The following is a 54,685-nucleotide window of genomic DNA, read 5'->3' on the forward strand; positions in this document are numbered from 1 at the left end:
ATCTGTAGAACCTATTATCCCCATATTTTGTTCCTCAGCTTTGAAGTCCTTGTCAATTCTTAAATTTAGAATTGCTGTCTTAGCATATGGTTGCCATTGGGTGCGGGATTATCTGAGAACCAATCCTGAAGTGGAGGAGAGCGAAACTCCAGAACTGCTGCGCGATCGCCATTTGTGCGATGGGGTTCAAGATCTGACACGAGAATTTCCTTTCCGAGTGCTCAATTAGACCAAACTGCCAATGCGTAAGTTCTAATTTAATGGAAAATAGCTTAACTGTCTTAACTGTCTAGCTTAACTGTCTTATCTGCTATAGTAACGATCAAGAAAAGATGTGACTATGAATTTATTGGCTGCGAATTTCTTAGTGCTGGGTTAGACCAAAATAGTTTTTGAGCAAAAATATATATTTATACAGTTATTTATAAACTTATTCGTCATAGTTCTCCTGATCCGAAAGACAGGGTAAGCGCATCTCAAATGCTATTGACAAGTGGGTTTAGACTCCCGATCAAATTGGGGTAAGCAAACAGTTAAATAATCAATTACACAAAGAAGAGACAGTTAAGACAGTTAAGTGGACAGTTAGAGGATGTCTGAAAAGTAACAAAGGTCAAGTAACAATATTCTGTCAGTAGAAAAAACACTCTTTGTATGACATAGCTTGAAATTCGGCATCCTCACCATCTTAAGTAAGCAAGCGTGCTGTTCAACACAGCCTTATTTAACTGCTATATTAGTATCCGATCGCTTATTTGCCTATTTTACGACCAGCAATGACTAATTTTGAAACCACTTCCCCAATGGAGAAAAACTACACTGTTGAAAATTCTTCCGCCTCATCAAGTCCAAATATGTTGCTTACCTTGAAGGTAATTGAGTATTTATTCTTAGCAGCTAGTGTCGGTACATTCGTCATTATCAAGGTTTTTCCCGACATTCCCGTAGCCAGAATATATGTAGCAGGTTTTTTTGCTAGTTGGATTTTTTTCTTACTCGCAAATAGACAACTAGCCCAAAACGCAAACGCGAGCGCAACTCAATCTGAGTTAACCAAAAAAGCTGAACTATATCCTTCTCTTACGAGCAATAATTCTGTGGGAAACAATTCGATCAACTCAGCCAGAGTAAAAGCTTTACAGTATAGCCAGGAGTTGATAGACGACTATAAAAGAACCAGAACCAGCTCTCGAAATATCTACTACGCGGCGCAACTTGCTACCGTTGTTTTTTCAGGAGTCACACCGATTTTAGTTTTGGTTGATAAATTGGAAGCAGGTGTATCGTGGCTCAAGTGGCTCCCGGTAATTTGTCCGGCTATAGCCTCGATTGTGGCAAGTATTGTCACCTCCTTTCCCTTCCAAGAAAATTGGATTGCCGCTAACACCAGCGTTGAATTATTAGAAGCCGAACAAGAGAAATTTGTTTTGGGAGTAAGTGAACCTTACCGTTACAATGATGTCACAGACGAAACCCAGCGTCAAAAACAGGCACAAATGGCGATAGAAAACTTTATTACTCAGGTGAATAACATTCATCTCAAGCTAGTACAAGAATCGGGTGTAAAGAAGTCGGCTGAGCAAAAAACCGAGACATCAGAAGAGAAGACAGCCGCAACTTAACAGGTGAGAGAGCAGATCCCCGACTTCGTAAAAGTTGTCGGGGATCTTTCGGGTATCGTATTGCTAAGATAAAAGCATAAAACTTGCCGAAAAGCAACTAAAAGGCTTGCGATTATAGGAGAAATAAAGATGTCTTTGCAAGAATTAAAGAAAGAAGCATTCAAATTGTCAGTGAGCGATCGCTTAGAATTGCTTCAAGCAATTATCTCTTCTGTAGAAAGCGAACTTAGACCTCGCTCAGAAGTGCCAGAAGATATAGTAGACAGGATGATTGGATTAGCAAAAACAAACGTGCCACCGCCAACAGATATTGAAGTAGAGGCAATGCTAGAAGAAAGGTTAATGGAGAAGTACCTACAATGAAGGTATTAGTTGACACTAACATCATTCTTGATGCTTTTCTGGAGCGAGAACCATTTGTAGAAGATGCTAGAACATTATTAGAAGCCATCCGAGAACGTAGAGTGTACGGATATGTAACAGCTACAACCTTAACCAATATTTTCTACATTGTTAGAAGGCAGACGCGAAGCTTTGAACTTGCGCGGCAAGCTATTTCTATGACATTGCTATTGATGGAAGTTTGTGCTGTTGACCGTTTGATTCTAGAGCAAGCTTTTGCATCGAACAGAAAAGACTTTGAAGATGCAGTGCAGCTAGCTTGTGCGACTATTGGGAGTCTTGATGCGATTGTTACCCGTGATGCAGACGGTTTTGCAGGTGCTAGTTTGCCTATATTATCAGTTACAGAGTTGTTAGAGCGACTGAAAGAAACAAATGAGTAAAAAATTAATACGAGAATTCAGATTCCCGACTTTGCAAAAGTTGTCGGGGATCTTTCTTGGGGTACAATGATCTAATTATACAGGAAAACCTCGATGCTACTATCACCTCAAGAAAAAGATAAATTGTTAATTTTCACGGCGGCTTTGCTTGCAGAACGACGCAGAGCCAAAGGTTTGAAGCTTAACTATCCTGAGGCAGTAGCATACATCAGTGCAGCGATATTGGAAGGTGCAAGAGAAGGGAGAACTGTGGAAGAATTAATGAGTGATGGTACAAAACTTCTACACAGAGAAGATGTTATGGATGGAATACCAGAAATGATCCTAGAAGTGCAAGTGGAAGCCACCTTCCCTGATGGCACAAAATTGGTTACAGTTCATAATCCTATAGTTTAGTTATCGCAAAGGAATTTGAGAAATGTCAACTAGTAGTGACAGAATGATTCCAGGGCAAATCATCACGCCTGCAGGAGAAATTGAGATAAACGTGGGGCGAGAAACCATTGAGGTTGAAGTGCGTAATGCAGGCGATCGCCCTATTCAAGTCGGTTCTCATTACCACTTTTATGAAGTGAATGAATTTTTGCAGTTTGATAGAGAGAAAACTAAAGGATACCGCTTAAACATTCCGGCAGGCACAGCTGTAAGATTTGAACCAGGGGATGAGAAGGAAGTTGAGTTGGTTCCTTTTTCTGGTACTCGTGAAGTATATGGTTTTAATGGTTTAGTGAATGGGAAATTATCTTCATAGACTTTTTTTCTCACGCAAAGTCGCTAAGTCGCTAAGAAGAGGAGATGAGTAAGTGCCAAAATCAGCTGCTAGACTGGGGATTGGAGGACCTGTGGGCAGTGGGAAAACTGCTTTACTGGAGCGGATTGTGCCGATGTTGATGTCTCAGGGTGTTTCGCTGGCGATCGTTGCTAATGATTTACTTACGACTGAGGATGCCGATCGCCTCAAACGTGGCGGAGTATTGCCTTCTGAGCGTATTATTGGGGTAGAGACAGGAAGTTGCCCTCATACAGCAATTCGGGAAGATCCGAGTATGAATCTTTTAGCAGCGCAGGATCTGGAGTTGCTTTATCCTGAGTTGGATTTAATTTTGATTGAAAGCGGTGGGGACAATCTTGCTTCTACTTTTAGCTACGATTTGGTAGATTCTTATATTTTTGTGATTGATGTGGGGGCTGGAGATGATATTCCCCGAAAAAATGGTCCCGGTTTTGTGCAAGCAGACTTGGTGGTGGTGAACAAAATTGATATCGCTCCTTATGTAGGTGCGGATTTGGAGTTAATTAGAAAGGAAGCTCCTTTGTACCGTCGTGGTAAACCGATTGCTTATACGAATTGCAAGACGGGAGAAGGTTTGCAGGTGGTGGTGGATTTTATTTTAGAAACTCTTCTATTTTGCACGAACACAGCTGCAATTAAGAGTTGATGCTATTGGAATTTACCAAACGAGCTAATTTAGAGTTGAAATTGGAGTGCGATCGCAATAATTATACGATTGACACTCATCGATACACAGCTTATCCCTTGCGGCTGTCGCGATTGTTCCGTCTTGAGCCAAACGCTCCTCAGCGTGCTTATTTTTACATCACAAGTATATCTCCGGGTTTACTTGCTCAAGATGAATTAAATCTGTCTATACAACTTGCCGCAAACACGAGTCTTTATCTCACCGATCAAGCTGCAACTAAAGTACATTCCATGCCTATAATTGATTCAAAGGCAGTGGTACATTACAATATTGAAGTTGGTGAACAAGCGACTTTGGAATTTATTCCAGAACCTATGATTCTCTTTGCCGATAGTACTTTGCAGCAGAATATTTGTATTAAACTACACCCAAGTGCAAGGTTATGTTTAAGTGAAATCATCATACCAGGTAGGTTGGCAAGAGGAGAGTTTTACGATTTTCATCACTACTTCAGTCGCCTCGTCGTAATGTCTCAGGATGGAGAATTATGGTTTACCGATGCCATGCGTCTCGAAGGAAAGCTTAATCCCTTCAAAGACAAGGCTTTATTTGCCACTGCACCAATTCTGGGGAATTTGTTTGTTGTCTTGCCAAACACAGATCTTGATTTATTGAGCAAACGTGTAGAAGATTTAGACTCTGCTCATTGCTCAGGGTTACTGGTAGCAAGCTCGATTTTACCACAGGAAAAAGGTATACTAATTCGAGCGATCGCCACCACAACTCGTCAACTCAAGCAATACCTAAAATACGCCTTAAACTGTGTACGCCAAATCAGTAATCAACCTCCTTTACCTTATATTCCCAAATGACAGAGCTAGCACAAACTTACCTGGGCAATGTAAACGAAACTGCTATCCTAGCCGAACGGATAGACAAAGCTCGTACTGCTGGGTGCTGCCTAGAAGTTGAACTCAGTCAAACAGATTGCGGTAAAGCTCGAATTCACGCTCACTCCTCCTGCGGTACTGCTGTAGGAATTATAAAAAGTCGGGATTGGTTGTTGCGGGAAGGAGATGTGTTTGAAACCCAACAGGGATTGTTGCTGATTCATTTGCAACACCAAAAAGTGATGGTTTTGAGCTTTAATGAATCAGTAGGCGTAAGCGCAATCGAATTAATTCATCTAGGGCATGTTTTAGGCAACCACCATTGGGCAATTTTGGTACGCGAGCGCAAGATTTACATTCAACTAACCGCAGACATGGAAGTTGTAGAATCAACAATCCGCGAGTTTCACATCCCTGGATTACAAATTGATTATGAATCGCGCTCTCCCAACGAACATCTCACTTTTTCTCACCACCACCATCCCCATTGAAGTCTGTCTGTATTACCTCGTTCCCTCGTTCCCACGCTCTGCGCCCCTCGTTCCCACGCTCCGCGCCCCTCGTTCCCACGCTCTGCGTGGGAATGCCTTCCTTGAGGCTCCGCCTCATCCAAGGGCAGAGCCGCTCTAGATAGCATTTTCAGGTTCTACCAGGAAACGAGATTTTAATAAAGGGCTAAAGCCCTTACTACAAATAATTTCCATCTATGTTCACCATTGGTACATCTTCACTAATCGCCCAACAACTTGCTTTAATGCAATTGTCTGACTCATTTTTTCCTTCTGGCTCATTTACTCTATCTCATGGATTAGAATCCCTGGTACAATCGGGTCAAATAAATTCAGCAGCAGATTTGCAAACATTTTTGCGCTTACTGTTACGTAATAAGGTAGGATCTACAGATGTTGTTGCTTTAATTCATGCTTACCAAGGTAGTACTGTTAATGACTTAGACGCTGTAAGAGTAGCAGATGCTCAATTGTTTGCCCAAACTTTGGTTGAGAAAACTCGTGAAACCCAACGTAAAAGTGGACGAGCTTTGCTGATGGTTGCCAGTGCAACTTGGCAGGATTCTCAGTTAGAAACTCTGAATCAAGATGCAGCAAGCGGTAGAATTCGCTGCTTGCATCCAGTGATATTTGCTGTGGTGGGTAGGGTAGCAGGATTAAGCGAAGAGAATACAGTGTTAGCTTTTTTACATAGCTTGATTACAGGTTTATTGGGGGCAGCGATTCGTTTAAGTGTTTTGGGGCATATACAAGCACAACAAGTTTTGCTTCAGTTAGCACCAGAAATTGAAGCAACCTACAAAATGGGGGCAACTTTACGATTAGATCAGATGTGGTGTTGCACTCCGACGATTGATATTGCTCAAATGCAGCATCAAAAATTGGCACGTCGGTTATTTGCTAGTTGAGGAATGAGGAGAAATCATGAGCTATCGCATGAATCGTAAGGCATACGCTGATACCTATGGTCCTACTGTAGGCGATCGCGTCCGTCTTGCTGATACAAATTTGTTTATCGAAGTAGAAGAAGATCTTACAACCTACGGTGAAGAGGTAAAGTTTGGTGGAGGTAAAGTCATTCGGGATGGGATGGGGCAATCTCCTTACACCAGTGATGAAAGAGATGATGTTGTTGATGTCGTCATTACCAACGCTTTAATTCTCGATTGGTGGGGGATTGTCAAAGCCGATGTAGGCATTAAAGACGGGAAGATTTACAAGATTGGCAAAGCAGGCAATCCCCAGATTCAAGATAACATCGATATCGTCATTGGTCCTGGTACAGAGGCTGTGGCTGGAGAAGGCAGAATCCTGACGGCAGGGGCGATTGATACTCACATTCACTTTATTTGTCCCCAGCAGATTGAGGTGGCAATTGCTTCTGGTACGACAACTATGATGGGTGGCGGTACGGGACCTGCAGCTGGTACTACAGCTACTACATGTACTCCAGGACCTTGGAATATTTACCGCATGTTGCAAGCTGCGGATGCTTTCCCCATCAATATTGGTTTTCTGGGTAAAGGTAATACTAGCAGACGCCCTGGACTAATTCAGCAGGTTGAAGCGGGCGCGATCGGGTTAAAATTGCACGAAGACTGGGGTTCTACTCCTGAAGCAATTAGAACCTGTCTGAGTGTTGCCGATGAGTACGACGTGCAGGTGGCAATTCACACTGACACTCTTAACGAAGGTGGATTTGTGGAAAAAACCATTGAAGCTTTTGAGAATCGTGTCATTCATACCTTCCATACAGAAGGTGCTGGTGGGGGACATGCACCTGATATTCTCAGAGTTTGTAGTCTTACGAATGTTTTGCCTGCTTCGACAAATCCCACTCGTCCCTACACTGTTAATACTTTAGCAGAACACTTAGATATGTTGATGGTGTGCCATCACCTAGATAAAAGTATTCCTGAAGATGTGGCTTTTGCTGATTCGCGGATTCGTCCCCAAACCATCGCTGCCGAAGACATTCTACACGATATTGGTGCATTGAGCATCATGTCTAGTGATTCCCAAGCGATGGGAAGGGTTGGAGAAGTTATTATTCGCACTTGGCAAACGGCACATAAGATGAAAGTACAACGGGGAATTTTGCCGTCTCCTGGCTTGAGTGAGGATCATGATAATTTTCGCGCCAAACGCTATATTGCTAAATATACAATTAACCCGGCGATCGCTCATGGCGTTGCCAATTATATTGGTTCTATCGAAGAAGGTAAGTTAGCTGATTTATGTTTGTGGAAACCCGCCTTTTTTGGTGTGAAACCCGAACTTGTGATTAAAGGCGGAATGATCGTTTGGGCGCAAATGGGTGATGCTAATGCCAGCATTCCCACGCCTGGACCTGTGTACATGCGTCCTATGTTTGGCAGTTTTGGTAGAGCAGTTGGAGAGATTTCCTATACCTTTGTTTCTCAAGCTGCCTTAGATAAGAAAATTCCTGAGCAACTGGGCTTAACAACGCGCACGGTTGCTGTTTCTAATACGCGCAATGTGAGTAAGAAGGATTTGAAACTTAACGACTCAACTCCAGTTATTGAAGTTAATCCAGAAACCTACGAGGTTAGGGCAGATGGAGAATTGTTAACTTGTGAGCCAGCTACTTCTGTACCAATGGCACAACGCTACTTCTTGTTTTAAAAGAAAGGCAGAGGGCAGAGGGCAGAGGGCAGAAGGAGGAAAAGTAAACTACATCTCAAGTCGCCTACCTTATAAAAGGTATAAAATAAACTTTTTTACTTAGTAAATACTTTTAGCTTATGCCAAAGCAATTCCTTCAGCATAGCTGCCTACGTACTTCTGCCTTCTTAATGCCATGAAAACCTCGGAATTTACAGTTTGCAGCAAAAAGTTGGAGATTTATCCTGATGCAGAACAGGTATTTGTCCATCTTTTTGGGCAAGCAGCAAACGCCTTTTGGCTTGATAGTAGCCGAGTGGAACCTGGGCTTTCTCGCTTTTCTTTTATGGGTGATAGTAACGGACTAAATAGCTTAGCAGTTAAATATTATACTCAAAATCAAGAACTGATTGTTACTCAGTCAGGTGAAGTGAAACGCTTCAAGGAAAGTATTTTTGATTACCTCAAACGTGAACTTGAGCGTCGGTACTGTCAGTCTGAATTACCTTTTGACTTTAACTGTGGATTTGTTGGTTACTTCGGTTATGAACTGAAGGCAGAATGTGATTCACAACTGGTGCATCCGTCATCACTTCCCGATGCTATGTTTATTTTAGGCGATCGCATCATTGCTTTCGATCATCAAGAACAGACTACTTATCTGCTACACTTTACTCCTAAAGGTGAAACTGCAAAAGCACAAGTTTGGTTCAAGTCAATTGAGGAACAATTGCGTAACTTACCTCCCCTACCGATATTGCCAAAAGGTAATCAATCAAACATCATATTTCGTTTGAGTCGCCCTTACGAAACTTACATCAATGATATTCAGCAGTGCCTGGAATATATCCGCAAGGGTGAAAGTTACCAAGTTTGTTTAACGAATAAGCTTTATACAGATACTACTCCCGATCCTCTGGCATTTTACCGCACTTTACGCCAAATTAATCCAGCACCTTATTCAGCTTTTCTCAGATTTGAAGACTTTGCTGTTGCTTGTTCTTCGCCAGAACGGTTTTTGCAAATTGATTCTTTTGGTTGGGTGGAGACTAAGCCGATTAAGGGTACTATAGCACGGGGGCAAACTGCTGAAGAAGATATTTTACTGCGCGATCGCCTGAAGTGGAGTGAAAAAGATCGAGCTGAGAATGTGATGATTGTAGATTTGTTACGCAACGATCTTGGACGAGTTTGTCAGGTTGGTAGCATTCATGTTCCGAAATTGATGGATGTGGAAACTTATGCTACGGTGCATCAACTTGTAACTACGATTCGCGGTTGTTTGCTCCCAGGTATGGGTGCGGTTGACTGCATCCGCATGGCGTTTCCTGGTGGTTCGATGACAGGTGCGCCGAAAATTAGAACGATGGAAATTATTGATTCGTTGGAGCTTGAGGCACGGGGAGTTTATTCGGGTGCGATTGGATTTTTGGCGCTTAATGGTGCGGCAGATTTGAATATTGTGATTCGTACTGCGGTATTTACGGATGATGAAACTTCTATGGGGGTGGGTGGTGGTATTGTTGCTGATTCTCATCCGCAAGCTGAGTTTGAGGAGGCTATGTTGAAGGCTAAGGCTTTGATTCAGGCTTTTAAGTTTTGCTTATTTGATCGAGTGCTGTAACTGCTTAATTAAATTCTGTGCTTTTTGATAGCCCTTTGTGTCACCCTGCGCTTGAAAGAACTTAGCTGCTAGCTGTAAGTCCTGAATTGTTCCGGTTTCCTCTCCAATACCATAGCGAGCACTTCTCTCGATAAAAGTAAGCGTTAGCATAGCGGGGATTGAGTTGCAATGCCCTATCAAAGTCCAATACCGCGTTCAGAAAGTCTCCCAGTTCATGTAGAACAAGACCTCGACTATAGTAGGCGTTAGGATTGTAAGGATTGAGGACTATTGCCTGGTTAATGTCAGAAATCGCTCCCTTATAGTCTTTTTGTTGAAATCTGTCACGCCCTCGCTTGAGAAAGTTAACTGAACTTTTCGGGTTACTTCTTATGTTGTAAGTACGAGTAGTTTGTGCACGAACAGATGAGGTTAGTCCACTGGTAAGGAAAGACAAACCAAGAATTATAATTGCTATGCAACTTATGAGCTCAAAGGCGTAAGGATGCCGTTTTACTGGTTTACAACTGTGTTCCATACCATGCCCCAGCAATACACCAATAATTCTACCCTAGCACTTTTTAAACTAATAACATCAGGCGTAGGGGATCTAAATGAATATACCAAGGAAATGGTTGGTCTTTTAGGGTAGCCCATTTTTCTTTGAATACTTCTGCTTGCAAATCGTAGTCAGTGGAATTATTGGATGGGTGATGTAGTTTTAAAAATAGTGTCATTCTGTGTGGTGTTTCACTTGCTCTGGCTAACCAGCAGGGAAAGGTATTTTCTTGGTTGGGGTTGTTGGTAAAGGTGATTTGATGGGCGCGAATTCCTACGTTTGATAAAGTCTCTGGGATGGGTTCAACGACTCGGAGGGTACAACCCCAGTCAATCGCTTCTACATGTTGGGGTGCGGCAACAACGGTGCGGGAGAAATTTTTGCATCCTGTTAATTGAGCAACGCTTTTGGTAGCGGGGCGTTCAAAGATGTCGTGTCTATTACCAGATTGAACCACTGTTCCTTGCTCCAACGCTAGCAGATCCGGACAAACTCGATAAGCCTCTTCCATATTATGAGTGACAAATAAAGTCATACCTTGGTAGGATGCTAAAGTTTCAATCATCTGCTGTTCTAGTTGGCTGCGCAAGTAGGTATCTAAGGCGGAAAAGGGTTCATCTAAAAGTAGGGCTTGGGGAAGACTTGCTAAAGCCCTCGCCAGCGCCACTCGTTGCTGTTGTCCCCCAGAGAGTTGGTGCGGGTAGCGATCGCTATATCCTTGTAATTGAACTGCAATCAGTTGAGCTTCTACAAGTTGCTTAATGGCGGGAGCAGAAAGTCCTTGTGGTAAGCCAAAGGCAATATTTTGTGTTACAGTTAGATGAGGAAACAAAGCGTAGTTTTGCACTACAAAGCCAATGTGGCGATCGCGACTCTTAACGTTGATACCCTGTTGCGAATCAAACAACACCCTTCCATTCAAAATTATCCGACCACTGGTAGGTGTTTCTATGCCAGCAATGCAGCGTAAAATCATACTCTTACCAGCACCAGAACCCCCCAACAATCCCAAAGTTTGTTCTGCTGCTGCATGAAAAGACACTTTTAAATGAAAGTCTGGCAGTATTTTTTCAAAATCTACAAATAATCCTTCTTGTGTAGGGTGTAGGGTGTGGGGAGTAGGGTAAGAAGTAATTTCTCCCCCTGCCTCCCCTGCTCCCCCTGCTCCCCCTGCCCTCTTCTCCCTAACTTCTTGCCAAAAGTTAACTGCAATAATTGCAGATAGGGAAATCATCATAATGACAATTGACCAAAACCATGCTTCATTAATATCTCCAGCTTCTACCGCAAAGTAGATTGCCATCGGAATCGTCTGAGTTTGTCCGGGGATATTACCAGCTAACATCAAAGTGGCACCAAATTCACCCAAGCCGCGAGCAAAAGCTAAAGTCGTTGCTGCTAAAATGCCTTGGTTAGCCAAGGGTAAACTGATGCGGCGAAAGATTGTTGCTTCATTTGCGCCCAAGGTTCTGGCTACCCGGAGTAAATTGCCATCAATTTGTTCAAAAGCTCCTAGTGCCGTTCTATACATGAGGGGAAAGGAAACGACAACAGCAGCGATCGCCGCGCCGTACCATGTAAAGACGACGCTAAAATTAAAAGGCTCCATCAATTTGCCGATAAAACCATTTTTACCAAATAGCAGCAGCAACAAAAAGCCAACAACCGTTGGAGGCAAAATCAGAGGAGAGACAAAAAATCCTTCAATCAGTGATTTCCACTTGCCGCGATACCCCAACATCCAATAGGCAGCCGCAATACCCAGGAAGAAAGTAATAAATGTAGCAAGTAAAGCAGTGTTGAGCGATATCCAAAGGGGAGATAAATCTTCTGGCATAGTTCATTAAAAAAAAACATCGTAGAGACGTTCCGGCGGAACGTCTGTACAGTCGTTAAGAGGAGCGCTAGCACATTAGCTTACGGCAAAATAAAACCATATTTTTGCAGTACGCCCTTAGCCGCATCGCCTTTCAAAAACTGGATAAAATCCTTAGCCCCGTCGAGGTTCTTAGTTCTTTTGACTACAGCATAAGGATAAGTAATGGGTGAGTGGTATTTCTCGTCAGCGACTACCACTACTTTGACATTGTTAGAGATTTTCGCATCAGTGGCGTAGACTAAACCAGCATCAGCGTTACCACTCTCCACTGCTGCTAAAACCTGGCGCACATTGTTAGCTAAAACAAACTTGGATTTAGCCTGTTGGTAGACGTTCAATTTTTTGAGAACCTGCTCAGCATATTGCCCTGCCGGAACACTTCTTGGTTCCCCAATGGCGATGCGCTTAACACCATCTTCTCTCAAGCTATAAAAGCTGCTGACACCAGTCCCATTCTTCGGCACAACCAAGACAAGACGGTTTTTAGCCAGTATGCCACGAGTACCTGGAACTATTTGTCCGGTTTGTTCCAATGTATCTACCTGTCTTTTAGCAGCAGAAATAAAAATGTCTGCTGGCGCACCTTGCTGGATCTGTTGTAACAAAGCACCAGAAGCGCCAAAATTATAGTTAATATTGACGTTCGGTTTGCTTTGAGTGTAAACCGTCTTAATTTCTTCCATCGCATCCTTTAAACTGGCAGCGGCGGAGACAAGTAGGTTATTGTTTGATTGTGCTACTACAGGAGTGGAATTAAAAAACGGCGAGCAAATTACTAACATTAAGCTCACAAATGCTACACCCATGAAAGCCAGAAATTTTCTTCTCATAGAGAAACTGCACAGAAAGGATTTTTTTACTTAAAATTGACGCTTAGTAGAATCGTACCAGTATTAACAGTAAATTACCAATTAGATTGGTAAAATTATGCCAAGAAAAGAACAAGGATGGGTCACTTTTCAAACTTCTGAGGAAGAACGCAAAATTTTAGAAGAATTTTGTCAGCACTCTCAGCGTACTAAAACCGAGATTTTGCGGGAACTAGTACGTTCTTTGAGCAAAGATACCTCCCCAGAGTCACAGCCATTACCAACCAAGCCGAAAAGCAAGGAAAATGATTACACTTTTGATATAGAAACTAGTAGTCAACGCAAACCTCTAAAAGTTAGCTCCCGCAATGTTCTCAAAGGCATTGTTAAGAAAGTTAACAACGGACCTGTTAGTAGTGAAGTAACATTAAAGATTGTCCAAGAAGTAGAGTTAACTTCGATTATTACTAGAGTTTCTGCAGAAGATTTGGATCTTTGTGAAGGATCTGAAGCTTACGCAGTAATTAAATCTCACGATATAGTTATTGCTAAGGATTAATTTGATGTAGAGACGTTCCGGCGGAACGTCTCTACAGGATATGGGGTTTAACGGTGGATGCGCGTTTTACCCCTCCGCCTGTTCCATGAATGTGCGATCGCTCACAGGCAATAAGAAAAGTGCCTCCACCAAAATAAGCACCGCAGTCTTTGAGAAAATCTCCATTGAGTCTGCTTAATATTTGCAGAACATGTCGATGCTGTTCCAACTCGAAATCCATCACAATCCAGGAACCATAGCGCTGAGTGAGTTCTCTAACAAACGCTGCTTCTTGAGTACTCAATTCACCTGTTACGGTTTGCTCGTGTTTTAACAGGTGCGGTTGCTACTGGATAAAAGTAAGTTTTCTGAACTTGTCACTTTTGACACGATTGATAGTATTCTACAAGCAGCGCTCAAAAATCACTCGCTTACCAAAGATGAAAGGTCTTAAAAAGAAGTATTGGCTATGTTCCCTTCTGTTAACAGGCAGTTTTTATCTATTCAAGCTGGGTGAGGCTCAAGCAGTTCCATCCATTTTAGTACCACCATCGCCCTTTAAGGGGTTAAATGGTCTAAATTTTGATGCAAATGGGCAACTGTATGTGGGCAGTGTACTTGAGCAAACAATATATCAAGTTGATACAGCAACGGGAGAATACAAAGTATTTATAAATAGTCCCGACGGTCAGGCTGATGATTTATTCTTAACGCCAAGTGGTCAGATTTTTTACACAGCTTTACTTAATGGTGAGGTCAGAACCTTCAACCCACAGACAGGTAATCTCACGACGATCGCTTCAGGCATAAATAGTGTCAATCCCATCACACAGAACCAAAGCGGTCGCATTTTTGTCGGTCAGAGTTTAAATTTACAAAACACAGGGCTTTTCGAGATTGACCCCACGGGATTGACGGACCCACGCTTGATTCTCAATCAACCTGGGTTGAATGCTTTTGATTTTGGTTCTGATGGACTTTTGTACAGTCCGCTTCAATTTACAGGAGAAATTGTCAAAATTAATGTTGATACTGGGGATGTAGAACAAGTTGTCTCAGATTTAGTAACTCCAGCCGCCGTTAAGTTTAATTCTAAAGGCGAACTATTTGCATTGGATACCGTAACAGGTCAAGTTTTAAAGGTAAACACAACAACAGGTCAAAGTCAGCCAATCGCCCAATTGCAACCGGGATTGGACAATCTTGCCTTTGGTGCTAACGATTTATTGTATGCAACCAACTTTGTTGATAGCAATATTCAGGAGGTAAATACAGAAACAGGGGTGTCCCGTGAAGTTCTTAGCAGTGGGGGACTAACTTCCCCTGGTGGAATCGCCATCTACGATCGTGCTCTTTATGTTGCTGATACATTTTCTTATCGGTTTCTAGATCGAGAAACCGGAATCGTACAGCAAACCTTACGCATCTTTGCCACACCTGTTCAAATCCCTCAAACCGTTTCTGTAAATGACCAAAACGCGATTGTTGGCAGTTGGTTTTCAGGAGTTGTACAGCGACTGAATCGAGTTTCGGGAGATGTGCTAGATACCTACACGGGTTTTGGTGCGCCTTACGATGCCGTTGAGCTTTCTGACGGCAGTATTTTAGTTGCCGATTGTGGTAATGGTCAGCTTACTCAAATCTTGGATAAAGCTGGTAGCAACCGACGCACAGTAGCAAGTGGTTTATTATGCCCCACTGGTTTAGCACGTGTAGATGACTCCACCGTCTTAGTCACAGAGTTTTTGGGCAATCAACTTTCACGGATTGACCTAACAACCGGGGAGCGTCAAGTCGTTGCCACAAATTTATCTTCTCCAGAAGGCGTAGCTTACAGTCCTAATGGAATTGCAGTGGTTGCTGAAACTGGAACGCAAAGCGTTAGAGCCATTGATATCAATAGTGGAAAAAGTCTCACAATACTCTCGAATTTACCAATTGGTCTTCCTGGCTTTTCGGGCGGACCTCCACCTTATAGTTTTACAGGGGTGGCGATTGCAGGCGATACTGTTTACATCAGTGGAGACATCGATAATTCCATTCGTACAGTTAAACTTGACTCGAAAATTTTTGCCATCCCAGAAACCTCCAGTCCATTAAGTTTATTAGCCCTTGGTATCCTTGGTATCATCCGTTTGGCAAGAGTACAAAAACGGACATGATCCCGAGTGCGATCGCCCTTGAGCTTTTGAGCGACTAGCTCGACTACAAAAATTGCTACTATTGTTTTCTACCTAGCTTAGTATTAAAGAATTGGTATGAGAAAGTCGAGAGATGTTGCACAAACAATTTATTTATTGGTGGCAAAAATGGTTGCGTCTGATTGCTGTTAGAGTAGTGGTAACGATTTGTCTAACGGCAGGAGTGTTGGGTATCTGGGTTAGCAATACTCCTGTGAGTTATGCAACAGCACCAGATGCCACTGTATATCGCAGTCCTGAGTGTAGCTGTTGTGGCGGATGGATTAAGCATTTAAAGGCACAAGGTTTTCAAGTCAGAGACTTTCCGACATCTGACATTGAAGTAGTCAAACAAAAGTACAACGTGCCAGATAACTTGACATCTTGTCACACCGCAGTTGTGAATGGATATGTGATTGAAGGACATGTACCAGCAGACGACATCAAACGTTTACTTCAAGACTCGCCAAATGTTGCTGGCTTATCTGTTCCCCAAATGCCTGTAGGTACTCCTGGGATGGAGATGGGTAATCGAAAAGATCCATTTACTGTGTTTTCTTTTAAACGCGGGGGTCTTGCGGTATTTAATGAGTATTCAAGTTGATTAAACAGACTTTAACTCTAACTTGACTAGTATTTAATATCTAGTTGATAGGTTGAGCTTGCACTACTAGGTTGGGCTAGTCAAGGGAGAGAAGCGTATGCAGTGGTTCAATGTTGAGCGCTTGCTATCGAGTTCGATGCGACGGCGGCAATTTATGATTGGTGCTGGATTCACAACTGGTTTAGCGATCGCAACTCAGTTCCCCAGAAGAGTTAACGCCCAGCCCAAGTTCTCTGCCTATCCATTTAGTTTGGGTGTTGCTTCCGGAGATCCACTACCAGATGGTGTAGTAATTTGGACGCGACTTGCCCCAGAGCCACTGATTTCTTCTGGCGGAATGCCACAACAGAATGTTCCAGTGCAGTGGCAAGTGGCGCGGGATGAAAAGATGCAGCAAGTTGTCCGCAGTGGCACGGCAATGGCTACTCCAGAGTTCGCTCACTCTGTTCATGTCGAGGTGCAGGGATTGCAGAGCGATCGCCACTATTGGTATCAATTTAGAGTCGGCAATGAAGTCAGCCAAATTGGGCGCACCCGTACTGCTCCTACCCCTGATGCTCCTCTCAATCAGCTAAACTTTGCGTTTGTCACCTGCCAAAAGTGGGAAGATGGTTTCTACTCTGCTTATCGTAATCTAGCCCAAGAGGATCTAGATTTGGTCTTCCATTTAGGTGATTATATTTACGAGTACGGCATCAATTCTACAGGTGTACGTAATGTATCTTTACCAGAACAGTTTCGGCAGGAGACAAAAACCCTTGAGCAGTATCGTCTCCGCTACGCCCTGTACAAAACTGATCCAGATTTACAATTAGCTCATGCCATGTTCCCATTTGTGGTAACATGGGACGACCACGAAGTAGAAAACGATTACACTGACGATATCTCAGAAAATAACGACCCAGTTGAAGAATTCTTGAAGCGAAGAGCGGCTGCTTATCAAGCTTACTACGAACATCAGCCCCTGCGCCGATTCTCTATTCCACGAGGAGCGGATATGCTCCTTTATCGGCGGTTGACTTTTGGAAATTTAGCTCAGTTTAGCGTGCTTGATACACGACAGTATCGCAGCGATCAACCATGCGGTGATGGTGAGACACCACGTTGCCCCGCAGCGCTAGATCCAGCCAAGACGATGACTGGTGACAGACAAGAACGCTGGTTGCTTGAAGGTTTGGATCGTTCCCAGACACGTTGGAATATTTTAGCCCAGCAAGTGCTGATGGCAGAGTTAGATCATAAAGTGGGAGAGGGGGAAATCTTTTGGAACGATTCTTGGGACGGGTATCCTCTTGCACGCAACCGCATCCTCAGCTACATCGCAAACCGCAAAATCGCCAATCCAGTTGTCATCACTGGTGACTGGCACTCTACATTTGTCAACGACCTTAAACTAGATTTTAAAGATTCCAACTCGCCTACTGTAGCAACCGAATTTCTGACTCCTTCACTTACTACCAACGGGGACAGGATTGTTTACGGTCCTTACTACGGTCCATTTATACCAGAGAATCCACACATCAAGTTCTTTGATGGCGATCGCCGTGGCTACTTCCGAGTTAACCTCAACCACGAGCGCTGGCATACAGATTTGCGTTTTGTCACAACTGTAAGCCGTCCGGATGCACCTATATATACCTTCGCTTCATTCGTAGTCGAAAATGGTCGTCCTGGCGCTCAACAAATATAGTGCTAAGCGTTGACCGTTAACAGTTAACCGTTAACAGTCAACAGTCAACCGTTAACTGTCAACTGTTAATTTTACAACTTGCACACTTTCCTGCTGTACGATCTGCTACTTACCTGGTAAGCTGTATTCTGTTGAATTTTTTCTGGAGAAACAACCATGACCATTTCAATGTATCAAGCTTTAGTACCAGTATCTATTCGCACACTAAGTAACCTTGTAGGTATTTTGGAAAAAGGTGCTGCCTATGCGGAAACCAAAAAAATAGATGCTTCCGTGTTGGTTAATAGTCGTCTAGCCCCAGATATGTTTCCCTTATCAAGACAAATACAAATTGCCTCTGACATAGCAAAGAGAGGTGCCGCACAACTAGCAGGAGTAGAAGCACCTAAGTATGAGGACAATGAAACTACATTTCCCGAACTTATTGACCGCTTGAAGAAAACTATCTCTTATTTAGATACATTAAAACCAGAGCAAATTGACGGTTCTGAAGAGAAAACAATTACCCTTCAGATGCCTAACAACACTTTATCTTTTCAAGGATTGCCATTTCTCCTATATTTTGTGTTACCAAACCTTTATTTCCATGTCACAACAGCATATGACATTCTCCGCCACTGCGGTGTAGAACTTGGCAAACAAGACTACCTTGGTAAGCCTTAAATACGCAACATCTTTATTGTTTTTTCCCTCTTAATCATAGGTTATTGGTAAAAACCTACCTGACTATTGATTGCACCCTACACCCAACTCCAAGAAGCGATCGCACCAATACTGTAGTGCTAGCATGATTGCAAAGGACACAGTTGTTGTTAGGGTGGGGAAGTGCGATCGCGCTTATAGTTCGACTACAAAATGTGCAAATTTCATAGTTAGTGCAGCACTTGAAAATGCAGTTATTTTTTACAAAGTTTTGGGAAACATAAACATATATACCCATGAACTTTAACGATGAACTTTAAATTAACTGCAATAAGTACATTTGCTCTTGCTGCTATATCTATTGTAAATCCAGCGCTTGCTCAAGAAATAACCAACTCTCAGTATCAAGCTGGAGAGTTTACCATCACTCTGGGAAGCGATGACTCCTATCAGGGATGCGATCACCGCAATCGCTGCATTAAACTTTATGGCTCACAATCTGTACGTGATGACGGATACAGGGGTAAGCTCTGGTTTAATGGCGAGTATACCGACGCGGTGTCCTGGCGTGATGGTGGAGGGAAAAATATGCGTTTGAATATTCTCAAAGGCGATCGCCGTATTTTTAGCAGTGAACTTGTGCCAATAGAGAAGGTTGAATTGAAGTGGTTAATCGAGTGTAATGTCACAGGAATTCAAACAGGACAACTTGCAGTGCGCATTTCTCCTGGAGGCAAATCAAGGGCAGGATTAAATAATGGAAATCAGGTTCGTGTTATTCGTGAGCAAGCAAATTGGGCTTATGTAGAAGTTGAACGGGGTCCAAATTCCCAAGTGACTGGATTGCAGGGGTGGGTAAATTCAAATTATTTGCGTTGTACCAAGGAGCCAATTGATTAATAACAAAAATGGAAGTGCATTATCCTCTGGGATCACGCCAACATCATGCAGCAAGTCAACGATCTGCACTTTGTCAGTTTCGATGTCCTTTTTGCCAAAGAAGACAGAGTCTATATAAGATATACTGCCCAAGGAAGCTACAGCTGTGCTACTCATGGGAATACCGAGGCTACTGGGAAGAATGCACGGTAGACGGCAAGTGCGTTATTCAAGGATTAGGATGGGAAGCTGGCTGAGTTCCTGTGCGGACACCGAACAAGTTGTCGATGTGGGAACAGTTGGGATGGTCAGTGGAGGAGTGCAAGACATCAGTAGTTTGAGGTTTTGGTTGGGGTGTGGGGGAGTGCGATCGCTCAACATGACTCACTTTTGTGTGAGAAGCAGCCTAATTAACCCACAGTTGTTAAGCACCTGCTGCTGAGAAGTGCGTAAACACAGCGCAGCTTGTCGTAAAACATTGCATCCGGCAGTTGGGTAACAAAATTTATGAGGAGTTTGAACTCACTCATGTAGCTGTAGTGAAGACGTTGTTGTGAGGAATAACTCTGTTATTCCGCCTCTCAACTAAGCAGGAGTGAATACTGATTTTTCTCAAACAAAAGTATAATAATCAACAATTAATACGTACTATTTAGCGTATTATGTTATGTATAGTTAGTTTTACCAGGGGCAAAGTAGCCTTAAAAGGAAAGAAATTACCTCATATAAATGCCTAACAAGCTGCTGTAGCTCTATATGCGCTTCTCGCTCTACCAAATAAAGCTATGTATAATTTATTTAAGCCAACTAGTAAAAAGTAGTTAATTATGCTGAAAAGACTCTTCAGATTTTTTGTTTGCTCTGCGCTGGTGTTTCTTCTGCTTTTTCATTCAGTAACGCCTGTTGTCGCTTTACCCCTGTTTTCCTCCTTCGCAATGGTTCAGCCTGCTGCGTCCTCACATTTAGCCTTCTGGCCTCTCGTCATTAAGTTGCTTGAAGGATTAGGATTGGCTGCTGAGTCCGCTGTAGCTGAAGTGACTGCTGCTGAGGTTGCTGCTGCTGCCTCTGAAGTTACTGCTACCGAAGCTGCTGAAGCTGCAACATTCAGAGCCGTTGCTGGAACTGCAAATGGTATTGAAGTTGCTCTCGCAGGTAGCTTGAAGATAGACGCTGCTACACTAAGGAATGCTTTAAATGTGGGTGGGTTTGTGGGAGCAGATTTGACTGCTCGTGTGCTTTACAATGTCTACACAAAATATCAGGAACACAGACAAGCTGCAGGTATGCCCTTGAATCCCTGTAAACCAATTATTATTCGTCCCGAAGGTAGTGATAAGAGTTTTAGCATCTATGATTCTGAGGCTTGTCCATCAATTCCACAGGAATAGTAGCCCAAACCTCAGAAGGTAATTACCTCTTATAATTCGGCTTTGGATATCTGAGCTAGGAAGGGGTAAGAATACGAGATTATTTTGTTCGGGTGCTTACGCCTACTTTACCTCCACAATATACATTGCCAATGCCATCGACTCCTCAGGGTATGTCGCCTCGCTCTTACTATCGGTATTAGTAATGTTGAGGTTATGATTGGAATCTAGGTGCGATCGCCATGTTGGTTTTCCCAAGAGTCAAAGTGCGATCGCGATGCTGGGTTTCTCAAAAACTAAAAAGTGCATCCCCTCTATTTTCAATCAATTGCTAATAGCGCCTCGCAATTACCTTGTGGAGAGCAAACTGCTTCCATGTCTACGTAGTCTATGTATACGTTACTGTAATACTCTTCTATCTTTTTTGAGAACTCAGCATCCATAAAATTGAGTAAAAAATCTGATATTGATGTACAAATAGAATAGATATTTTTTGGATTAATACGATTAGAATGAGCGCATAGCTCACCATGAGCAAATATGTGTCGAATCGAAGCAGAAATGTGAGCAATATTCGTACTATTACAATTTATACATTTACTTAACTTAGGTTTTAGCTTGTCATTTACTCTTTCATAAAGAAAATTGTATAGTAACTTTTTTTTGTCTTTTTCTATAAATTCTTGAATAACTTTTTCTGGGTTATAAGGAGTCATAAGAGAACCGAGGGTATCTAGCTTAAGCGAGTTAATCTCCATAAACAGTTCTAAAGCCGAATGTGTTAAGAAGACTAGAAAAAAAGCGTCATAACCAGAAGTTGTTTCTTGCGAATACCCTTGAAGATTGATTCCTCTAAAGTTTTTAGCAAGCCTTACTCTACTAGCAAACCGATTAATGTCACCTGTGCTTATATGAGATCCAAATCCAATATCAGATGGACGATGATCTAGTTTGCGAAGCTTATGAAATTTATCATATCCAAGTAATTCAAACATTCTCTTCCTCATATTTACACTACACGCGTAGGTTAAAAGAGCGCAAATAATATGTCATTTGCCATATTTTCACTACGTATTAGCCCCAGTACTATCCGGAAACGTACGGAAGTTTTTTTTATTTACTTGTAAAAAATTATGAATTATACAAAGCGTAAGTAGAAATACAAAACAAGTAATAATAATGACAGAGGTTAACTAGCAAGCTCTGCTATATGAAGATGTAATCATGGGATGGATTCGCTCTTATTTAGACCGAGAGCTTCAACAGACGCCTGACTTTTTTGAGATGCATTCAGAACTGCTTTCCTTAAAGGAACAGATTGCCATAATCCAAAACGAACTGATGGGAAAATCTGCCGCTTGAGAGAATCCTCCTCTAGTCTTTTGAACGCACTTGTTATGATACAGTTGCCCACATACTTGAGAGTTTTGGGTGTGCCGTAAGCAATTACTCCTGTAACCCACACCAAAAATTTCATACTTCTGATCATGTCATGACAACTTATCGTTCGATTTTTTTGTTCAATATTTTATGCTTATTATTTGTTGTTGCTTTGATTGTATATGCCAAAAAATTTGAGCCATCAGTAGCTGGTTTATTTCTACCACCTCGTTCCCCACAATACCCGACTGCTGGTTTATTAACACATACTTTCCAGTTATTGTGTTGTATACCGGCATTAGTTTGTGCTTTTAGTTATGCGTTGCTCAAAAAAATTAAACCTCAAAATCCAAATAATAAGTTTATTCTATTTTCTACACTTTTGACTACAGGTTTTCTAATTAACGAAATATATAGAATTCATATAATTTTTCTCTATTTTGGTGTAGACAAGCTAGTAACTATCCTGGTTTACGCTACCTTAGCCCTCTCCTATGGAATAGCTTTTCGGCAAAGAATAAAATCAACGCCATACCTTATACTCTTGATTGGCATAAGCTTATTGTTCATCGCTATTACGGTAGACTCAATGCACTTGAAAGGTAATGTAACACCAAGTTTACTAGAAGGAATTCCTAAATTGTTTAGCGGACTTAATGTTGCACTTTATTTTTGGTGTGTCTGCTATAGGGAGGTAATACAAGCTTTGAAATAAATTTTTTCAAGGAACCGGTTGCCATCAAGGGATGTGCAATTGTGAATAGTACGAGATCGCGCTCACCACTGTGTCGTACAATCATGATTTTGAACGCTATTCGCTCAGGACTAGTAAAAAAAATGCCACTTTGTACTAGTGCGATCGCAATTTGTGTGTTACACTCAGCAAGCGTACTTTGCGCCCTTGAGATTTTCTTTATAAATCACCTTGAGATCATAGTGAATACATTAAATAAATAGGAGAAACATTCTCGTGAAAGAAAGCCTGATTAGTATCTCAAAACCTGCCCCAAAACCTCTCCCACAAGAGGAATCTGAACTACCATCAAATTTGACAGAACCAGAAGAGGTTAGCATGAGCGAAGAATTACCAGAACCAGAACCAACATACATCTCCCAACCAGCTTCTATGAGTTTTGCCAACAATCATTCTAGCGGTTGGAAAGTATCAGACATTTTACGAGAAATAAGACTGGATAATTTTGACATGGGTGGTCCAGATTAAGCAATGTAGTGGTTAACTGTTGACTGATAACCGTTGACAGTCAACAGTCACAACATATAACGTGCATTATTATATATGTAACAACTAATTGTTCTCATTAGTAATCTCTAAACATAGAAATGCTGGGTAAAACTAAAAGCAAGCTGATTGTCATCACTGGTGTCAGTCGGGGTTTAGGTTACGCGCTGACTGAGCGATTTATAAATGAGGGGCATACAGTTATTGGTTGCGCTCGTTCAACACAAGCCGTAGAAAAATTAAGCCAATTTGGTTCACCTCATAGCTTTTCCACAGTAGATGTAGCATCGGAGCAACAAGTCAAAGCTTGGGCTAAAAGTGTACTCAACCAATACCAACCACCAGACTTGCTAATTAATAATGCAGCAATCATTAATCAGCCCGCACCACTGTGGCAAATTCCAACTGAAAAACTTTCCCAATTAATCGATATCAACATCAAAGGAGTTATTCATACAATTCACCACTTTGTACCTGCAATGGTAGAAAAGCAAAGTGGCATTATAATTAACTTAAGCTCCGGTTGGGGACGTTCGACTTCTGGTATGGTTGCTTCTTACTGTGCCTCCAAGTGGGCAATTGAAGGCTTAACTCGCTCCTTAGCACAAGAATTACCAGTCGGTATGGCTGCTATTCCTCTCAATCCAGGCATTATTCACACTGATATGTTAGAAATTTGCTTTGGAGAAGAAGCTGCCTCTTACACACCACTAACTGAATGGGTAAACAAAGCAGTTCCCTTCATACTCCAATTAACACCAAAAGATAACGGTGTACCCCTAACAGTTCCCAATTGAGCGATTAATCGCGTCTGTCAGAATTTTTCTGACTAGCCAACGCTATTAACGATATCCCAATTGGCAAAGACACTTTACACTCAAAATCCAATACAGATTCTAATACTCTTGTCGTCAGCGACTGTTGTTGTAGTTCACCAATGGGATAAGCTTGACGTAATGCCCGACTATAAAGCAAAGCAACAGGAATAAGACTGGCAGCAAAGAAACGACACTTATCTAAATTAAAGTTAACAGATAATTTATCGATTAATTCTTGGCGATGATAGCGTCGATAATGCCCAAGCATTTCATCGTGATAACCAAATAGCCATTGTAAAGCTGGTACAGATATACATATTAATCCATTTGGTTTAAGTAGATCTGAAAGCTTTTGCATTGCTGCTCGGTCATCTTCAATATGTTCTAAAACATCGTTGGAAACAATAATATCGTATTTTTCTGTTGCTGTATATTCTTCAATTGTGCTATGATAAATATTGAGATTCGTAATATCATGCTCTAGTTTCAAGTTTTGGGAAAGTCTAATCGCTTCAACATCCACATCCAAAGCATCCACTTGCCAAGTTGAATTCTGCGACAGCAAGATGTTCATCTCTCCAGAACCACATCCGGCATTTAATACTCGTAGATTTGGGGTTTTGGGCAACCATGACATCACAATTTTGTACTTAGTTAAAGTATAGCGATCGCTTGCCCTTGCCAAATAATCAGCCAGTTTATAATCTCTATCTTCTGCTGTTTGCATATTCTTTCAAGCAAATAAACTCCCCTTGACATTTTAACCAAGTTAAATAATCTTGCAACCGCTCAACCATTTGCTGACCAGAATATTTAGTGATATACTTTGGTAAGTGAAAGTTGCTAATATCTGTAAATTCCCAAGGATGGAAATACAAATTTATGTAACGGTCTTTTTCCAGAGTTAGCCGAGAAGCTAATTTAATTAAAGATAAGGGAAAGTTCTTAAAACTTAACCAAAATAGGGGAAACCTAAACAACGGCGTTACCGACACAGGAATATTCATTAAATTATTTGACACATAAACAGTTCGAGGTTGGAAAAAGTTATTATATCTTCCAGGTATATAAGTAGGATTCATAGACGAGTTATACTTATATCCAGCTAGAGCTATTTCTGTGTCATCAACTTGCTTGAGTCTTGGCATCCTAAAACCTACCACTTCTTGGTTAATGATTTCTGCCAAAGTTTGCCGTGACTTCTGTAAATCTTCTAATTTAAACTCAGAGTGATAGAAACCGTGAGAAGCAACTTCGTGTTTTTGCGAAATTTGCTGAATTATGGCTTTGTGATGGATGGCAAAATTTGCGGTGACGAAAAACGTCACTTTGATGTTGAGTTTCTCTAAAATGCAAAGAACTTCTTTCAATCCTTGGTAAGAAACAGCAAATTTTACAGTTTCGTCAACGTTTTCCCCGTATTCCTCAGGAATATCAAACTCTTCTAAATCAAAACTTAATAGAATCAGTTTATTCATACCTCTTTTCTATCGTATCATTATATTTGATTTGCAATAAATTAAACAACATCTCTAACGAATGCTTAAATAAATTCACTGTAGATTTTTTATACAAATGCTTCTTAGAAACTACAGCAGGAATTTCGCTGATAGTATATCCTCTTTTATTAGCCAAATAGAGTAACTCTACATCAAAGGCAAAACCTGGAATCATTTGGGTTTTAAACAAGTCTTGTGCTACAGATTTTTTGAATCCTTTGATGCCGGCTTGCATGTCAGTGAATTTCAAGTTTAAAACTTTTCTGGAGATAATATTAAATATTCTCCCTGCCAGTATTCTGATTAAACTGAAACCATTGCTTCTTTGTGAGGTGAGATTTCTACAACCAATAACAACATCATATTCTGCTAGCTTAGCTACTATTACATCAAGATGGTCTAAAGAGTATGCTAAATCCCCATCTATAAAACAGATATACTCACTATTAGCATATAATACTCCAGTTTTTACCGCATATCCTTTGCCACGACGAGTTTGATAGGAGATTAAGGAAACCTGACTACTATTTAACACGTCAATATGATGTTCTAGAATTTCTCTAGTTCCATCAGTTGAACCATCGTCTACAAAGATAAAATTATAAAAACTTCTATTTATAGCAAATCTAGCAACTGATGTAAAGGTATTGACAATACATTTTGACTCATTATAAACTGGCACAATTATCGAAATTGTGTTCATTCTTTTCATCCACTCCACACACACACAGTACATCGAACTGCTAATCACATTAGCGTATTTGACTACCGATATGTGATGAGAAAATATACTTTTCGATAAATTTTTTAAGTAAGGGCGAACAACCATTCGCTCCTACAATTTGCCTTACTCCTGACTCCCATCTCCTGACTCCTGACTCCTGACTCCTGTCTTAAAACCCAGAAAAAGAATATTACTGTAGAGACTACTTGGCATCGACACCACAACTGGATACAAACCAGCAGTACGAATAGCTTGTATCGACTCTTCTGCGTCCATGAAAAATATACCAGATCCTTGAGTAGGACCAAACTTAGTCATTAGCCATTCTTGAGCATAAGTGATAGCATACTTCCACCGGGGCTGGTGGCTGTGAGTTTTCCATACTAATACGCCATTTGGTTTGAGAGCATTGGCGATGTTTGTCAAGATGACACGTTGAGTTTGAGGAGGGATGAGGTACATCATATCTGCTATGGTAATAGCATCATAGGAACCACAGCATAAAGCCGCGTCGCCAATTTCAAATTTGATATTACTTCGGTTAGCGATGGTACGTTGTGCGGCAGAGATTTTTTTCGCATCAATATCTATGCCCAGTACCTGCCGCTTCTGGCTGCTAATAGCTAGTAGGTTACTTAATAAACCATGCCCACAACCTAAATCCAGAATCGTGCCTTCCTGAGGGACATAACTCTCTAACAGATATAAATTGCTCAGCAGTAAACGAATACGTATATATAGGCGATCGCTCAGTGGGAGAGAATCGTACAGTGATACTAGAGTGCGGTGAATATTATCAATCACTTTTCTTAGTAAGTTCCATAAACCAACCGGGTGGATTAATGGGAATTGTTACCTTAGTTCCTATCGGTGCGGCAACAAACTTTTGGGAATAGCCTTGGAAATCCAAGTCAGCAAATTTAGGATATTGCCAGTCTACTATAACACCAACAATCATTGTCACCAAAGCAATTTTAGCAGTTAATCGTAGTTTGCTTGGTCTTTTTGCACCTAAAAACCAAGTTAATATAGTCACAAAAGTCAACATGGGGATAAACCAATAACGTCCCCCAGCACCAGGAAGCCAAAGCTCCTGCCATTGAGGTAAGGTGCTGCTGACTACTGGTGAGAGAAGAGATATACTCAGAACTCCGGTAGCAAAGATAGTAAAAAGTCGAAGTTCTAAACTAGCTTTGAGTAGGCAGTAAATAACCAAGCCAATTCCGGCGACAGTAACTAAGGTTGATATAACGATGCTTCCTGGAAGATAATTGATTAATCTACCACTTCTGTGTCCAAGTATTGCACCCAAGAAAACTTGAGCAGCAAGAATTTTGGCAAACAACTCTGGTGTTGCGCCCAAAGTTGTCGAAAAACGGTTGTGCCAATTGAGTAAAATAGCTGTTGCCTGGACTGTAGCAGTTAATAAAAGACCTAAAAATAGGATAAATGTCCACCGCCTACGCCGCAACCACCAATATAATGCAGCAATGGGAGCTAGTATTACCGAGAAAGGACTACTCAAACCAGCAAGCAAAATCACTCCAATGTCAAAAGCTTGCCAGACAATTAGACTACTCGGCGTAGCTAACACAACCATGCAGGCTAGCAATGCTAAGAACCAGTGAACATTAGTAATGTTACCATGAATCTCGTGAGAGTTGGGTAAAGCTAAATACAAAAGTGCCAGGAACAATCTAGTTTGAAGACTGGGGATTAACTGCGCAAAGCGTACAGAAGCAATCAGATTAACTGGTAAAATTTTAATTGCGATCGCCGTCAAGTTGAATAACTTGGGTGCCCATACTAGTGGTAGAAATTGAGCGACAGCACCACAAAGCCGGGAAATAGTTTGTAAATAACCGCTTTTGGGCAAAAAAAGGGAATTTAGAATTCCAATATTATAAGCCTCAGCATACCAAAACTTGCCATCTTCTGCCCAAAATTGGGCATGGAAAACTGCATCTACTCTTCGAGAAATCAGAATTACCAAAGCAGTAATAAAAATGAAAACTTGAAAACGCAAACCAACATTTAGCTTCATGTGATGTTTATCTATTCTTTCTAATCAACTGCCACGCATTAAAATTGTATCCATCTGATTAAGAGTGTCGCATCATAAAAGTACATATTTACCAAAAGCGTACCTGCATCTAAATTTTCTATTATTTTATTTAAAGCTAGGTAATAAAAATATGTCAGAACAAATCAAAAATCAGGAAAATATTGCCGACATCATTAATCCTCTAGCGAAAGAGTGTAAATCTGAGGTAAAGTAACTAAAAAGCATTTTGTTTGCTTAATAGTTCTTGGATTTGTTGGCGATTAACTTTTCCTTGTTCATTAATAGGTATTTCTTTGATTTCTAGCCATAATTTGGGGATTTTGAAATGAGCTATTTTATCAACCATTGCCTGTCGTATGTCTTGAGAAGAAATATCCGAATTTATCGGCACGTAAACAGCACTAATAATTTGTCCCCAATAGTTATCTGCTTTACCAATTACAAACACATCTGTAACTAAACCAGTGGCTCTAATAGCGGTTTCTATTTCGCTGGGGAAAACATTTTCTCCACCAGTAATGATTTTATCGCTACTACGTCCAATTATCTGAAGAGCAGCTTTTTCATCTAAAAAACCAACATCATCAGGATAAAAAACACCATGTTCAGAAAATAGTTCAGGATAATAGCCAAGCGCCAACGAGGGACTATAAATAGCAATACGACCTATTTGTTGAGAATCTAAAGACTTTCCCTTTTCATCATAAATTTTAATGTCTATATGAGGCAAAATTTGATAACTACCGTTTGTGCCATTTAAAAAGCTTTCTGGCTTGAGAGTAGCAATCTGTGAAGCAGTTTCAGTCATTCCGTAAGCAGGCGCAAGTCTGATGTGATAAAATCTCGCTTTCTCCAAAAGTTCAGACCAAGCAGGTGCGCCACCAAGTAAAACGGTAGAACATTGAGATAACCAAGATGCTATATGAAAATTACTCAGTATACTTTGTAATTGCGTAGGTACTAAAGATATAAAAAATTCCTGTGGGGCAAAATTAGCTAGTTTCCCTATTTTCAGTTCTTTAAAAGGCAAAATCAATAATTGACCACCAGATGAAAAAGTACGCATGAATTGCATTAAACCGCTAACATGGTGTAGCGGTAGCACACATATAGAGTTTACTTCGCTAAGTTGGAAATACTCTCGGAAACCTTCTACTGATGCCATCAGAGTCTGCCAAGTGTGCATCGCAAAGCGAATTCTTCCTGATGAACCACCTGTAGGAATCATAATTAAAGTACTTGCTTGATTCAATGTCTGGTTGACTGGTTGACTGAGATGATCACGATGATGCGATCGCCAACTTACATGATACTGTTGAGCGCATTCACAATTACCCAATACTAAATCGGGTGCAACCAAATCGAAGACTTGTTGCCATTCAAACAAACCCCAAGCTGGATTACCTAAAAAAACATGATGACCTCTTGAGTAAGCAGCGATAAAACCCGCAAGAAAGAGAATTGGATCTGGCTCTACTAGTAATATTTTCTGTGGAATAGGATTGTCTAACTTTTGGTAAAAATTTTCAGTTAAAGTAAAAAAATCTAAAGGTTCATAACCTAAAAGCCAATTTTCTTGAGAGCGTTTTCTTAATTGTTCTATAGGTGTTTTCATATATATTTCAGTTGGTTTTTAAGCAATAATATCACTAAATTCATTAGATTTATTTAGGACAGTGAGTACAAAATCATCACAAGCAATTCTAAATTATATCTGCAAAGCGTGTGATACCGACTATCACAAGGCAGCCAATTTAATTAAAGCCACTCGTCAAGTTTCAAAGCAAGCGGCTTTAACAAGTGCGATAGAGCGAACTTGAGCGAATGGGTTTAATTATTCACGGCGAATTTACTGTAACTTAATCAGATTACTCAAATCCTCGACAAATCTGGCATCAATCGGCGTACAGTTGCAGGTGGTTTATCCTGTCCAACTGGTTTGGCTGTAGTGGATGACTCCACTGTCTTAGTTACAGAGTTTCTGGGCAATCAACTCTCGCGAATCAACCTGACAACTGGAGAGCGTCAAGTGATTGCTTCAAATTTATCCTCTCCTGAGGGCGTTGCTTACCATCCTCACGGAATCGCAGTAGTTGCTGAGACTGGGACGCAAAGTGTCAAAGCTATTGATATTGACACTGGTAGAAGTGTGATTTTGAAGAAGAATTTACCAATTGGCTTTGAGGGTTTTCCCAGCGGACCAAAACCTTTTATTTTCACAAGAGTTGCGATCGCAAAGGATACAGTTTACATCACTGGTGACGCTGACAATTCTATTCGTACAGTCAAGCTTGACAATGCATTAAGGATTTTTCCAGAACAATGATGCTCTAATTAATGATGTAGTCTTCAATGGATTCGATTCGCTACCCCCCGTAAAGTTCTAGCAGCTTAAGTGAGAGGAGATCATCTCACATCTGGGAACAATAATAAAACAACATGAGGGTAGATAATTGGAACAGGAAAGGGCATATTGGCTGGCTTGGGCGCAAATTACTGGCATCGGTCCAGTATCATTGCAGAAGATGCAACAACATTTTGGCACGTTGGCAGCAGCATGGCAAGCGCCAAAAGCTGAGTTGGCACAAGTAGAGGGTATAGGTTTTCAAACTCTGGCGAAGGTGGTGCAGGAGCGATCGCAAATCCTTCCCGAACAATTTCTCACTCAACACCAGCAGGAAAACCCTTATTTTTGGACTCCCGCAGATGCAGACTATCCCCGCTTGCTGCTAGAAACTCCCAGTCCACCTGCCGTATTATATTATCAAGGTCAAGTAGAACTGCAAGAGAATTTGGGACAAAAACCCCAAGTTGCGATTGTGGGGACACGTCAACCCACAGAATATGGTATCAGATGGACTCGTCAAATTAGCACAGCTTTGGCAAAAAATGGTTTTACAGTTGTTTCTGGCTTAGCTCAGGGAATAGACACTGAAAGCCACGCGGCTACTCTCAAAACTGGGGGAAGAACAATCGCTGTTTTAGGTACAGGTGTAGATGTAGTCTATCCACCCCAAAATCAAAAGCTTTACCAACAGATTTTAACACAAGGATTGGTGGTAAGTGAGTTTCCCGCACATACACCACCCGATCGCACACACTTTCCCCGACGCAACCGCATTATCGCCGGGTTGAGTCGTGCAGTACTGGTAATAGAAGCACCAATCAAATCCGGTGCTTTAATTACCGCTAATTATGCCAATGAATTCGGGCGAGATGTTTATGCATTACCAGGAAGATTAGACGACAATTCTTCCCTTGGGTGTTTAAAATTAATTAGTCAAGGGGCGGCAATGATTGTGAGGGAATTAGACGAACTGTTAAAGATGCTTGGTGCAATACCACAACTTGATTTTATCACCCCACCACAGCCACAGCCTTCAAAGTTACCAGAGCAACTGCAACAGGTAATGGATGCACTTACGCTCGAATCTCTCCCTTTCGATTTTATTGTTCAACAAACTGGCATGGCTGCAAGCTCAGTTTCCAGTGCTTTGTTGCAGTTAGAATTAATGGGTTTAGTCTCTCAACTACCAGGAATGCGTTATCAGAAAAGTTAAACTAGATAAGATATACTTTTGACAATCATGACCCAGTATTCCTTTGAATACACAGCAGAAAAAATAGGGAACTCCACTATTGTACATGCGGACTGTTTCTCTTTCTTAAGTCAACTAGCAGAAAACAGCATTCATGCAGTAGTTACAGATCCTCCTTATGGTGTGAAAGAATATGATTTTGACCAGCTAGTAAAAAGAGCAAATGGGAATTGTGGTATTTGGAGAATTCCACCATCGTTTGATGGGCATCAACGTGCCCCTTTACCACGATTTACCGCACTGACGAGTAAAGAACGTCAAGTTTTGAAAAATTTCTTTGTAGAATGGGCTACGCTAGTAGTGCGTGTACTTCGCCCTGGTGGTCATGTTTTTATATTTAGTTGTATTTTATACACAAAATATAATAAGTATTGTACAGTTTATAACTGCTTTAAATACGTATTCTCAATATCTACAGTAGTTTAACCTTTGCTATACGGTTGTTTTACACCGTGGTGATAAGATACACAGATTTAACGATCTGGGAAGCAAATGCTTAAGCCACAAAAAAACCAACGATAATCAGCCAAGATTAAAAAACCTACTCGTGGACTGCACCGAAAGTAGACGCCCGAAACAACCTTGAGGAGATATCAGTACGCTCGATTCCGAGCAAACGTGTTGAGCCTGGGAACCCTAGAAGTAGGGATATTAGGGCTGAAAAGTCTTAAGATTCTTTAACCCTTTTAGGGCAGAGAGTGTCAAGGTAGATGCTTGTGTATTAAAGTAGATGCCCTGAGCAGACAAACTGTATTAGTAGATACGACCCTTTAACTTAAAAACTTTGTAAGTAGCAATAAATACTTGCTGCGTTAGTTTTGTCTTCTACATCTATTTATATAAAAGTTGTAGTCTCCTCTTTCTCTATCTGAAGGAAGGGCGTGACTACAACTTTAGAGGTAATATTTTTATCACTAGCTAACTCTGCTACTCTACCAATGCCACAGCATTGGGATCGGTTGCCAAACGACCATCTTCCATGTAGATAATGTGATCGGCGATATCCAGAATCCGGTTATCGTGAGTGACCAACAAAATTGTACAGCCATGTTCTTTAGCAAGGCGTTGCATCAAATCTACCACATCACGACCGGATTTTTTATCAAGTGCTGCTGTAGGTTCATCGGCAAGGACAATTTTCGGTTCCGCAACCAATGCACGAGCAATAGCCACCCGTTGTTTTTGTCCTCCAGACAAATCATCAGGATAATAATTGAGACGATGCCCCAATCCTACCTGCTCCAACATAGCACTAGAACGAGTCAACATCTGTTCTGGAGTAATATGTTTGTGCAACTCCAAACCCATCCTCACATTTTGTAAAGCCGTCAAACTACCATGCAAGTTATGTGCTTGAAAGATATAACCGTGATTGCGCCGCGCCAAAGTTAATTCTGCTGCACTAGCTTTGCACAACTCTCGTCCCAATACACGCAAACTACCAGATTGAGCAGAACGCAACCCACCTACCAACGTTAGCAGAGTAGTTTTGCCAGAACCAGAAGGTCCCGTCATAATAATAATCTCACCTGCATAAATATCTAAATTAATATCAAATAAAACTTGCTTACGCAATTGACCTTGCCCAAAGAAATGGTCAAGACTCTTAACAGAAATTACAGGCTCCATAAAATTGTTAATTGTTAATTGTTAATTGCGCTATTAGCCAGTCTTCCATTAGCTAAAACATATCCGCCGGATCGGCAGCTTGGAGCTTGCGAGTAGCGATCGCTCCAGAAATCACACACATAGCGATCGTCAGCACCAACACAAGCAAAGCTCGTGCTAAAGTCATATATATAGGTAAATTTGTCGCACTCTTCGCCAGATGATAAAGTCCCAAAGGTACAATCGTTCCAGGAATAAAGCCTAGAAATGCCAGAATCAGTGCTTCTTCAAAAATTACCCCTAGCAGATAGATATTTTGATATCCCATTGCTTTGAAAGTAGCGTACTCCTTCATGTGAGAATTCACATCAGTAGAAAGAACTTGATAAACAATAATAATCCCGACAATAAACCCCATCGATACACCTAAACCAAAGATAAAGCCAATTGGACTTTCTGTCTGCCAGTATTTTTCCTCAAACTTGATAAATTCCTGGTGAGTAAAAACTTTAACATCCTTTGGCAAGTAGTTTTTTAACGCTGTTGCTACCTGCTCTGCATCATAACCTGGTTCAAGATGAATTAAACCCAGATTAATACTAGCTGCCTCTCGTCTAGGAAAGAGCCTTAAAAAATTCTCATCGCTAGTAATTAAGTTACCGTCAGCCCCAAAGGAAGTCCCCAAACTAAACAAGCCACCGATAGTGATGGTATGGTTTTCTATTTCTGTGGTAACAGTCTTACCCTGTTCAACTTGAGCAAGAGCAATTTTATAATCTCCTTTAGAACCACGATCAAATAAGAAAGTATTTGCTAGCTTAATCTGATCTAACTGTTGACTAACTTCTGGTAAAGTAAAACTTGGTTGGTCAGGATTGACTCCCATCACCTGAATAGAAGTTTCCTTACGGGTTTGGGGATTTTTCCAAGTAATCATGTTGACGTACATTGCTTCTGCTGACTTCACTCCCGATATGGAGGATGCTTGATACAGTCGCCGTCGGGAAAATGTAGATAAATTCTGCATATTACGAGCCTTGGGACTGACAAGAACAATATCTGTATGCAAAACTCGGTTAAGACGAGTATTACTGTCATACAGTGCGTTTTGAAAACCAAGCTGCATAAACATGAGAACATCGGCAAAGGCTATGCCAGATAATGCTACTAACAAACGATTTCTTTCATGATTTAATTGCAGCCATCCTAAAGGTGTTCGTCGCTGCAGTTGCTGGATGAATTTAATCATAATTAATTTTAGATTTTGGTAGCGTGGAGACGCCCCACCGGGGCGTCTCTACAGTTCGATTGCTGCTTTGACTTGTAAATTGGTGAATCTGGCGGCTTTCTGACTTGATGGTTGATCGAGTCGGATATGAACTTCTACTACTCTGGCGTCAATGTTTGTACTAGGATCGGAGTTGACTACGCTTTGTCGTTGCACCTGCAAGCCTAGTCGATCAACTTTTCCCTGTAATTCACTAGGTAGAGAATCGCTGAAGATTCGCACTTGCTGCCCAAGACGAACTTTGCTCACATCACTTTCGTAAACTTCTGCAACTACATACATTTGATTGGTTTGCCCAATCTCGACGATCCCATCACTTGACACTACCTCCCCAGAGCGTGTATGTATATCTAATACTTGACCGTCTTGAGGCGATCGCACGTAAGCTTGTTCTAAATTTTTCTTTGCTTGGTTTACTTCTGCTCTGGCGTTGTTCACTTCTGATGAAGCTATCTGTACATCTACTGGGCGTACCTCGGATATTTGTTGCAAAGTTGATTGTGCTTGATTAACTTGCTTGCCACCAGTGGCGTTAATGCGGATGAGTACTACTTGGGCTTCGCTGATTTGTTTGCTACTGGTAGTATCTATCCGAGTGAGTATTGCCTTGGCTTCCCTTACTTGTTGTGTGGCAGTGTCTAAACTTAGGCGCTTGCTGTCAAAGGAAGATTTTGAAATTGCACCTTCAGAATATAGCTGCTGATGGCGTTGATATTCTGCTTGGGCATTTTTTAACTCTGCTTCTAGTTTGCTAATAGTTGCTTGTTGGGCTATTTTGTCACCTTGCCATTGTGCTTTTAGTCTTTTAATGACTTCCTCTTGAGCTGTTTTCTCACCCAGCCATTGTGCTTTCTCTCTGTCAACTGTGGCTTTTTGGGCATTAATTTCACCTTTTTTTGCGCCGGAAAGAACTTTTGCTAAGTTCGCTTGCTTGACTTTTACTTGTTCTTGTGCTTTAACGACGGCAGCTTCAAGACGATCTTTACTATCAAGAATTGCCAGCGCCTGCCCTGCTTTTACCTCCTGCCCTTCTTTGACTAACAATTTTTCTACTCGATTCTCTTGACTAGACGTGGGCGCAGAAACTTTGATTACTTCTCCAAGCGGTTCTATCCTGCCCAAGGCTACCACTTTTGTTACTTTTGGTATGCTGGGGACTGTTTGAGTCACTTTCGACTGCTGTGATTGGTAATGCCTCTGGGTAATTACTCCACCAATGGCTAGAGTTGTCGCGATCGCCAGTACAATTAGTTGGCGCGAATTCGGTTTGAATGATACAGGACTGTGAGCTATATTTGTGCGCACCATAAAATGCCTCCTATGAGACATGAGTAAACTAGTTAGTTTAGTTGCTTTCTTCTAAACTAAACTGTACAGTACAATATGTCAAGTACTCAAAGTAAAAGCAAGAAGAAAAATGACGGATAACCTAGAGCGGCAATCAGACGAAAAAGTCGAAGCCATCCTAGCAGGTGCGATGCGAGAGTTTTTGACACATGGTTATGCGGCGACAACAATGGATCGAGTGACAGCAGCAGCCGGGGTGTCTAAAGCAACGGTATACAGCTACTTTCAAGACAAGGAAGGATTATTTACAGCACTAATTAAGAAGTTAGCAAGAGAAAAGTGCTATGCAGTATTTAAACAGAACCAAGCACAAAAAGTGCCAGCGTCTATTGTTTTGCGCCAGTTCGCAGCGAAGATGTTAGACAATATTCTTGAGGATCAACAACTGGTGCTACCGTTCATGCGTTTGATTATTGGCGAATCTGGGCGCTTTCCAGAGTTAGCGCGAGCTTTTGTGGAAAACCTGGAAAAATCATCCTTAGAGGATCTCAGTCAATTCCTGGCTTCTTGCACTGAACTTAATATTAGCGATCCACAAGCTACAGCGCGAATCTTTGTCGGCACGTTAGTACATTTTATCCTCGTCCAAGAAGTACTACATGGTAAAGACATTGTACCAATGGAACGCGATCGCCTGATTGACAATTTGATTAATTTGATTGTTGTCAATGATCCAACGCTACAATTAGATCAATTTTCCGGTACAAAGCAAAAATCGCTCAGGCGTAACCGTGACGATTCAGGTAAATTTGAGCCAGATGATCACTCCTGTCCTAAACGTCTAAGATCGATTAGACTTACAGATACAGCCTGGGAGAATTTAGCGGCGATCGCTGCTAAACACAAGCTTAGTCGAACAGAGGTGATTGAAATCTTCGCTCGCGATGGTGAACTAAGTTAAGTTTTTTGTATATACATGGTCAGAGCTAGAAAAAGCCGTTTGCTCTCATCTACTCAAAGAACTTTTACTCATTTAGTATATACATGGCTTAATTACCAGATTTTTTATGTTGACGTAACTGTTCAACTATGTAGTCTTCCAATTCTTGCCTTTCGCGCCGACTGGCATTTTTTTGATAATTTCTACCTGTTTCGAGAATAAACTTACGTTTTTCACTTTGAGAACCCTTAAGACCTTTTTGTAAGTTCTCCCATGTTTTCTCACCCATAGATTCACCGACTTTGATCAGTGTCTTAGTCAGTAATCTTTTTGCCTCTTCACGAAAATCCTCTTCTGTGTCAAGGGAGGCTAAATCTACATTCTCAAGGTCGATACTAATTTGAAATTTGCTCATTGGATTGTAGTAGTAACTAATATTGAAGGGCGCATGAACCAGAGGCGAACGCTCGCGTCTGGTACGGTTGCATTCGCCATAATAGCACCCTCTGTGTGAGTAAACTGCCTAACAATATCCCCCAATTGGATGAGTAAGTATTGAAAGTCTTAACGAGATGGCGGTTGGGGAATCAAAGTTGGGCTGGGGAGCTTAAGTCCTCCATTCACTCCTGGTTGTAGAAACGTCCCACTAGGACTAACCGTGTTACTTTTAGTGGTGATGCGTGTGCCATCTTGATAGTAATAAGTGGTAACGCCGTTGCCATTATTAATGGTATTGGTCGGATAAACATCACCTTGAGGTGTGCTAATTCTGCCATTTTGATAAATACGTGTCCCAGAAGGATAATTAGTAACGCTGCCCACACCTCTGGGCGAAGAGTTAGTATTATTTTGCGCCCATACTATTTGAGGTGTGAAATAACTGATACCTAATGCAGCCACCCCGGCGATGAGGAAGATGTATCTAGTTGCACCCTTTTCGACGATCATAAAAGCTCTCCTGTGTAGAAATAATAGCAAAAGCTAGCTACGATCAATTGTTACATTTCTTTTTATAACTCGGCTTGCAGCCAAAAGATCAATAATTGTAAGCGATCGCAAGTGATGACAGCAGATGAGATAGAATCTGCGTAGTTCAACTCAAGCCATGGAAATCGCTTAAAGTAAAAATGAAGAAGAAAGCTCTCGATGCTTTCCACGGCTTTGTCATAATTACCTATAATTTTATTAAATATGGATATATCTCTGATGAATCGGCTAATCGAAAGTATCCACCAAGAGCTGCTTCCTGGATTACAAATCGAGAGTGTCGATCCCCATAACCCAGTCAAAGTCCACCATGTCCCCCACCCTTGGCGGCTTTTGGGAGCAGGGAACTACGCAGCAGTAGTTTGTCACCCAGACTTCCCAGAGCAAGTGGTAAAGATTTATGCACCGGGACGTCCAGGCTTTGAGGAAGAAGTGGAAGTATACCGTCGCTTGGGTTCTCACCCTGCTTTCTCTGAGTGTTTTTATGCCAAAGATGGCTTCTTAATCTTGAAGCGGTTGCGGGGAGTGACTCTTTACGACTCTATGCACAAAGGTTTGCGTATTCCAAAGCAAGTGATTCGAGACATCGACGCTGCTTTAGACTATGCCCGTGCGCGGGATCTCTACCCTCATGATGTCCACGGTAAAAATGTTATGATGTTTGAAGGTAGGGGACTAGTCGTAGACATCTCTGACTTCCTTCACCAAGAGAAATGCTCAAAGTGGGATGACTTGAAGAAGGCATACTACTGGCTGTACCAACCTATTTTATCTCCTTTGCGGTTACGAGTACCCTACTTTCTCTTAGATGTTGTCCGGTGGACTTATCGCTTCTTGAATTCAATCAAAAACACCTGTCTGCGACTAGTTGGATTTCGCTTCAACAAGTTGTCGCAAAGGAATCATCGGTGATTTGACTTTTTACGCCTGCAAGTTATGCGACAAAACGCGATCGCAGACTTTGTTTCGCTTGCCACTTTTTACGCCTGTGTTATATTTGTAGCGGGATAGTTACAAAGTTACAAAGCTATGGTTCAGGTTCTGTATGCCTGACTGGTGCGCCAACATCTGGTATGAGCGTATATCGCCGAGTGCTTTGAACTATATCGTTTGATTAGCTCAGTCAGGTAGAGCAATCGACTCTTAATCGATATGTCACAGGTTCAACTCCTGTATCAATCACCCAGAAAGTTAGCTCACTGGTAGAGCAATCGACTCATAATCGATTGGTTGTAGGTTCGATTCCTATACTTTCCACCAACCCTGTCCGGGTTAAAAGACACTACCCTGTCACGGTAGCCAATTGTGGTTCGGGAGAAATCCCATCTTTCAAACTCTGTCATGCAGGTGTCATATCACAGTAAAGAAGCTAGCGCAACTGTATCTCTCCCTAACTTGAGTATGTCCTTCGTTTTCCACATCCGGTTTCTCTACGGGGATTCACCGATGGGCAAGCCGAACGGCATATTTGAGGGCTGTTTACTTTTTTTGGATTGCTCAAGGGTAATCTATTGAAGAGTGGCAGCACTCTTAATCCAGTTAAGGAGAAGCTTTTGCCCGCAACTTCCAGGTAAACACTTGCACTGGCAGAATAAAAAAATATGTTGTAGTATATATATTACAGATAATAGGTACTAGGCACACTAGATATCTCCAAAAAACAATGTAGAGACGTTCCATGGAACGTCTCTACAAGGATTGCCGACTAGATTTTAGCTACCGAAGTTACAAATATTTTTATCAAAAATTCTCAGTTGGTTACGCTTGCCCAAATTATCTATGTGGAAAACCTTTTATATTAAACCTAACGAAATCGGAATCTTATATCACCGCAGTGACTTTAAGAAAATTTTGCAGCCCGGTACATATACTTATCTGGGTTGGCATTGGCAAGTAAAAACCTACGATCTCAACCAACCAGAGGCTCAGATTGAAAACCTAGAACTGTTGTTGCGAAATCACTCGGCAGAATTACAACAATATTTATTGATTGTCAGAACCGCATTCAATCAAGCTGCTTTAGTACGCTGGGGTCAAAATTGGGTAAGCGTTGCACCAAATCAATTGCGAGCTTTTTGGCGTGGTTTTATTGAGGTGGAATCTTATCTGTTCAACTTGGAAGAAAGCTTGGAATTGCCGACTGAATTTGTGCAGCAAGTGTACTCAGTTGCATTGCACGGACTGAAAAAGTTCCAAATCTCAGAGTATGAGATTGGAATGCTTTCCGTGCAAAATAATTTTGTTCGACCTTTAGAACCAGGAGAGTATGCTTTTTGGTCTTTTGATAGGAATGTGACAATACGGACTCTCAGCCGTATTATGCCCAACCCAGACTTTCCTTTGGAAGATGTACTAATTGAAAAACATCCTGACTTTGTTACTGCCTACTGTGAACAAGTACAATTACTGAGTCCGCAAGTTGCAATTGTGCGGTATCGGGGTAAAGTGATTTCTATTTTGCCACCTACAAGCCGCAAGCTGTTTTGGCAGGGTGTTGAGGTGGAAGTTATCGACATCAGCACTGATGCCAAGTTACAGCCTCCTTTAGTAGCTGAATTGGTTTCGGGAGCGCAAGAAGTTGTATTGCTGAGTCGTCACTGTTTGCATATTAGAGAAGTACCCGCACAGCACGTTGGACTACTGTACGTTAACCAAGAGTTTCAAGCACAACTTGAGCCAGGAGTACATGCTTGGTGGTTATTCGGACGCTCTTTTCAAACCGAAATCATCGATCTCCGACTGCAAAGTATGGAAGTAACCGGTCAAGACATCCTCTCCAAAGATAAAGTACCTCTACGTTTGAATTTAACGGCTGGGTTCCGCATTCAAGATCCATTGAGGGCAAAAAACGGGTTGTCAGACATTTCTGGTTTCTTGTACAAAGAGTTACAGTTTGCTTTACGTGGTGCAGTTGGTGAAAAAAGCTTGGATTCGTTATTAGAGGATAAGGGCGCAATTGATAGAAGTATCTCTGAATACATTCGTCAGAAAACCGTAGATTATGGAATTGAAGTAGATTCTGTAGGGGTTAAAGATATTATTTTACCTGGCGAGATTAAGACTATCTTGAGTAAGGTAGTTGAGGCAGAAAAAGCCGCTCAAGCAAACGTAGTCAGACGTAGAGAAGAAACCGCCGCTACCCGCAGTATGTTGAATACTGCGAAAGTGATGGAGGATAATCCTGTCGCTTTACGTTTGAAGGAACTCGAAGTTTTAGAACGAATTGCGGAGAGGATTGACAAAATTCAGGTGAATGGGAGTTTGGATAGTGTTTTGACAGACTTGATTCGCATGAATCGACAGTAGAGACGTTCCACCGGAACGTCTCTACAGAATCGTTAGCGAACCGACGCCTCCATCACCAAATCTTGGAACATAGCAGTGCTGAGGTAACGTTCACCAAAAGAAGGCTGAATCATCACGATTAAACGACCTGCATTTTCTGGGCGTTTGGCAACCTGTATCGCAGCGTACAAAGCTGCACCAGAGGATATACCAGATAACAAACCTTCTTCTCTGGCTAAACGCCGCCCATATGTCATCGCCTGTTCATCTTTGACAGTAATGATTTCATCGATTAACTCCGTGCGGAGAATTTCAGGGATAAATCCAGCACCAATACCCTGAATTTTATGTGGTCCTGGGTTTCCGCCAGAAAGCACCGGACTGTTAATTGGTTCCACAGCGATCGCCTGAAAACTCGGCTTGCGACTCTTAATTACCTCAGCAATTCCGGTAATTGTACCACCAGTACCTACACCTGCAATAACTATATCTACCGCCCCATCAGTATCTTCCCAAATTTCCTCTGCGGTGGTTTGTCTATGAATTTTGGGGTTAGCTTGGTTGCGGAACTGTTGTAACATGAAAGCATTATCAGTACTAGCCACAATTTCTTCGGCTTTGCGAATAGCTCCGCGCATTCCCTCAGTACCTGGTGTCAACTCCAAAGAAGCACCATAAGCTCTGAGCATAGCGCGTCGTTCCATACTCATAGTTTCTGGCATAGTCAAAATTAAACCATAGCCACGCGCCGCCGCCACCATTGCCAGTCCAATGCCCGTATTCCCAGAGGTAGGCTCAACTAAAATGCTTTTTCCTGGCTCAATTAGCCCTTGAGCCTCTGCATCCTCTACCATACTTACAGCGATCCGGTCTTTCACTGAAGCTGCTGGGTTCATTCCTTCAAGTTTCACAACAATTCTGGCCACACAGCCCGACTCTTGGGGAATCTTGTTGAGTTGAACTAAAGGAGTTCGTCCAATCAATTCTGTTACGTTCCGAGCAATCCGCATTAATAACTCCTAAAAACCTACTTTGTTACCTAATGTGTGTTTTTATATAACAATTTTAAATATTTTCTCTTTATTCATCTTAGCTCTGATTGGTTGATAAATAAACTTCTAAATTTGTAATTAAATTTAATTTTTGGGTAATTTTAGTTAATTTTAATAGTTTACAAACATCATATGTGCTAGATATTCTGCTAATCCACTTCTTCTGACTCCTGTAGAGACGCCCCGCCGGGGCGTCTCTACGAATCCTTTTATTTTTGAGTACACAAATGCTAGAACCCCCAAAGGGTAAATACTAGTACCATGACTCAAAAATACTAACACCCATACCCCAAAAATTTTTTCAATCTATATCTGATGCCAATTCTAGCCTTTGAGTACCCGCTTAATTAATTTAATAATCTTGATCCAGTGTGGGTAAAATGCCCTCAACAAAGGTGACTGATATAAAAGCTATAGGATTTACGCAGAGATTCCCCTCTACCCCCCTACATTCTCAGGCTTCCACCTAGAGAACGAGGGGGGACTTCTTAAACAGTTACCAGTGAACAGCAAACAGTGATAACTGATAACTGATAACTGCTTGGACAATATGAAGTGTAAACTTATAAAATTCCTCACAGTTTGTTTCGTTACTTTAGTTGTATTTTCTCCTGGGATATTAGTCTTTAGTTTTGTCTGGGAGCAACATCAGTCGCTCGTACAAACACAACATGTCGCTTGTGAAGTTAATCATAGTAGTACTGATATCACATCAACTTCCCAATCAACAGAACTAGAATTGGAGCCAAGTAAAGCTAGTATCAAAAAAAATAATTTTGATATTGTTAAACTTCTCAGTTGTCTTCAACAATATCAAATTTTCAAGATAATGCAATGGATTGTCCTGTTGTTCCCGCTAATCTTAGTAATATCAATTATTGTGTACGATAAATATCTTGTTTATCGCGCTAATATTTTTCAACAACAAGTAGAAATGTTAGAAAAACTATGGCAACACAGTATTGAACAGTAGAGACGCTCCGCCGGAGCGTCTGTACAGGAGATAGCCGATTTACTAATAACGCAATATAAACCTAAAAAATAATCATGACAGAGGAACGCCAAACCCAGTATTTCAATTTAATTGATCGCCTACTTTCTTGCCCTAATGGTAATGAACCGGAAGTTTTACAAGCTCAACCAGAATTACTGGATGCTGGGTTAATACAGACAATGATGCAAGTGGCAACAATGTTTGCTCACGAAGGTAATGAGGATGGGGCAAAGTTTTTAATTCATGTTTCCCGTGAGTTATCTAAGGAATTGGGATTTTATCCTGAAGTTTCAAATAAGGAGTAAAAATGCTTTTGACTTCAACTGACGCTGGACAAATAGCGTTAGAATTTCTCATGGCAGAGTGGAATATTTCTGAAGCTGATAGAGAGTGGTTTGATGTTGTTAACTCTCGTTTGATTGGACAAAGTTGGTACAACGTAGAACTAGCTGTAGCAGGATTGCCAGATCGATGGTACATTCAAGTCTACGATACCGGAGGATGTGACCCCAACTATACATTTATCTCTCCTGTTCATGGCACATGCGGATATACTGACTTGAGAGATTTGCCAGATCTTGTCGCTGAGGTGTTAGTATGTGAGCGCAATTCTCGTTAACAACATCAGTTTAATTTATAAGATCCTGGACTTCATCAGATTCCCGACTTCGTAAAAGTTGTCGGGAATCTTGTTGTAAAATTATAAAAATAAAAAGTAATTTGTTAGATTTAGATGACAAAATAATGTTATATTAAATAAGGTGACAAACCCTACAAAAACTAGTTTTGTCATGATTAGTGAAGACATCCTAGCCAAAGAATTCTTGAGGGTCGTCAATCACTACTACCCAAAAGTAGGAAAATTACTAGATGGCTGTTATGTGAAAGTCATCACCTCCTACTGGGGACGACCGCGAAAACGCCTGCAATATGTAGGAATCTATTGCTCTAAGGAAATCATGCCCTATGTGCAAGCACAAAAATATGTACTTAGAGAAGTAGCAGAGAACATGGGGTTAGTTCAGGTAGTCTTTTTGAATGCTACAAGACTATTACGCGATCCCATGTCAAAGCTCAAAAGTGCAGATCCGCGCATGTGGTTGGATTTACATTTGCTGACAACTTAGAAATAACTGCGATCGCAATGAAAACCGGACTGTTCTGCAATTACGAAAATCATCACTCAATTGCCCAGCAAGCAATTTTCGATCAAGTCGCGTTGATTCTTCACGCCGAAAGTTTGGGCTTTGAGGAAGCCTGGGTAACAGAACATCATTTCAATGAATCCAACCTCAGCCCCTCAATTCTCTTGTTGATGGCACACTTAGCAGGGATAACTTCTACTATTCGGTTAGGTACAGGAGCGGTATTGCTACCGTTTTATAACCCGATTCGCGTAGCAGAAGACATTGCTACACTAGATAACTTGTGTAACGGAAGGCTGATTTTTGGAATAGCTAAAGGTGGTCCTTTTCCCGATCAAAACAGGCACTTCGCTATACCGATGAATGAATCTCGTGCTAGAACTTTAGAAGCAATGGCGTTGATTCATCAGTTGTTATATGAAAAGGATGTGTCATTTCAGGGGCAATACTATCATTGCGATCGCCTCACAATTTACCCAAAACCGTTGCAGCATAAAATTCCCGTCTATGTCGCCACTGGGGATGAAGAGGGTATAGCCTTTGCCGCACAACATTCCTTCAGCCTGATGGGGGGACCACCATTTGCTCTAGAGCGGTTGAAGAATACTATTGCTAAATATAACACCTTCAATTCCGGTGATGTTAACTTTATGTTGGCGCGATTCTTTTTCGTTGCTAAAACAAATGAAGAGGCAGTCAGCGAAGCCATGCCTTTCATTCAAAAATTTAGCAAGAAAATGAAAGCCAATTCTGCTCAAGTTATACAGAATAATCCCAATCAAAACATTTTGCCCTTTGATCGCAACAACATTTGTTTTGACGAGGATTACCTGATTGAGAACTCAATTATTGGAGATGTGGCGACATGTCGGGACAAAATCAAAAAATTTCAAGATGAATTAAACTTAAACACCCTAGCGCTGAAACCCTCATCTTTTGATCTACAAAAAAATGTTGAGGCGTTAACGCGCTACAACCAAGAGGTACGAAGTTACGTATGAAGAAAGAACCCTTTCTCCCCTCAGATGACTTACCACCAACTGAGACTTCACAAATTGACAAAATACTGCGTTTGCAACTGGAGCGCTCCACAGGTAGATGCTTTTTTGAAGCGTGCGATCGCATCACAAGAGCCTTGCTCTCAAGTTGTCAGTGGTATATTACAACAGACACTAACGTCTTGATGTTAGTAATCGATACTCCCGACATAGTAACGTACTGGCACATAGTCAGTAATATTCCTCAAATTGGCAATCGATTAGAAAGGTTTGCCAGTAGCGCCAAAATCCGCGTATATCCTCCTTTTGGCAAAGGATCGCCCTTTGAAATTAGCGTCAATGAAATCTCAGCTTACCGAGATTGGCTTTAATCAAGAGTGCGCCCATCCCCACACCCCTACCTACTCTCATCGCAGTATAGGAAAGTAGCACCTGGAGTGGGGGGGGGGACGAATTGCCTTACCTGTACGTTCAGCAATCATCAGAGAAAGCGGCGACTTCCCAACGTTTCTTTTTACACTATTTTTTTCCAACTCTAGTATAAATTCTTAGTTTTATTGTATACTTTTTATATTATTGTATTGGTGGTTAATTTCCGCTCATAATGATACCTGAATTTGATGAAAACGGTAATCTTCCACCAGGGATTCACTTTTGCGATTGGTTGGAGTTTAAAGAGAGATTTGGTTATACAGATAGACGTGCTTTAATGATTAAAGGGATGTCAGCAGCAATGGCAGAATTAAAAGCAGCTGGATGTAGAACTTTTTATATAAACGGTAGCTTTGTGACAAGCCAACCTAAACCAAGAGACTTTGACTGTTGCTGGGATAGAGATGATGTAGATATAGACTACTTGAGAAAAAATGCACCCCAAATATTAAATTTTTATAATAGTGCAGCACAAAAAGCTAAGTATCAAGGTGAAATATATCCATCAGATCAGCCAGTTGATGAATCGGTAACATCAATAGAATTGTTTCAACGAGACAGAAAGCAAAATCGTAAAGGTATTATAGCTATAGATTTGCAGGAGTGGGAGCCATGATTAAAGACGACTTGCAACTGGCATATTCCAAAGAGTGGGTAGAAAAATTTGAGCGGGCGAATGAAAAACTCCGGGCTAACGAAGAGAAGAGATTAAAAGATCCTGATGGTTGGCAATTAATCCAGGACTCAAACGATGCGCTGCGACAGAAGCTGCTTGATGAAATTACCGAGTATGAAGCGCTGGTTGCCCATGATACCGATCAACCAATAGTACTGGAAATAGAAAATCTTGATTATTTATCAGATTTGTTAATTAAAGCTAGAATAGCTTTTAAGATAACTCACAAGGAATTGGCAGCATTTTGTCAGCGTACAGAGTCAGAGATTAAAATTTTTGAGGATAAAGATTATCAAAATGCTAGCTTTCTTGATTTTATGACAGCACTCGATGCATTAGGAATTAAGCTTGTTAATGGCAAGTTTGTTGCCCAATTAGATGATTATTATAAAGAAAAACTCATTTCTATGCGCGATTCAGAAAATGTGCATATTTCTTTCCAAGCAGCATCTTAAGTCGGCTTGGCAAAAATGCATATAGCTGTGTGTCAAAAGTAAAAATATTCCCCAATTATAGTAAAAGCAGCCCAGTCTCTGGGGCTGGGATGCTTTTTCAGAATACTTAACCACCACAACCACCACAACCACCACAACCACCGTCCCCACAACCACCACTACTTGTATCACCTCCTTCCAGGCTTGAGGAACCACTACTTGTATGACTTCCTCCTCTCGAAAATATGATGATTAAAAATATCAGGGCTAAGATCACCCAAATTAGAATACGCGCTCCGAGGAAAAACAAAATTATACCTGAAAGCCAGACGATTAGGTAAATCGATTTTTGGATAACAGAGTTAAACTTATCATTCTCACGACCTAGAAGCCATAGGAGATATACACCCATGCATAGGCATAATATAACAAGATAACCAACAGGTTTATGTCGATAAAGTCCGATGATTATCCTGGCAATTCCTAGAGAGTATAGGCAAAAAATCGAGAGCAAAGTTAACCAATTTGCAATGCTTTCCCCATCTAAATGTGCTTTATTCGTCTGTAAAAATTCTGACCAAGATGGTGTATAGTCAACAGAATTAATTCCAGAAGGGTAAGTGGAAGGTTTAGCTTTTATCCAACGCCGGAGGGCAAAATCAAATAGAAAACTGGCGATCGCACATAGAATGTAGAACCCAATAAAATCCTTTCCAGATAGATTCAAAATTCCTGTCGCTAAATTAAAAGTCCCCAAACTAAATAAAACAAACATCAGAATGGCAAATAACACTGAAGCAGTACGAAGATCGTTTCTGAATCGTTGTAGTAAGAAGCCGAGAATACCTATAAATAAAATCCCAATACCTCCAACTAAAAGGTAAAAGTTGAAAAATTCAGGTAATGAACGGTTAATTGGATTTGGAAAGCTTGCAAATGCGGGAACATCCCAAGTGATGATACAAATGAGTGCAAGCAGCGACAGCATCCAGACAGCACCCTGACGGAAACGAAACTTGCTCAAAAAACTGAAATCCGACTTTTGGATAATCCAGTTTTGCTTTGTATTGACGCGAACAAAATGAATATCTCTGCCAAACCGAATATGATGAGGCAACCAAATATCGGCTGGTGGCTGTTGGAAAAACCGTTCATAACTTGCCAAAGTTTTACTGTACCAGTCATTAAATTTATACCCTTCATGTTGACCACCTTTTGTAGGATTGTGATGCAAAGGCATTTGTAGAACATGAGGACAGAAATATTCCCAGTAGGAGCGGGTATAAAGAAGGTGTAAATGCCATACTTGATCTACTTGATCTGAAGGGGTGACTGGATGATCGGCAACAACAGCTAAAAATGCAAATTTTTTGTATTCCTCAATCACCCGTTGAGCATATTCAGTTGTCCAATTATTATCCCTGGCAAGGCGTTGAGTGAAAGATAATTTTGCATCAATTTCATCCAATGAGAACTGCTGAATACGCTGATAGAGTTTTAATTCCTGAGTATTCATACATAAATCACTGATATTTGGGCATGAAGCCTCTAAAACATTTCTACTCGTTGGCTTTTACCAATTCCTGAAATGCTTTGCGACGGCTTTATAACTGTATATCTCTAGACACCACAGAAATTATGCAAAAATCTGCGCCACCCAAAGCAAAACCCCAGGCTCATCACCTGGGGTTTACACTGTTTCAAATAAGTGATTCAAATAGGATATTACGAGCGCAAAAAACTCTAGCGCGAGTGTTTTTGATAGAACACCCTGATAACAACCTGGTTAGAGAGTTTTCGCTCAATGAGTATTTATGCAAGACTCATTGATTCACAAGATACTCTGGAATTAAACGTAGTAGTTGCCAAATTGGCACAAAATTAAATTGCGTATTGCGTTAGCCACTTGTACCAATTATCCAACCCAGTGCCTGTCAATGCAGAAACCTGAAAAATCTGAATTTCGGGATTAACCTGCTGAGCGTATTCTATGCAACGTTGAACGTCAAACTGCACGTAAGGTAGTAAATCTATTTTGGTGAGAATCATCATCTCACTTTTTTGGAACATATGGGGGTATTTCATCGGCTTGTCTTCGCCTTCTGTAACAGAGAGTATCACCGCTTTGAGATGTTCACCCAAATCAAATAAAGCTGGGCAAACAAGATTACCAACATTCTCAATCATCACTACCGAGTTTAATGGGGGATTCAGTTGTTCTAATCCCCTTTCTACCATTGCTGCATCTAAATGACAGCCTGTTCCCGTGTTAATTTGGACAACTTTACAACCTGTTTCTTTAATTTTTTGCGCATCATTAGTAGTTTCTTGGTCGCCTTCAATTACACTGATAGTTAATTGATGCTTTAAATCATTGATAGTGCGGGTTAATAAAGTTGTTTTCCCTGAACCTGGAGAACTCATGAGATTTAAAGCAAAAATGTTTCTACCTTTGAACCATCCGCGATTTTGGGCTGCTATTAAGTTATTTTTCGCTAAAATATCTTGCTCTAAAGAAATATTTGTGCTATGGATATGGGCATGAACAGATGCTTCGGCTATGGTGTCGTGACTGTGAGAGTGGGTGATTATCGTGCCGTCAGGTAAGGTGTGAGTGTGATGGTGATGAGTGTTAACACCTTCAAGATTGGTAATTTTTGCTTCAGTATCATCGGAACAGCCGCAGGTTACACACATAATTCCTCTATTTCTATTTCTTTAATTTTTAGTTCTTGCCCAGCTATTAAATCTAAGTGCTTGCTGCCACAATTACAGATGCCAAAGGGTTTTTCTAGGGTAATTTCTGCGCCACATTGGCGACATTTCGCTAATCCTGGTGTTTCTAATATTTCTAATTTGGCGTTTTCTAAAAGTGTGCCTTGTGAACAAATGTCGAAACAAAATCTGATGGCATCTGGCATGATGGCGGTGAGTTTGCCTATTTCTAATAATACTCTTTTTACTTTTTTTTGTTGGGCGTTTTCGGTTACTATGGCTACGATATTTTGTGTGATTCCTAGTTCATGCATGATTTTAATGAACCGCCAAGACGCCAAGAGCGCCAAGAGAAGAATAAAGAGGTGGTATGTAGTTGCGCTTTAGCGCTATATAAGCACCGTAATCAACAAATTCGTGGTAACTGTTCTCCAACTAGCATGTCTAGGATGCGTTCTGTACCAAAGATGGTTTTTAATAGTACAATGCCTGGAGGGGAGGAGGTGACTGAGCCAATTATACAAGCATTTTTTCCGGCTGGGTGGGATTTCATGGCTGAGAGAACTGTTTCAGCGTTTTTGTTTTCTACTACTACTACTAATTTACCTTCGTTTGCTAAATATAGGGGTTCTAAACCAAGTATTTCGCATACTCCTTTGACTTCTTCACGTATTGGGATGGATTGTTCGTTAAGGCGAATTCCTGTTTGAGAGGTTTGGGCAAATTCATTTAATACTGTGGCTAAACCGCCGCGTGTGACATCGCGCATTGCATGAATTTCGGGACATGCTTTGAGGATTGTTTGAACTAAATTATTTAATGGCTGACAGTCACTTTCTATGTTAGTGTCTAATGCTAGTTCCCCACGGGCAATTAATATTGCTGTGCCATGATTACCTATTTCACCATTGATAATTATGGCATCTCCGGGTTGAATGTTACGGGCAGAAATAGCAATTCCTGCTGGGATTATTCCAATTCCTGCGGTGTTAATAAATAGTTTATCTGCTGCACCACGCTCAACAACTTTTGTGTCGCCTGTCACAATTTGCACGCCTGCTTTTTTAGCGGCTACTTGCATACTTTTGGCTACTTGATGTAGGGTTTCTACTGCTAATCCTTCTTCTATTATTACGCTACAGCTAAGATACAATGGTGTTGCACCACTGACGGCTAAATCATTGACTGTACCATTGACGGCTAATTCTCCTATGTCACCGCCAGGAAAAAATAAAGGATCTATAACATAGGAATCAGTGGTAAAGGCTAGTCTATCTCCTTTCTCTGTTAAACTTGCTAATTTGAAGGTTGCTTGGTCTTCTAAGTGGCAGAGAATGGGATTATCAAAGGTATTGACAAAAATATTATCTATTAAATCGCGCATTGCTTTGCCACCGCTACCATGCGCGAGGGTAATATGAGTATCTTGCATACCTTGACGACGATTAACTTTTTGCAAGAGGGGATGCTGTGCTGGATTAGTGGAGGAAATATTCATATTAAATTCTGTTTAAATTGATTAAATTGTGGGGGGAATGTCACTTTCTTTAAAAGGTAGGTTGGGTTGAGGAACGAAACCCAACATTGAGAAAGGCTAGTTATTTGTTGGGTTTCACTATCGTTCAACCCAACCTACTAATACTCATTTAATTTAGGTGTGCAAATTAAATATGCCACTGATACAAAACAAAAAATAGTCATTGCGTCGAAGATTAGTCCTAGAATGGCTATCTGCAAAGCAATTCCACCTTGAGTTGTGTCAACGAACTGTGGTAGGAAAGCTATAAAAAAAAGCGCAATTTTGGGATTAAGTACGTTTGAAAGCACTCCTTGAGAAAAGGTAGTTGTCAAGCTTATTCGTTGCCGAGTGGCAAAGGTATTCTGCTCCTCACGGCTTAAGATAGTACGAATTCCCAAGTAGATTAGGTAAGCAGCGCCAGCGTATTTAACGATGTTGTAGGCTAGGGCTGAAGTCATCAACAAGGCTGAAAGTCCAATGGCAGCTGCTAAGGTATGCACGAGAATTCCAACACAAATTCCCAAAGCAGAGACAATGCCAGCAATTTTTCCTTGTCCAATACTGCGGGCAATGACGTAAAGCATATCAGGACCTGGGGTGATAATCAAGACGATCGCCGCAATGCAGAAAAGGTTTAGGTGAGTAACATTGAGCATAGTTTGCGATTGAATCAGTAGACTTATTTCAGAATAAGCCTTGTTCAGGTGCTTTACGCTCCCCAATGCTGATGTTATGATGCCTTACCGTCAAGAGTACTGCAGTTAACGATGAAATAGGACTTACTTAAGGAGAAATTCAACAATCTACAAGTTGGACGATGGAAAACTTTGTTTGGGGAATGAGGAGATTGGGAGCTTAGTGCGACAGCTAGTCACAAGTACTCTCCTCAAAGGTAAGTAAAAGCTTACGGAGCGAATCTGTTATTAACTTTTGTTCCACTGGTGTAAGCTCAGCAAGCAGTTGCTGCATACTCGCAAAATGAACTGCAATTACTTGATCGATTAAGGTGAGTCCCTCAGGTGTGAGACAAACCAGTACCCCTCGGCGATCGCTCTTGTCTCGACTACGGTAGACTAGCCCTGCTTGCTCTAGTCTGTCAACCCGATTTGTCATTGCTCCTGAAGAAAGCATTACGGATTTATAAAGATCTGTTGGTGAAAGCTGGTAGGGTGCTCCAGAGCGTCGTAGAGTTGCTAGAACTTCAAACTCACCGATGCTTAAGTCAAAAGCTACCAAATTATTTTGGATCTTACGCTCAAAGTGTCTTGCGAGCCTGACTATGCGTCCAATTATACCCATCGCAGACCCGTCAAGATCTGGTCTTTCATCACTCCACTGCTTCAAAATGTAGTCAACGTAATCCATAACACTAAACCAAATTTAGTACTTTCGCCTGATATATCTTTACATCAAGATACTTGACATAAAGATTTAAGCCCAGTATCTTTAAATTAAGATACTTAATTTAGAGATATTTAGGCAAGGCTAGGTAACTTTTTCAAGTGTTGAGACTGTCTTCACCAGAAACTCACAATTGCTGAAAACTCTTTACGAGGACTATCCAATGAATCCAAATCGTGAGGTTGTTGAAGTCGAGAAGACTGACTTCTTTATGCCCTATGCTCCGCTAATACGAGTTAAACACACAGGCGATCTGCTGTTTATTTCAGGAGCAACTGCACTACCGCTCTACCACGAGCATCCACACGAGCATGACAAGTTGAATCCTCCAGATGATGTACGAGAGCAAACGCGCCTCGTGATGGAGAACTTGAAAAAGTGCCTGCAAGCAAGTGGTGCAACATTTGCTGACGTTGTGCGAACGGATGTTTTCGTCACCAACATGGAAGATCAAAATGCCATTGGCGAAGTGATGGAAAAGTATTTCCTCGGAAACTATCCAGCAAGCACCTTAGTTGAAGTGAAGCGGCTAGTTGACAGGCGACTAAAGCTTGAAGTTAGTGCTATTGCAGTGACAAGCGACTCTCAAAGTTCGAGATAGCAGTTGATTTGCGATTGGAGCAGTTTTCGGAGTGATATCTTATGAGTCCTAGAAGCATTTACTTGGTAACAGCACTTATCGGTGGCGCTGTTTTACCCGTTCAGGTTGCTCTTAACGCTTTTTTAAAACGTTATGTTGGTCAGCCAATGCAAGTTACATTTATTTCATATCTTGCTGGCACTCTCGCATCGCTTACTATTTGTTTCTTTGCCCGCTATCCACTTCCTACTTGGACTTCGCTCTCTCAAACGTCATGGTGGATGTGGGTAGGAGGCTGTTTAGGAACTTTGTATGTTTGGTCAACTATTTTTGCCACACCTAAAATTGGGGCAACACTTACATTAGCACTCACAATTGCAGGTCAGATGATTGCAGCACTTTTTTTAGATCATTATGGTGTCATCGGGCTTACCAAATATCCAGCTAGTCCATTACGCATAACAGGAATCGTCTTCGTCATTATTGGGGTTTCTTTGGTTGCTGCTAAAAAATGAACATGGTGCTTATTGCTCATATAGGAATGGCACTTACCACCTTTTTCTGAGCCACCTGAGAAAAGCGACCATACTTGTAATAAGCTGCACAAGCACCTTCGGTAGATACCATGCAAGTACCAATCGGTGTTTCTGGAGTGCAAGCTGTACCAAATACTTTGCATTGCCAAGGTTTTAAGACTCCTTTGAGTATTTCACCACATTGACAAGCTTTATGGTCAGCAACTTTGAGATTAGGAATGGTAAATTTTTGTTCAGCGTCAAATTGAGCATATTCGGGACGAATTTTTAACCCAGAATAGGGGATGTCGCCTAAGCCTCGCCAATCAAAGTTTTCTCGCACTGCAAAAACTTTGTTCATCGCGGCGATCGCCACTTCATTCCCCGTTTTCTCTACCACCCTGTTATACTGATTCTCAACTTCACAACGATTTTCTACCAATTGCTGCATCAACATCCAAATAGATTGAAAAATATCTATTGGTTCAAACCCCGAAATCACAATTGGTTTATGATATTGTTGGGAAATAAACTGGTAAGGGTCAGTACCAATCACCATACTAACGTGACCTGGACCAATAAACCCATCCAGTTGCAAATCGGGATTGTCTAGCAGTGCAGCGAGTGCGGGAATCACAAGTACGTGATTGCAAAACATACTAAAATTATTGATTCCTTCTGCTGCCGCTTGCAAAATAGTAAAAGCTGTGCTAGGCGCTGTTGTCTCAAAACCTAAGGCGAAGAACACAACTTCCTTGTCAGGGTTATCCTTAGCAATTTGCAGACTATCTAAGGGAGAATATACCATGCGGATATCTGCCCCTTGTGCTTTCGCTTGCAACAGACTAGTTTTAGAACCGGGAACCCGCATTGCATCGCCAAAAGTAGCCAAAATAACGTGA

General features: G+C 41.2%; 65 protein-coding genes, 2 tRNA genes and 1 pseudogene (1 of these 68 cut by a window edge). 41 read left to right on the forward strand and 27 right to left on the reverse strand.

All coding sequences use genetic code 11. The features are described 5' to 3' along the window. From ICL16_RS45715 to ICL16_RS17695, 9 genes are all read left to right on the forward strand, one after another. A partial coding sequence (locus ICL16_RS45715) for a hypothetical protein (protein ID WP_238360820.1) occupies positions 1 to 229 on the forward strand: 229 nt, incomplete at its 5' end. A 547-nt stretch (positions 230 to 776) separates the two neighbouring features. After that, a complete protein-coding gene (locus ICL16_RS17660) occupies positions 777 to 1,622 on the forward strand; it encodes a DUF4231 domain-containing protein (RefSeq protein ID WP_190830125.1) in 846 nt (281 codons plus the stop codon). Between the two features lie 129 nt (positions 1,623 to 1,751). Beyond that, positions 1,752 to 1,985, forward strand: a complete 234-nt coding sequence (locus ICL16_RS17665; RefSeq protein ID WP_190830127.1) for a hypothetical protein — start codon at positions 1,752 to 1,754, stop codon at positions 1,983 to 1,985. Continuing rightward, entirely contained in the window at positions 1,982 to 2,407 is a 426-nt protein-coding gene (locus ICL16_RS17670) for a putative toxin-antitoxin system toxin component, PIN family (RefSeq protein WP_190830128.1), read from the forward strand. The genes ICL16_RS17665 and ICL16_RS17670 overlap by 4 nt, the downstream gene beginning before the upstream one ends. Before the next feature lie 93 nt (positions 2,408 to 2,500). Continuing rightward, positions 2,501 to 2,803 (forward strand): urease subunit gamma, encoded by a 303-nt coding sequence (locus ICL16_RS17675; protein WP_190830130.1) that lies wholly within the window; start codon positions 2,501 to 2,503, stop codon positions 2,801 to 2,803. A gap of 43 nt (positions 2,804 to 2,846) precedes the next feature. Continuing rightward, on the forward strand, positions 2,847 to 3,158 hold the full coding sequence (locus tag ICL16_RS17680) for an urease subunit beta (protein ID WP_190830366.1): 312 nt from the start codon (positions 2,847 to 2,849) through the stop codon (positions 3,156 to 3,158). A gap of 52 nt (positions 3,159 to 3,210) precedes the next feature. After that, entirely contained in the window at positions 3,211 to 3,846 is a 636-nt protein-coding gene (gene ureG / locus ICL16_RS17685; RefSeq protein WP_190830132.1) for an urease accessory protein UreG, read from the forward strand. Next, positions 3,846 to 4,700, forward strand: a complete 855-nt coding sequence (locus ICL16_RS17690) for an urease accessory protein UreD (protein WP_190830134.1) — start codon at positions 3,846 to 3,848, stop codon at positions 4,698 to 4,700. The genes ureG and ICL16_RS17690 overlap by 1 nt, the downstream gene beginning before the upstream one ends. Further along, entirely contained in the window at positions 4,697 to 5,209 is a 513-nt protein-coding gene (locus ICL16_RS17695) for an urease accessory protein UreE (protein ID WP_190830136.1), read from the forward strand. Before ICL16_RS17690 ends, ICL16_RS17695 begins: the two co-directional genes overlap by 4 nt. Here ICL16_RS17695 and ICL16_RS17700 read toward each other — a convergent pair. Further along, the gene (locus ICL16_RS17700) at positions 5,188 to 5,355 is read right to left on the reverse strand and encodes a hypothetical protein (protein ID WP_190830138.1); all 168 of its coding nucleotides are present in this window, start codon (positions 5,353 to 5,355) and stop codon (positions 5,188 to 5,190) included. The genes ICL16_RS17695 and ICL16_RS17700 overlap by 22 nt on opposite strands. Positions 5,356 to 5,424: 69 nt before the next feature. Between ICL16_RS17700 and ICL16_RS17705 the strand changes: the two genes are divergently transcribed. The 3 genes and pseudogenes from ICL16_RS17705 to pabB all read left to right on the forward strand — a co-directional run. After that, positions 5,425 to 6,135 (forward strand): urease accessory protein UreF, encoded by a 711-nt coding sequence (locus tag ICL16_RS17705; RefSeq protein WP_190830140.1) that lies wholly within the window; start codon positions 5,425 to 5,427, stop codon positions 6,133 to 6,135. Positions 6,136 to 6,151: 16 nt separating this feature from the next. Then, complete coding sequence (gene ureC, locus ICL16_RS17710; RefSeq protein WP_190830142.1) at positions 6,152 to 7,873, forward strand: urease subunit alpha; 1,722 nt, start codon at positions 6,152 to 6,154, stop codon at positions 7,871 to 7,873. Between the two features lie 187 nt (positions 7,874 to 8,060). After that, positions 8,061 to 9,476, forward strand: a pseudogene (gene pabB / locus ICL16_RS17715) (aminodeoxychorismate synthase component I); the annotation flags it as partial. Between the two features lie 61 nt (positions 9,477 to 9,537). Here pabB and ICL16_RS17720 read toward each other — a convergent pair. The 3 genes from ICL16_RS17720 to modA all read right to left on the reverse strand — a co-directional run bounded on the left by ICL16_RS17720 (position 9,538) and on the right by modA (position 12,723). Then, positions 9,538 to 9,993, reverse strand: a complete 456-nt coding sequence (locus ICL16_RS17720; RefSeq protein WP_190830146.1) for a tetratricopeptide repeat protein — start codon at positions 9,991 to 9,993, stop codon at positions 9,538 to 9,540. 43 nt (positions 9,994 to 10,036) lie between these two features. Beyond that, a complete protein-coding gene (modB, locus tag ICL16_RS17725; RefSeq protein ID WP_190830154.1) occupies positions 10,037 to 11,851 on the reverse strand; it encodes a molybdate ABC transporter permease subunit in 1,815 nt (604 codons plus the stop codon). Between the two features lie 80 nt (positions 11,852 to 11,931). Then, the gene (gene modA / locus ICL16_RS17730) at positions 11,932 to 12,723 is read right to left on the reverse strand and encodes a molybdate ABC transporter substrate-binding protein (protein WP_190830157.1); all 792 of its coding nucleotides are present in this window, start codon (positions 12,721 to 12,723) and stop codon (positions 11,932 to 11,934) included. A 97-nt stretch (positions 12,724 to 12,820) separates the two neighbouring features. On the opposite strand from modA, the gene ICL16_RS17735 reads away from it, so the two are divergent. After that, entirely contained in the window at positions 12,821 to 13,261 is a 441-nt protein-coding gene (locus ICL16_RS17735) for a TOBE domain-containing protein (protein ID WP_190830159.1), read from the forward strand. A 31-nt stretch (positions 13,262 to 13,292) separates the two neighbouring features. Here ICL16_RS17735 and ICL16_RS17740 read toward each other — a convergent pair whose 3' ends face one another. After that, complete coding sequence (locus ICL16_RS17740; protein ID WP_190830161.1) at positions 13,293 to 13,544, reverse strand: hypothetical protein; 252 nt, start codon at positions 13,542 to 13,544, stop codon at positions 13,293 to 13,295. Between the two features lie 136 nt (positions 13,545 to 13,680). On the opposite strand from ICL16_RS17740, the gene ICL16_RS17745 reads away from it, so the two are divergent. The 7 genes from ICL16_RS17745 (at position 13,681) to ICL16_RS17775 (ending at position 20,623) form a co-directional block, all read left to right on the forward strand. Next, positions 13,681 to 15,402: an NHL repeat-containing protein gene (locus tag ICL16_RS17745; RefSeq protein WP_202895597.1), complete on the forward strand. Its 1,722-nt coding sequence runs from the start codon at positions 13,681 to 13,683 to the stop codon at positions 15,400 to 15,402. A gap of 112 nt (positions 15,403 to 15,514) precedes the next feature. After that, complete coding sequence (locus tag ICL16_RS17750) at positions 15,515 to 16,024, forward strand: DUF411 domain-containing protein (protein ID WP_190830163.1); 510 nt, start codon at positions 15,515 to 15,517, stop codon at positions 16,022 to 16,024. Positions 16,025 to 16,121: 97 nt separating this feature from the next. Next, a complete protein-coding gene (locus ICL16_RS17755; protein WP_190830165.1) occupies positions 16,122 to 17,714 on the forward strand; it encodes an alkaline phosphatase D family protein in 1,593 nt (530 codons plus the stop codon). A gap of 156 nt (positions 17,715 to 17,870) precedes the next feature. After that, on the forward strand, positions 17,871 to 18,377 hold the full coding sequence (locus tag ICL16_RS17760) for a DUF1993 domain-containing protein (protein ID WP_190830167.1): 507 nt from the start codon (positions 17,871 to 17,873) through the stop codon (positions 18,375 to 18,377). A 288-nt stretch (positions 18,378 to 18,665) separates the two neighbouring features. Then, a complete protein-coding gene (locus tag ICL16_RS17765) occupies positions 18,666 to 19,256 on the forward strand; it encodes an SH3 domain-containing protein (RefSeq protein WP_190830169.1) in 591 nt (196 codons plus the stop codon). A 154-nt stretch (positions 19,257 to 19,410) separates the two neighbouring features. Then, a complete protein-coding gene (locus tag ICL16_RS17770; protein ID WP_190830171.1) occupies positions 19,411 to 19,677 on the forward strand; it encodes a hypothetical protein in 267 nt (88 codons plus the stop codon). A gap of 493 nt (positions 19,678 to 20,170) precedes the next feature. After that, a complete protein-coding gene (locus ICL16_RS17775) occupies positions 20,171 to 20,623 on the forward strand; it encodes a hypothetical protein (protein WP_190830173.1) in 453 nt (150 codons plus the stop codon). Positions 20,624 to 20,725: 102 nt separating this feature from the next. Here the strand turns inward: ICL16_RS17775 and ICL16_RS46835 are convergent, their stop codons facing one another. From ICL16_RS46835 to ICL16_RS17785, 3 genes are all read right to left on the reverse strand, one after another. Then, positions 20,726 to 20,860, reverse strand: a complete 135-nt coding sequence (locus tag ICL16_RS46835) for a hypothetical protein (protein ID WP_273038929.1) — start codon at positions 20,858 to 20,860, stop codon at positions 20,726 to 20,728. Positions 20,861 to 20,922: 62 nt separating this feature from the next. Then, positions 20,923 to 21,597, reverse strand: a complete 675-nt coding sequence (locus tag ICL16_RS17780) for a hypothetical protein (protein WP_190830175.1) — start codon at positions 21,595 to 21,597, stop codon at positions 20,923 to 20,925. A 227-nt stretch (positions 21,598 to 21,824) separates the two neighbouring features. Continuing rightward, positions 21,825 to 22,079: a hypothetical protein gene (locus tag ICL16_RS17785; protein WP_238360821.1), complete on the reverse strand. Its 255-nt coding sequence runs from the start codon at positions 22,077 to 22,079 to the stop codon at positions 21,825 to 21,827. 15 nt (positions 22,080 to 22,094) lie between these two features. Here ICL16_RS17785 and ICL16_RS17790 point away from each other — a divergent pair, with 15 nt between their 5' ends. From ICL16_RS17790 to ICL16_RS17800, 3 genes are all read left to right on the forward strand, one after another. Continuing rightward, on the forward strand, positions 22,095 to 22,697 hold the full coding sequence (locus ICL16_RS17790) for a hypothetical protein (protein ID WP_190830179.1): 603 nt from the start codon (positions 22,095 to 22,097) through the stop codon (positions 22,695 to 22,697). Positions 22,698 to 22,952: 255 nt separating this feature from the next. After that, a complete protein-coding gene (locus ICL16_RS17795; protein WP_190830181.1) occupies positions 22,953 to 23,204 on the forward strand; it encodes a hypothetical protein in 252 nt (83 codons plus the stop codon). A 119-nt stretch (positions 23,205 to 23,323) separates the two neighbouring features. Next, entirely contained in the window at positions 23,324 to 24,019 is a 696-nt protein-coding gene (locus ICL16_RS17800; protein ID WP_190830183.1) for an SDR family oxidoreductase, read from the forward strand. 4 nt (positions 24,020 to 24,023) lie between these two features. Here the strand turns inward: ICL16_RS17800 and ICL16_RS17805 are convergent, their stop codons facing one another. The 6 genes from ICL16_RS17805 to ICL16_RS17830 all read right to left on the reverse strand — a co-directional run bounded on the left by ICL16_RS17805 (position 24,024) and on the right by ICL16_RS17830 (position 29,943). Further along, complete coding sequence (locus ICL16_RS17805; RefSeq protein ID WP_190830185.1) at positions 24,024 to 24,767, reverse strand: class I SAM-dependent methyltransferase; 744 nt, start codon at positions 24,765 to 24,767, stop codon at positions 24,024 to 24,026. Continuing rightward, a complete protein-coding gene (locus ICL16_RS17810; RefSeq protein ID WP_190830187.1) occupies positions 24,748 to 25,518 on the reverse strand; it encodes a polysaccharide deacetylase family protein in 771 nt (256 codons plus the stop codon). The genes ICL16_RS17805 and ICL16_RS17810 overlap by 20 nt, the downstream gene beginning before the upstream one ends. After that, complete coding sequence (locus ICL16_RS17815) at positions 25,511 to 26,242, reverse strand: glycosyltransferase (protein ID WP_190830189.1); 732 nt, start codon at positions 26,240 to 26,242, stop codon at positions 25,511 to 25,513. The genes ICL16_RS17810 and ICL16_RS17815 overlap by 8 nt, the downstream gene beginning before the upstream one ends. Positions 26,243 to 26,386: 144 nt before the next feature. Beyond that, the gene (locus ICL16_RS17820) at positions 26,387 to 27,067 is read right to left on the reverse strand and encodes a methyltransferase domain-containing protein (protein ID WP_190830191.1); all 681 of its coding nucleotides are present in this window, start codon (positions 27,065 to 27,067) and stop codon (positions 26,387 to 26,389) included. Continuing rightward, the gene (locus ICL16_RS17825; RefSeq protein WP_190830193.1) at positions 27,060 to 28,307 is read right to left on the reverse strand and encodes a hypothetical protein; all 1,248 of its coding nucleotides are present in this window, start codon (positions 28,305 to 28,307) and stop codon (positions 27,060 to 27,062) included. Before ICL16_RS17825 ends, ICL16_RS17820 begins: the two co-directional genes overlap by 8 nt. 235 nt (positions 28,308 to 28,542) lie before the next feature. After that, positions 28,543 to 29,943 (reverse strand): 2-succinylbenzoate--CoA ligase, encoded by a 1,401-nt coding sequence (locus ICL16_RS17830; RefSeq protein ID WP_190830195.1) that lies wholly within the window; start codon positions 29,941 to 29,943, stop codon positions 28,543 to 28,545. A 333-nt stretch (positions 29,944 to 30,276) separates the two neighbouring features. On the opposite strand from ICL16_RS17830, the gene ICL16_RS17835 reads away from it, so the two are divergent. From ICL16_RS17835 to ICL16_RS17845, 3 genes are all read left to right on the forward strand, one after another. Next, positions 30,277 to 30,654 (forward strand): NHL repeat-containing protein, encoded by a 378-nt coding sequence (locus tag ICL16_RS17835; protein ID WP_190830197.1) that lies wholly within the window; start codon positions 30,277 to 30,279, stop codon positions 30,652 to 30,654. A 127-nt stretch (positions 30,655 to 30,781) separates the two neighbouring features. After that, entirely contained in the window at positions 30,782 to 31,888 is a 1,107-nt protein-coding gene (dprA, locus tag ICL16_RS17840) for a DNA-processing protein DprA (RefSeq protein ID WP_190830199.1), read from the forward strand. Between the two features lie 27 nt (positions 31,889 to 31,915). Beyond that, a complete protein-coding gene (locus tag ICL16_RS17845) occupies positions 31,916 to 32,353 on the forward strand; it encodes a site-specific DNA-methyltransferase (RefSeq protein WP_190830202.1) in 438 nt (145 codons plus the stop codon). Between the two features lie 501 nt (positions 32,354 to 32,854). On the opposite strand, the gene ICL16_RS17850 is transcribed toward ICL16_RS17845, so the two are convergent. From ICL16_RS17850 to ICL16_RS17860, 3 genes are read right to left on the reverse strand one after another with little or no spacing between them, the layout of a single operon-like run. After that, entirely contained in the window at positions 32,855 to 33,556 is a 702-nt protein-coding gene (locus ICL16_RS17850) for a DevA family ABC transporter ATP-binding protein (protein WP_190830203.1), read from the reverse strand. A gap of 52 nt (positions 33,557 to 33,608) precedes the next feature. Then, the gene (gene devC / locus ICL16_RS17855; RefSeq protein ID WP_190830205.1) at positions 33,609 to 34,784 is read right to left on the reverse strand and encodes an ABC transporter permease DevC; all 1,176 of its coding nucleotides are present in this window, start codon (positions 34,782 to 34,784) and stop codon (positions 33,609 to 33,611) included. A gap of 48 nt (positions 34,785 to 34,832) precedes the next feature. After that, positions 34,833 to 36,131 (reverse strand): ABC exporter membrane fusion protein, encoded by a 1,299-nt coding sequence (locus ICL16_RS17860; RefSeq protein WP_190830207.1) that lies wholly within the window; start codon positions 36,129 to 36,131, stop codon positions 34,833 to 34,835. Positions 36,132 to 36,240: 109 nt separating this feature from the next. On the opposite strand from ICL16_RS17860, the gene ICL16_RS17865 reads away from it, so the two are divergent. Next, positions 36,241 to 37,071 carry a TetR/AcrR family transcriptional regulator gene (locus tag ICL16_RS17865; RefSeq protein ID WP_190830210.1) on the forward strand — a complete coding sequence of 277 codons (831 nt, stop codon included), beginning with the start codon at positions 36,241 to 36,243 and terminating at the stop codon, positions 37,069 to 37,071. Between the two features lie 88 nt (positions 37,072 to 37,159). On the opposite strand, the gene ICL16_RS17870 is transcribed toward ICL16_RS17865, so the two are convergent. Both ICL16_RS17870 and ICL16_RS17875 read right to left on the reverse strand, forming a co-directional pair. Next, complete coding sequence (locus tag ICL16_RS17870; RefSeq protein ID WP_190830212.1) at positions 37,160 to 37,465, reverse strand: hypothetical protein; 306 nt, start codon at positions 37,463 to 37,465, stop codon at positions 37,160 to 37,162. A 149-nt stretch (positions 37,466 to 37,614) separates the two neighbouring features. Continuing rightward, positions 37,615 to 37,998: a hypothetical protein gene (locus tag ICL16_RS17875; protein WP_190830213.1), complete on the reverse strand. Its 384-nt coding sequence runs from the start codon at positions 37,996 to 37,998 to the stop codon at positions 37,615 to 37,617. 243 nt (positions 37,999 to 38,241) lie between these two features. Between ICL16_RS17875 and ICL16_RS17880 the strand changes: the two genes are divergently transcribed. The 4 genes from ICL16_RS17880 (at position 38,242) to ICL16_RS17895 (ending at position 41,343) form a co-directional block, all read left to right on the forward strand. Beyond that, positions 38,242 to 38,949 (forward strand): serine/threonine protein kinase, encoded by a 708-nt coding sequence (locus tag ICL16_RS17880; protein ID WP_190830215.1) that lies wholly within the window; start codon positions 38,242 to 38,244, stop codon positions 38,947 to 38,949. A gap of 196 nt (positions 38,950 to 39,145) precedes the next feature. After that, positions 39,146 to 39,219 (forward strand) — tRNA-Lys (locus ICL16_RS17885). A 3-nt stretch (positions 39,220 to 39,222) separates the two neighbouring features. After that, positions 39,223 to 39,297 (forward strand) — tRNA-Ile (locus tag ICL16_RS17890). Positions 39,298 to 39,816: 519 nt separating this feature from the next. Next, positions 39,817 to 41,343 carry a slipin family protein gene (locus ICL16_RS17895; protein WP_190830217.1) on the forward strand — a complete coding sequence of 509 codons (1,527 nt, stop codon included), beginning with the start codon at positions 39,817 to 39,819 and terminating at the stop codon, positions 41,341 to 41,343. 32 nt (positions 41,344 to 41,375) lie between these two features. Here ICL16_RS17895 and cysK read toward each other — a convergent pair whose 3' ends face one another. Then, positions 41,376 to 42,332 (reverse strand): cysteine synthase A, encoded by a 957-nt coding sequence (gene cysK, locus ICL16_RS17900; protein ID WP_190830219.1) that lies wholly within the window; start codon positions 42,330 to 42,332, stop codon positions 41,376 to 41,378. Positions 42,333 to 42,924: 592 nt separating this feature from the next. Between cysK and ICL16_RS17905 the strand changes: the two genes are divergently transcribed. From ICL16_RS17905 to ICL16_RS17940, 8 genes are all read left to right on the forward strand, one after another. Next, complete coding sequence (locus ICL16_RS17905; protein ID WP_190830221.1) at positions 42,925 to 43,347, forward strand: hypothetical protein; 423 nt, start codon at positions 42,925 to 42,927, stop codon at positions 43,345 to 43,347. Positions 43,348 to 43,421: 74 nt separating this feature from the next. Continuing rightward, positions 43,422 to 43,673: a hypothetical protein gene (locus ICL16_RS17910; RefSeq protein WP_190830223.1), complete on the forward strand. Its 252-nt coding sequence runs from the start codon at positions 43,422 to 43,424 to the stop codon at positions 43,671 to 43,673. 2 nt (positions 43,674 to 43,675) lie between these two features. Then, positions 43,676 to 43,987, forward strand: a complete 312-nt coding sequence (locus tag ICL16_RS17915; protein WP_190830225.1) for a hypothetical protein — start codon at positions 43,676 to 43,678, stop codon at positions 43,985 to 43,987. Between the two features lie 172 nt (positions 43,988 to 44,159). Then, positions 44,160 to 44,495: a hypothetical protein gene (locus ICL16_RS17920; protein WP_190830370.1), complete on the forward strand. Its 336-nt coding sequence runs from the start codon at positions 44,160 to 44,162 to the stop codon at positions 44,493 to 44,495. 17 nt (positions 44,496 to 44,512) lie between these two features. Continuing rightward, the gene (locus tag ICL16_RS17925) at positions 44,513 to 45,514 is read left to right on the forward strand and encodes an LLM class flavin-dependent oxidoreductase (protein ID WP_190830373.1); all 1,002 of its coding nucleotides are present in this window, start codon (positions 44,513 to 44,515) and stop codon (positions 45,512 to 45,514) included. Further along, positions 45,511 to 45,882: a hypothetical protein gene (locus tag ICL16_RS17930; protein WP_190830227.1), complete on the forward strand. Its 372-nt coding sequence runs from the start codon at positions 45,511 to 45,513 to the stop codon at positions 45,880 to 45,882. Before ICL16_RS17925 ends, ICL16_RS17930 begins: the two co-directional genes overlap by 4 nt. A gap of 233 nt (positions 45,883 to 46,115) precedes the next feature. Further along, complete coding sequence (locus ICL16_RS17935; RefSeq protein ID WP_190830229.1) at positions 46,116 to 46,559, forward strand: DUF6932 family protein; 444 nt, start codon at positions 46,116 to 46,118, stop codon at positions 46,557 to 46,559. Further along, positions 46,556 to 47,074 (forward strand): hypothetical protein, encoded by a 519-nt coding sequence (locus ICL16_RS17940; protein WP_190830230.1) that lies wholly within the window; start codon positions 46,556 to 46,558, stop codon positions 47,072 to 47,074. The genes ICL16_RS17935 and ICL16_RS17940 overlap by 4 nt, the downstream gene beginning before the upstream one ends. Positions 47,075 to 47,180: 106 nt before the next feature. Here the strand turns inward: ICL16_RS17940 and ICL16_RS17945 are convergent, their stop codons facing one another. The 6 genes from ICL16_RS17945 to ICL16_RS17970 all read right to left on the reverse strand — a co-directional run bounded on the left by ICL16_RS17945 (position 47,181) and on the right by ICL16_RS17970 (position 52,652). Continuing rightward, positions 47,181 to 48,569 (reverse strand): hypothetical protein, encoded by a 1,389-nt coding sequence (locus ICL16_RS17945; protein ID WP_190830232.1) that lies wholly within the window; start codon positions 48,567 to 48,569, stop codon positions 47,181 to 47,183. Positions 48,570 to 48,934: 365 nt separating this feature from the next. Further along, complete coding sequence (gene hypB, locus ICL16_RS17950; RefSeq protein ID WP_190830234.1) at positions 48,935 to 49,750, reverse strand: hydrogenase nickel incorporation protein HypB; 816 nt, start codon at positions 49,748 to 49,750, stop codon at positions 48,935 to 48,937. Then, positions 49,741 to 50,082, reverse strand: coding sequence for a hydrogenase maturation nickel metallochaperone HypA (hypA, locus tag ICL16_RS17955; RefSeq protein ID WP_190830236.1), 342 nt, complete (start codon positions 50,080 to 50,082; stop codon positions 49,741 to 49,743). The genes hypB and hypA overlap by 10 nt, the downstream gene beginning before the upstream one ends. Positions 50,083 to 50,174: 92 nt before the next feature. Next, positions 50,175 to 51,266 carry a hydrogenase expression/formation protein HypE gene (hypE, locus tag ICL16_RS17960; protein ID WP_190830238.1) on the reverse strand — a complete coding sequence of 364 codons (1,092 nt, stop codon included), beginning with the start codon at positions 51,264 to 51,266 and terminating at the stop codon, positions 50,175 to 50,177. Positions 51,267 to 51,403: 137 nt separating this feature from the next. Continuing rightward, positions 51,404 to 51,943, reverse strand: a complete 540-nt coding sequence (locus tag ICL16_RS17965) for a LysE family translocator (RefSeq protein ID WP_190830240.1) — start codon at positions 51,941 to 51,943, stop codon at positions 51,404 to 51,406. 211 nt (positions 51,944 to 52,154) lie between these two features. Next, positions 52,155 to 52,652 carry a MarR family winged helix-turn-helix transcriptional regulator gene (locus tag ICL16_RS17970; protein ID WP_190830242.1) on the reverse strand — a complete coding sequence of 166 codons (498 nt, stop codon included), beginning with the start codon at positions 52,650 to 52,652 and terminating at the stop codon, positions 52,155 to 52,157. Positions 52,653 to 52,851: 199 nt separating this feature from the next. On the opposite strand from ICL16_RS17970, the gene ICL16_RS17975 reads away from it, so the two are divergent. Both ICL16_RS17975 and ICL16_RS17980 read left to right on the forward strand, forming a co-directional pair. Then, on the forward strand, positions 52,852 to 53,289 hold the full coding sequence (locus tag ICL16_RS17975; RefSeq protein WP_190830244.1) for a RidA family protein: 438 nt from the start codon (positions 52,852 to 52,854) through the stop codon (positions 53,287 to 53,289). Positions 53,290 to 53,330: 41 nt separating this feature from the next. Beyond that, positions 53,331 to 53,783, forward strand: coding sequence for a DMT family transporter (locus ICL16_RS17980; protein WP_190830245.1), 453 nt, complete (start codon positions 53,331 to 53,333; stop codon positions 53,781 to 53,783). 16 nt (positions 53,784 to 53,799) lie between these two features. Here the strand turns inward: ICL16_RS17980 and hypD are convergent, their stop codons facing one another. Continuing rightward, positions 53,800 to 54,685, reverse strand: the 3' portion of a protein-coding gene (gene hypD / locus ICL16_RS17985) for a hydrogenase formation protein HypD (RefSeq protein WP_190830247.1). The gene runs 254 nt beyond the window's last position; the window shows 886 of its 1,140 coding nt (coding positions 255-1,140); its start codon lies off the right edge, out of view — the gene reads right to left on this strand; its stop codon occupies positions 53,800 to 53,802.

It is taken from the genome of Iningainema tapete BLCC-T55, from assembly GCF_014698965.1.
Classification (GTDB): Bacteria; Cyanobacteriota; Cyanobacteriia; order Cyanobacteriales; family Nostocaceae; genus Iningainema; species Iningainema tapete.

What these genes read in the sequence shown, in the direction of transcription:
- ICL16_RS17660 (WP_190830125.1), top strand. Translation starts at nt 777, where the DNA reads ATGACTAATTTTGAAACCACTTCCCCAATGGAGAAAAACTACACTGTT.
- ICL16_RS17665 (WP_190830127.1), top strand. Translation starts at nt 1,752, where the DNA reads ATGTCTTTGCAAGAATTAAAGAAAGAAGCATTCAAATTGTCAGTGAGC.
- ICL16_RS17670 (WP_190830128.1), top strand. Translation starts at nt 1,982, where the DNA reads ATGAAGGTATTAGTTGACACTAACATCATTCTTGATGCTTTTCTGGAG.
- ICL16_RS17675 (WP_190830130.1), top strand. Translation starts at nt 2,501, where the DNA reads ATGCTACTATCACCTCAAGAAAAAGATAAATTGTTAATTTTCACGGCG.
- ICL16_RS17680 (WP_190830366.1), top strand. Translation starts at nt 2,847, where the DNA reads ATGATTCCAGGGCAAATCATCACGCCTGCAGGAGAAATTGAGATAAAC.
- ICL16_RS17690 (WP_190830134.1), top strand. Translation starts at nt 3,846, where the DNA reads ATGCTATTGGAATTTACCAAACGAGCTAATTTAGAGTTGAAATTGGAG.
- ICL16_RS17695 (WP_190830136.1), top strand. Translation starts at nt 4,697, where the DNA reads ATGACAGAGCTAGCACAAACTTACCTGGGCAATGTAAACGAAACTGCT.
- ICL16_RS17700 (WP_190830138.1), bottom strand. Translation starts at nt 5,355, where the DNA reads ATGCTATCTAGAGCGGCTCTGCCCTTGGATGAGGCGGAGCCTCAAGGA.
- ICL16_RS17705 (WP_190830140.1), top strand. Translation starts at nt 5,425, where the DNA reads ATGTTCACCATTGGTACATCTTCACTAATCGCCCAACAACTTGCTTTA.
- ureC (WP_190830142.1), top strand. Translation starts at nt 6,152, where the DNA reads ATGAGCTATCGCATGAATCGTAAGGCATACGCTGATACCTATGGTCCT.
- ICL16_RS17720 (WP_190830146.1), bottom strand. Translation starts at nt 9,993, where the DNA reads ATGGAACACAGTTGTAAACCAGTAAAACGGCATCCTTACGCCTTTGAG.
- modB (WP_190830154.1), bottom strand. Translation starts at nt 11,851, where the DNA reads ATGCCAGAAGATTTATCTCCCCTTTGGATATCGCTCAACACTGCTTTA.
- modA (WP_190830157.1), bottom strand. Translation starts at nt 12,723, where the DNA reads ATGAGAAGAAAATTTCTGGCTTTCATGGGTGTAGCATTTGTGAGCTTA.
- ICL16_RS17735 (WP_190830159.1), top strand. Translation starts at nt 12,821, where the DNA reads ATGCCAAGAAAAGAACAAGGATGGGTCACTTTTCAAACTTCTGAGGAA.
- ICL16_RS17745 (WP_202895597.1), top strand. Translation starts at nt 13,681, where the DNA reads ATGAAAGGTCTTAAAAAGAAGTATTGGCTATGTTCCCTTCTGTTAACA.
- ICL16_RS17750 (WP_190830163.1), top strand. Translation starts at nt 15,515, where the DNA reads ATGTTGCACAAACAATTTATTTATTGGTGGCAAAAATGGTTGCGTCTG.
- ICL16_RS17755 (WP_190830165.1), top strand. Translation starts at nt 16,122, where the DNA reads ATGCAGTGGTTCAATGTTGAGCGCTTGCTATCGAGTTCGATGCGACGG.
- ICL16_RS17760 (WP_190830167.1), top strand. Translation starts at nt 17,871, where the DNA reads ATGACCATTTCAATGTATCAAGCTTTAGTACCAGTATCTATTCGCACA.
- ICL16_RS17765 (WP_190830169.1), top strand. Translation starts at nt 18,666, where the DNA reads ATGAACTTTAAATTAACTGCAATAAGTACATTTGCTCTTGCTGCTATA.
- ICL16_RS17770 (WP_190830171.1), top strand. Translation starts at nt 19,411, where the DNA reads ATGGGAATACCGAGGCTACTGGGAAGAATGCACGGTAGACGGCAAGTG.
- ICL16_RS17775 (WP_190830173.1), top strand. Translation starts at nt 20,171, where the DNA reads ATGGTTCAGCCTGCTGCGTCCTCACATTTAGCCTTCTGGCCTCTCGTC.
- ICL16_RS17780 (WP_190830175.1), bottom strand. Translation starts at nt 21,597, where the DNA reads ATGTTTGAATTACTTGGATATGATAAATTTCATAAGCTTCGCAAACTA.
- ICL16_RS17785 (WP_238360821.1), bottom strand. Translation starts at nt 22,079, where the DNA reads ATGAAATTTTTGGTGTGGGTTACAGGAGTAATTGCTTACGGCACACCC.
- ICL16_RS17790 (WP_190830179.1), top strand. Translation starts at nt 22,095, where the DNA reads ATGACAACTTATCGTTCGATTTTTTTGTTCAATATTTTATGCTTATTA.
- ICL16_RS17800 (WP_190830183.1), top strand. Translation starts at nt 23,324, where the DNA reads ATGCTGGGTAAAACTAAAAGCAAGCTGATTGTCATCACTGGTGTCAGT.
- ICL16_RS17805 (WP_190830185.1), bottom strand. Translation starts at nt 24,767, where the DNA reads ATGCAAACAGCAGAAGATAGAGATTATAAACTGGCTGATTATTTGGCA.
- ICL16_RS17810 (WP_190830187.1), bottom strand. Translation starts at nt 25,518, where the DNA reads ATGAATAAACTGATTCTATTAAGTTTTGATTTAGAAGAGTTTGATATT.
- ICL16_RS17815 (WP_190830189.1), bottom strand. Translation starts at nt 26,242, where the DNA reads ATGAACACAATTTCGATAATTGTGCCAGTTTATAATGAGTCAAAATGT.
- ICL16_RS17825 (WP_190830193.1), bottom strand. Translation starts at nt 28,307, where the DNA reads ATGAAGCTAAATGTTGGTTTGCGTTTTCAAGTTTTCATTTTTATTACT.
- ICL16_RS17830 (WP_190830195.1), bottom strand. Translation starts at nt 29,943, where the DNA reads ATGAAAACACCTATAGAACAATTAAGAAAACGCTCTCAAGAAAATTGG.
- ICL16_RS17845 (WP_190830202.1), top strand. Translation starts at nt 31,916, where the DNA reads ATGACCCAGTATTCCTTTGAATACACAGCAGAAAAAATAGGGAACTCC.
- ICL16_RS17850 (WP_190830203.1), bottom strand. Translation starts at nt 33,556, where the DNA reads ATGGAGCCTGTAATTTCTGTTAAGAGTCTTGACCATTTCTTTGGGCAA.
- devC (WP_190830205.1), bottom strand. Translation starts at nt 34,784, where the DNA reads ATGATTAAATTCATCCAGCAACTGCAGCGACGAACACCTTTAGGATGG.
- ICL16_RS17860 (WP_190830207.1), bottom strand. Translation starts at nt 36,131, where the DNA reads ATGGTGCGCACAAATATAGCTCACAGTCCTGTATCATTCAAACCGAAT.
- ICL16_RS17865 (WP_190830210.1), top strand. Translation starts at nt 36,241, where the DNA reads ATGACGGATAACCTAGAGCGGCAATCAGACGAAAAAGTCGAAGCCATC.
- ICL16_RS17870 (WP_190830212.1), bottom strand. Translation starts at nt 37,465, where the DNA reads ATGAGCAAATTTCAAATTAGTATCGACCTTGAGAATGTAGATTTAGCC.
- ICL16_RS17875 (WP_190830213.1), bottom strand. Translation starts at nt 37,998, where the DNA reads ATGATCGTCGAAAAGGGTGCAACTAGATACATCTTCCTCATCGCCGGG.
- ICL16_RS17880 (WP_190830215.1), top strand. Translation starts at nt 38,242, where the DNA reads ATGGATATATCTCTGATGAATCGGCTAATCGAAAGTATCCACCAAGAG.
- ICL16_RS17895 (WP_190830217.1), top strand. Translation starts at nt 39,817, where the DNA reads ATGTGGAAAACCTTTTATATTAAACCTAACGAAATCGGAATCTTATAT.
- cysK (WP_190830219.1), bottom strand. Translation starts at nt 42,332, where the DNA reads ATGCGGATTGCTCGGAACGTAACAGAATTGATTGGACGAACTCCTTTA.
- ICL16_RS17905 (WP_190830221.1), top strand. Translation starts at nt 42,925, where the DNA reads ATGAAGTGTAAACTTATAAAATTCCTCACAGTTTGTTTCGTTACTTTA.
- ICL16_RS17910 (WP_190830223.1), top strand. Translation starts at nt 43,422, where the DNA reads ATGACAGAGGAACGCCAAACCCAGTATTTCAATTTAATTGATCGCCTA.
- ICL16_RS17915 (WP_190830225.1), top strand. Translation starts at nt 43,676, where the DNA reads ATGCTTTTGACTTCAACTGACGCTGGACAAATAGCGTTAGAATTTCTC.
- ICL16_RS17920 (WP_190830370.1), top strand. Translation starts at nt 44,160, where the DNA reads ATGATTAGTGAAGACATCCTAGCCAAAGAATTCTTGAGGGTCGTCAAT.
- ICL16_RS17925 (WP_190830373.1), top strand. Translation starts at nt 44,513, where the DNA reads ATGAAAACCGGACTGTTCTGCAATTACGAAAATCATCACTCAATTGCC.
- ICL16_RS17930 (WP_190830227.1), top strand. Translation starts at nt 45,511, where the DNA reads ATGAAGAAAGAACCCTTTCTCCCCTCAGATGACTTACCACCAACTGAG.
- ICL16_RS17935 (WP_190830229.1), top strand. Translation starts at nt 46,116, where the DNA reads ATGATACCTGAATTTGATGAAAACGGTAATCTTCCACCAGGGATTCAC.
- ICL16_RS17940 (WP_190830230.1), top strand. Translation starts at nt 46,556, where the DNA reads ATGATTAAAGACGACTTGCAACTGGCATATTCCAAAGAGTGGGTAGAA.
- ICL16_RS17945 (WP_190830232.1), bottom strand. Translation starts at nt 48,569, where the DNA reads ATGAATACTCAGGAATTAAAACTCTATCAGCGTATTCAGCAGTTCTCA.
- hypB (WP_190830234.1), bottom strand. Translation starts at nt 49,750, where the DNA reads ATGTGTGTAACCTGCGGCTGTTCCGATGATACTGAAGCAAAAATTACC.
- hypA (WP_190830236.1), bottom strand. Translation starts at nt 50,082, where the DNA reads ATGCATGAACTAGGAATCACACAAAATATCGTAGCCATAGTAACCGAA.
- hypE (WP_190830238.1), bottom strand. Translation starts at nt 51,266, where the DNA reads ATGAATATTTCCTCCACTAATCCAGCACAGCATCCCCTCTTGCAAAAA.
- ICL16_RS17965 (WP_190830240.1), bottom strand. Translation starts at nt 51,943, where the DNA reads ATGCTCAATGTTACTCACCTAAACCTTTTCTGCATTGCGGCGATCGTC.
- ICL16_RS17970 (WP_190830242.1), bottom strand. Translation starts at nt 52,652, where the DNA reads ATGGATTACGTTGACTACATTTTGAAGCAGTGGAGTGATGAAAGACCA.
- ICL16_RS17975 (WP_190830244.1), top strand. Translation starts at nt 52,852, where the DNA reads ATGAATCCAAATCGTGAGGTTGTTGAAGTCGAGAAGACTGACTTCTTT.
- ICL16_RS17980 (WP_190830245.1), top strand. Translation starts at nt 53,331, where the DNA reads ATGAGTCCTAGAAGCATTTACTTGGTAACAGCACTTATCGGTGGCGCT.